Consider the following 42,610-nt stretch of genomic DNA (forward strand, 5'->3'; position numbering starts at 1 on the left):
GAACTGCGCGACCGCTGGCGGGCCCGCCGCAGCCGCCCCGCGCCCGAACCGGCCGTACCGGTCACCCCGGTGGTGCTCAAGCCGCGCAGCGCCCCGCCGGCCGAGCAGCCCTCCCCCGCGCGCGAGCCGGTCGCCTCCACCCGCGCCTCCCGGGGCCTCGCCCATCTGGCCCCGGGGCCGCACACGGCCCGCGCGGAGCGCACCCCGGTCACCCCGGCGGGCAGCCGCCGCCCGCCGCACACGGACCATCGTGTGCCCCGCGGCACGGCCCAGCAGGCCCGCCCCGTCACCGGCGGCTGACGGCCGGACACGGCCGCGGGGCCGGTACGCACCCCCCCCCGCGACACGGCGAAGGCCCCGCTCCCCTTTTTTCTGGGGGCGGGGCCTTCGACGTGTGCCGTCGGTGGGCGCTCAGCCCTTCCAGGCGCGGATCACCCGGCCGTCGCTCACCTCGAAGTTCAGCCGGCCCGCCCGGTACTCCATGGTGATGACCGTGCCCGGCGCCAGCGCCCGCACGGTCGACCAGCCCCGCTGCCGGGCGAGCCGCTCGGCGTCGGCGGCGTCGAGGCCGAGATACCCGTCCGGACTGTCGTGGGGCTCCGCGGGCGGAGTGGGAATCGGTGCCATGCCCCCACGCTAGCAAGGTAAGAGGACGATCTGCTCCCGGTCACACTTCTGTCACAGCTTCCGGGGCCATCCGTCCCCCGCGGCGACATCAGCGGCTCCGCGGCGGGCGTCACACGTACGAGGGTTTCCGCACGGCCCGCGTCGGCAATCAGAGGGAATTCACAGGCGCCGCGCGCACCGCTTCGAATTGCCCGGCGGAAAGCAGCGCGGCGGGGATCAGGGCACGGCGCGGGCAGGATTCTCCCCGCAATACCGTTCACCACCAAGGCGGCTGACAGAGCATAGGAATTTCACGGATTCCACACACAACAGCCGCTGCCCGGGGTGGGCAGCGGCTGTCCTGGTGGTGCTCCGGGCTCAGAGTGCCAGGCGCTGGCCGGGCACGATCAGGTCCGGGTCGCCGCCGATGACCTTCTTGTTGGCGGCGTAGAGCCGCTGCCAGGTGGTCCCGTGCCGGGCGGCGATCGCGCTCAGGGTGTCGCCCTCGCGGACGGTGTAGTCACCGCGCGAGGAGCTGCGGCCCTGGTGGGTCTCCGTGCGTTCCGGCGCCTGCACCGGAGCGGACCGGGTGGGGGCGGACTTCGTCGTCACGCCCTTCGGATCGGCCGAACCGGACGAGCCGGTGCGGTCGGCCGCGGGTGCGGCGCCGTAGGCTCCGGCGCGGCCCGAGCAGACGGGCCAGGCGCCCCAGCCCTGGGCCTGCTGGACCTGGGTGGCGACGGCGATCTGCGCGCTCCTGGAGGCCTGGTCGGCCGTCGGGGCGTAGGCGGTGCCGCCGTACGCGCGCCAGGTCGAGGCGGAGAACTGGAGCCCGCCGTAGTAGCCGTTGCCGGTGTTGATGTGCCAGTTGCCGCCGCTCTCGCACTGGGCGATGCGGTCCCACACCCCGTTGTCCGCGGCGGCGGCGTTGCCGGTCGCGGCCAGCAGCCCCAGCGGGGCGAGCAGCGCGGCTCCGGCGAGCGCGGCCGTCGTACGGCCCCTGCGGGCGCCGTCGGGACGGTCGGTGCTGCGGGTGGTATCGGCACACTCGGACATGTAATTCCCTCTCCACGAACCCGGGGTCCCCCAGGCGGAGCACGCCTCGCCGCGCATGAACGCGGCTCGTCGCGCCCGCCCCGTCCGCCGTGCCCCGGTGCCGGCGCTGGTGCTGCCGGTGCCGGGCGGTGGACGTTCCCGAGCGGTGCTCGTTGCACACGGCGGAGGAATGTAAGGAGGTCGAGCCGCCGGAATCAACCAACTCCCCGTTCTTCCAGGCCAGTTGGCCGTTACCAACGGTAGCCGCATTTTTCGGCCACCCACTACATCCGCCGATTTCCCGATTTTTCGACCAGGCAGTGACCGGAAACGTGATTCTCTTCACCCGTTCAAAGTCCTTGACTGGCCCGGCAGTTGACGATGAGTGGCCGATTCCGCACGTCCGGTGACCGTGCGCGGCGGTTGGTGCGAACCGGTCCTCGCCGGGGCGTGACTCCCACCACAGGACGTCCGTTGTCTTCTTCATGAGCCCGTACACCCCGCGGCTCATCGGCCGGGAGCCACCCGGCCGACCCAGCACCGCATCCCGAGGGAGCCACCGTGCCGCGCATGCTCGACGTCAGTGACGAGGTACGCGCCGAGATCGGCGACGAAGAAGCCGACCGGCTGCTCGCCGACGAGAACACCCCGGGCAGTTACGACTGCACCTCCTGCCGCACCCCCGGTGACGCCGGACAGGAGCGCACCAGCACCGTTCTGTTCGTCGGCGACGAGACCGCCGTCCTGGCCTTCGCCCACGCCAGCTGCCTGCCCTCGCAGGTCGTCCAGGTCACCGAGGAGCAGCTCCAGGGCGCCGTCCGCTCCATCGGCGGCGGCGCCGCCGGCGTGGGCGCGGGCTCGGGTGAGCCGCACAAGTCCGTGCCCGAGCAGGCGGTGCTCGGCGTGACCAGCGGACTCGTCCTGCTCGAAGGCGAGTTGCACCCCGCGCTCGTGGTCGAGCCGACCACGCCGATCGTGCGCCCGGGCACCGCCGGACCCGGCGACGAATTCCTGCCGCTGCTCATCGAGCAGGGCTTCGAGCAGGTGACGGAGCTGGTGTCCGTGCCGGCGGTACTGCACGGCTGGTCGGTGCTCCTCGCCGTGGGCCAGCTGCACGCGGTGCTCCAGCCCTCGGCGACCGGCGGGCAGCCCGTCGCCTGGTGGCGGGCGCACCAGCCGCTGCAGGTGACCGACAGCTGGCGGGCCGCGGCGAACAAGCACCAGCAGGTGCTGATGTTCGCGGCGCCGGTGGGCTCGATCGGGCGGCAGCCCCGGGAGGACCTGCTGCGCGAGTCCCTCGACAAGGCGGCGGCAGCGGGCAGGCTGGTCGCCGCCGCGCTGCCCCTCGCCGGTACGTGACGCCCCACGCTCCCGAAAGACCTGCCGGGGCCGCATCTCTTGACGGGGTCCCGTCGTTTGGACATACGTGCACACATACGACACTCCACCCCCTCGCCGACCCTCCTTCGTCACCGTTCCCGCCGCCCGCACGGCGCAGGACGGGGTCGCAGGGGGGTCGGCCACGCCGATCTACGACATGCTCTACACGGAATGGGTCAAGGCCTTCCGCACACTGCCGGGGGACCGCAGCGGGGAGGAGGGGCTGAGGTTCAGTCCCTTCGGTGAACTCCCGGGCGTCACGGGCGCGTACGGCGGGCATCGGGCGGGGTCGTTCAGCAGTTCGTACAGCGCCTACAGCGCCGGAGCCTACAGCGCCCGCCAGCAGTCGCAGTGGCAGCGCATCGGCACGCTCGGGCGGCCGCAGCCGCACGACGCCGGGATGCACCACATCGCCCCGGCGCTGCCCCCGGGACCGCGCCGGGGCACGTGAGGCGCACAAAAAGGGCGGCCCCGGCCTTCTCGGCCGGGGCCGCCCTCACGTCGTACGACGGCTGCTTGCCTCGCGTGTCCTGCTACTTCTTCTTCGCGCCGCGCTTCTCGCGCACCCGCACCGAGATGTGGATCGGGGTGCCCTCGAAACCGAACTCCTCGCGCAGCCGGCGCTCGATGAAGCGGCGGTAGCCCGCCTCGATGAAGCCGGAGGCGAAGAGGACGAAGCGGGGCGGCTTGGTGCCGGCCTGGGTGCCGAACAGGATGCGCGGCTGCTTGCCGCCGCGGACCGGGTGCGGGTGGGCCGAGACCAGCTCGCCGAGGAAGGCGTTGAGACGGCCGGTGGGGACGCGGGTCTCCCAGCCGGCGAGGGCGGTCTCGATCGCCGGGACCAGCTTCTCCATGTGGCGGCCGGTGCGCGCCGAGACGTTCACCCGCGGGGCCCAGGCGACCTGGCCCAGCTCGGTCTCGATCTCCCGCTCCAGGTAGTAGCGGCGCTCCTCGTCGAGGGTGTCCCACTTGTTGTAGGCGATGACCAGGGCGCGACCCGCCTCGACCGCCATGGTGACGATCCGCTGGTCCTGGACGGAGATGTTCTCGGAGGCGTCGATGAGGACGACCGCGACCTCGGCCTTCTCGACGGCCGCGGCCGTGCGCAGGGAGGCGTAGTAGTCGGCGCCCTGCTGGAGGTGGACGCGCTTGCGGATGCCGGCGGTGTCCACGAACTTCCAGGTCTTGCCGCCGAGTTCGATGATCTCGTCGACCGGGTCGCGGGTGGTGCCCGCCAGCTCGTTGACGACGACGCGCTCCTCGCCGGCCACCTTGTTCAGCAGGGAGGACTTGCCGACGTTCGGGCGGCCGATGAGCGCGATGCGGCGGGGGCCGCCGATCGCGGTGCCGAAGGTCTGCGCGGGCGCCTCGGGCAGCGCCTCCAGGACGGCGTCCAGCATGTCGCCGGTGCCGCGGCCGTGCAGCGCGGAGACCGGGTGCGGCTCGCCGAGACCCAGGTTCCACAGGTAGGCCGCGTCGGCCTCGCCGCTCGGGCCGTCGACCTTGTTGGCGCACAGCACGACCGGCTTGCCGGCCTTGCGCAGCAGCCGTACGACCGCCTCGTCGGTGTCGGTCGCGCCGACCTTGGCGTCCACGACGAAGACGACCGCGTCGGCCGCCTCGATCGCGTACTCGGCCTGGGCGGCGACGGAGGCGTCGATGCCGAGGACGTCCTGCTCCCAGCCGCCGGTGTCGACCACCTTGAAGCGGCGGCCGGCCCACTCGGCCTCGTAGGTGACCCGGTCGCGGGTGACGCCCGGCCGGTCCTCGACCACGGCCTCGCGGCGGCCGATGATCCGGTTCACCAGGGTCGACTTGCCGACATTGGGGCGGCCGACGACGGCGAGCACGGGCAGCGGGCCGTGGCCTGCCGCCTCGATGGCGCCCTCGACGTCCTCGATGTCGAAGCCCTCTTCCGCGGCGAGCTCCATGAACTCCGCGTACTCGGCGTCGCCGAGAGCCCCGTGGTCGTACTCGTGCGCATCCTCGTACGCGTCCGAGCCGCCCGGCTGGATGTCGTCGTTCATGAAGTCCGTACCTCGTCGTTCATTCGTGGTGATCGGTGGAAAGGCCCCGCATGGGCCGATCCACTACTCAAGTGTCGCTTGGCGCCCGGTCAGGCGCCTGGCGTTTTCCAGGTGGCTGGTGAGCTGCTTCTGGATGCGCGCGGTCGCCTCGTCCAGCGCCCCGCGCGTGCGCCGCCCGCTGCCGTCGCCCGCCTCGAAGGGGTCGCCGAAGACGACGTCGACGCGGGAGCGCAGCGGGGGCAGTGCCTTGACCAACCGTCCCGGCCGCCCGGAACTTCCCAGCACGGCGATGGGCACGATCGGCGCCCCGCTGCGGACCGCGAAGTAGGCGAGCCCGGTGCGCAGGGAGGCGAAGTCGCCCTCGCCCCGGGTGCCCTCCGGGAAGATGCCCAGCACGCCGCCGCTGCGCAGGACGCCGAGCGCCTCGGTGATGGCGGCGCGGTCGGCGGAGGTGCGGTCGACCTTCAGCTGGCCGATGCCGGTCAGGAAGGAGCCGAGGGGGCCGACGAACGCCTCCTGCTTGATCAGGAAGTGGGTCGGCCGGGGGGCGACGCCCATGACCATCGGGCCGTCGATGTTGTGGGAGTGGTTGACCGCGAAGATCACCGGGCCGGTGGCGGGCACCCGCCAGGCGCCGAGCACGCGCGGCTTCCACAGGCCGTACATCAGGCCGACGCCGATGCGCCGGCCGATCTCGGCACCCCGCTCGGACGGAACGCTCACTTCCCGGCCCGCTTCTCCTCGACCAGGGTGACGACGCACTCGATGACCTGGGCGAGGGTCAGCTCGGTGGTGTCCACCTCGACGGCGTCGTCCGCCTTGGCGAGCGGCGAGGTCTTGCGCGAGGAGTCCGCCGCGTCCCGCTTGATCAGCGCCTCGCGGGTGGCGTGGATGTCGGCGCCCTTCAGCTCGCCGCTGCGGCGGGCCGCGCGGGCCTCCGGTGAGGCGGTGAGGAAGATCTTCAGGTCGGCGTCCGGCAGCACGGTCGTACCGATGTCGCGGCCCTCGACCACGATGCCGTGCTCCGCGCCCGCGGCGATCGTGCGCTGCAGCTCGGTGATGCGGGCACGCACCTCGGGCACCGCGCTGACGGCGCTGACCTGGGAGGTGACCTCCTGGGTGCGGATCGGGCCGGCCACGTCCACGCCGTCGACCGTGATGGTCGGCTTGTCCGGGTCGGTGCCGGAGACGATCTCGGGCTTGCCGGCCACAGCGGCGATGGCGGTCGGGTCCTCCAGGTCGATGCCGTTGGTCACCATCCACCAGGTGATCGCCCGGTACTGGGCGCCGGTGTCCAGGTAGCTCAGGCCGAGCTGCGCGGCCACGGCCTTCGAGGTGCTCGACTTGCCCGTGCCGGAGGGGCCGTCGATCGCGACGATCACGGACTTGGCGGTCGGGGCGCCGTTTTCCACGGAGGGACACCTTCCTGGTGCGGTGGGGGCGGAGTGCGGGGAGCGAGTGCGCCCTGCACAAGGTTACTGGGTGCGGGTGACCCGAACGGACGACCGCCGGTCGGGACCGGGTGCCCTACTGCCGCAGCGCCCAGCCCCGCTCGCGCAGCGCCTCCTTCAGCACCGGCACCGCCTTCGGCTCCACGCTCAGCTGCACCAGGCCCGCCTGCTGCCCCGTCGCGTGCTCGATCCGTACGTCCTCGATGTTGACCCCGGCCCGTCCGGCGTCGGCGAAGATGCGGGCCAGCTGCCCGGGCTGGTCGTCGATCAGCACGGCCACGACCTCGTAGACCCGCGGCGCGGAGCCGTGCTTGCCGGGTACCCGCACCTGGCCCGCGTTGCCGCGGCGCAGCACGTCCTCGATGCCGGCGGTGCCCTCGTGCCGCTCGGCCTCGTCGGAGGACTGCAGGGCGCGCAGGGCCCGCACGGTCTCGTCCAGGTCGGCGGCGACGTCGGAGAGCAGGTCGGCGACCGGGCCCGGGTTCGCGGACAGGATGTCGATCCACATGCGCGGGTCGGAGGCGGCGATCCGGGTCACGTCCCGGATGCCCTGGCCGCACAGCCGTACGGCGGCCTCCTCGGCGTGCTGCAGCCGGGCGGCGACCATGCTGGACACCAGGTGGGGCATGTGGGAGACGAGGGCCACGGCGCGGTCGTGGGCGTCGGCGTCCATGACGACCGGTACGGCCCGGCAGTGCGAGACCAGCTCCAGGGCGAGGTTCAGCACCTCGGTGTCGGTGTCCCGGGTCGGGGTGAGCACCCAGGGGCGTCCCTCGAAGAGGTCGGCGCTCGCGGCCAGCGGGCCGGACTTCTCGCGGCCGGACATGGGGTGGGTGCCGAGGTACCTCGTCATCACCGCCGGATCCAGGCCGAGGGCCTCCAGCTCGCGGCGCGGGCCGCCCTTGACGCTGGCCACGTCCAGGTAGCCGCGGGCCGCGCCGCGGCGCATGGCGTCGGCGAGCACGGCGGCGACGTGCGCGGGCGGGGCGGCCACGAGCGCGAGGTCGACCGGGCCGTCGGGGGCCGCGTCGGTGCCGGCGCCCAGCGCGGCCGCCGTACGCGCCTGCTCGGGGTCGTGGTCGGCGAGGTGGACGGTGACGCCCCGCTGGACGAGGGCCAGGGCGGCGGAGGTGCCGATGAGGCCGGTGCCGACGACGAGTGCGGTTCTCACTGGGCGATGTCCTTGCGCAGGGCGGCCGCGGCACCGAGGTAGACGTGCTGGATCCCGGAGCGGGGCTGGTCGGTCTCGATGTGGGCGAGGATCCGGACGACCCGGGGCATGGCGCCCTCGATGTCGAGTTCCTGGGCGCAGATCAGCGGGACGTCGACGATGCCGAGCTTGCGGGCCGCGGCGGCCGGGAAGTCGCTGTGCAGGTCGGCAGTGGCCGTGAACCAGATGCTGATGAGGTCGTCGGCCGTCAGTCCGTTGCGCTCCAGCAGGGCTGTGAGCAGGGCTCCGACCTGCTCGTCCATGTGCGCGGCCTCGTCCCGCTCCAGTTGGACGGCCCCACGGACCGCTCGTACCGCCACGGCGCTGCTCCTTGCTGACATACGGATCGGTTGTTGGCCCGTCCAGCGTAGTCAGCGCGTGCGGGCCGGGCGCACGGCGCCCGATCACTGAGACGATGCGAAGCATCCGGTATGCACCGGTTTTCTGCGTCTGTACGGAGGGTGGCATGGCCGAGGATGCGAAGCGGCGCACGGTGGTGGTGACGGGAGCGGCGGTACTGCTCGCACCCCTCGCGGCGTGCGGCGGCGGCAACGGCTCGCAGGGCGGCGGCAGGCCGCTGGGAGACACCAGTGAGGTCCCGGAGGGCGGCGGCAAGGTCTTCGCGGCGCAGAAGGTCGTCGTCACCCAGCCGGCGAAGGGCGACTTCAAGGCCTTCTCGGCGATCTGCACGCACGAGGGCTGCACGGTGAGCCGGGTCGCGAACGGCACCATCGACTGTCCGTGCCACGGCAGCAGGTTCCACATCGCCGACGGCTCGGTGGCCCACGGCCCCGCGGCCCGGCCGCTGCCCCCGAAAACGATCAAGGTGCAGGGAAATTCGATCCGCCTGGTGTGAGGGGGCCGCGTACGCTCCGCCCATGCAGCCCGACGACCTGGTGCGCGAGCACACGATCTACGCCTGCGTCATGGGGTCACGGGCGTTCGGCCTGGCCACGGACGCGAGCGACACCGACCGGCGAGGGGTGTTCCTCGCCCCCACTCCCCTGTTCTGGCACTTCGAGAAGCCGCCGACGCATGTGGAGGGGCCGGGCGAGGAGCAGTTCTCCTGGGAGCTGGAGCGGTTCTGCGAGCTGGCGTTGCGCGGCAACCCGAACATCCTGGAGTGCCTGCACTCCCCGCTGGTGGAGTACGTGGACGACACCGGCCGGGAACTGCTCGCGCTGCGCGGCGCCTTCCTCTCCCGCCGGGCGTACGACACCTTCACACGCTACGCCCTCGGCCAGCGCCGGAAGCTGGAGGCCGACGTGCGCGCGACGGGCGCCCCGCGCTGGAAGCACGCCATGCACCTGCTGCGGCTGCTGAACAGCGCGCGGGACCTGCTGCGGACCGGCGAGCTGCGCGTCGACGTCGGGGACCGGCGCGAGCCGCTCCTCGCGGTGAAGCGCGGCGAGGTCCCCTGGCCCGAGGTCGAGGCGCGGATGGCCCGGCTCGCGGCGGAGACGGAGCGGGCCCTTCACCGCACCCCGCTCCCCCCGGAGCCGGACCACGCGCGCGTGGCCGACTTCCTGTTCCGGGTGCGCCGGGACTCAGCCCTGCAAGCGCACGCGGACCACGAGGTCGTGCAGGACGTCGTACGCGCCGGGCGCGTCGGGGAGGGCTGAGCCGGCCTGGGCCTCGTCGAGCACCGCGTGCAGCCGCTCCACGTCGGCCTCCACGCGCGCGTGCGTGACGTCGGCGGTGCCGTGCTCCCGTTCCCGCTTGGCGGCTATCAGCTCGGGCAGATAGCCGGGGGCGCCGATCTCGTCCAGCAGCGTGGGCAGATGGGCCTGGACCTCGCCGCTGCGCATGAGGTGGATGCCGGTGAGCAGCACCCGGAACGTGTAGAGCAGCGGCTTGAGTTCGCCGGTCTTCTCGAACAGCCGCCACTGGGTCACCGCGAAGCCCCGGTAGTGGTGGGCATGGTGGCTGGTGAGGACGCCGGGCGCCAGCGCGGCCAGCTCGCGGTGCGTGTCCCCGGTGTGCACGACCAGGGGCGAGAGCAGCTGCTCCAGCACATAGCCGTTGCGGCGGAGCATCAGGCGGACGAACTTGCGCAGGTCGTGGGTGACGAGGTCCAGCTCGACGCCGTAACGCACCCAGGCCCGCGAGCGGGTCTCGTCCGGCTCGCGCAGGCCGACCAGGTCGGCGGCGGGCAGGAGATGGACCCCGCGCAGGTCCACGTCGGAGTCCTGCGAGGGGAAGCCGTAGAGGTGGGCTCCGGAGACGGTCGCGAACAGCAGCGGGTCGGGCTGTTCGGCGACCACGGGCGCGAGGTCGAGGTCGAGGTCTTCGATCATGGCCTCAAGCGTCCCAGAGCGCTCCCAGGGCCAAAAGGTCGCCTCGGTACTCGATCCGCCCGGCCCAGTCGGCGGGCCAGGCGTCCGCGCCCAGCCAGGCACCCGCGAACGCGCCGGTGAGACAGGCGATGGAGTCGGAGTCGCCGGAGGTGCAGGCGGCCCGGCGCAGGGCGGTGACGGGTTCGTCGGGGAAGAGCAGGAAGCACAGCAGTCCGGTGGCGAACGCCTCCTCGGCGATCCAGCCCTCCCCGGTGGCCAGGCACGGGTCCGTCTCCGGCGAGACGGTCCGCACGGCCTCCCCCAGCCGGTCGAGGACCGCCAGGCACTCGTCCCAGCCGCGCGCGATGAAGTGCTCGGGGCCGGGGTCCTGGGCGCGGGTCCACAGGTCGCCGAGCCACGTGTGGTCGTAGGTCGTGCGGTGGTCGAGGGCGTACGAGCGCAGCCGTCCGACGAGTCCCGCCGGGTCGGTGCCCTGCGCGAGCAGGTGGACGGCGTGGGCGGTGAGGTCGCTCGCGGCGAGCGCGGTGGGGTGGCCGTGGGTGAGCGCGGACTGCAACTGGGCGGCGCCGGAGCGCTGTTCGCCGCTCAGACCGGGGACGAGCCCGACCGGGGCGACGCGCATGTCGGCGCCGCAGCCCTTGGAACCGACCTGGCTGGCGTCCTGCCAGGCGCGCCCCTCCTCCTTGAGCAGGGAGCAGGCGGTCAGGCAGGTGTTGCCCGGGGCGCGGTTGTTGTCCGGGGACTGGTACCAGTCCACGAACTCCTCGCGCAGCGGCCGCTCCAGCCGCTTGGGCGCGAGATGCCCGCGCTCCATGGCCGTGGCGAGCCCGCGCCCGACCGCGAGGGTCATCTGGGTGTCGTCGGAGACCCGGGCCCGCTGCGGCAACCCCATCTCCCGCCAGGGCCCGAACATCGTCTCGATGAGCGGCACGGTCTTGAATTCGGTCGGGTAGCCGAGAGCGTCGCCGAGCGCCAGACCGATCAGTGCTCCGGTGGCCGCCTGCTTGGGCATATGACCATCCCCCTTTTATCGTCAAGTTGACCATAAAGGGGGATGGCGATCAGCCGCAAGTGACGATCAGAGGTCGACTTCCTTCATCAGCATCCCGACCTCGGTGTTCGACAGCCGCCGCAGCCAGCCCGACTTCTGGTCGCCCAGGGTGATCGGGCCGAAGGCCGTGCGCACGAGCTTGTCGACCGGGAAGCCGGCCTCGGCCAGCATCCGGCGCACGATGTGCTTGCGGCCCTCGTGCAGGACGACCTCGACCAGGTAGTTCTTGCCGGTCTGCTCCACGACCCGGAAGTGGTCCGCGCGGGCGTAGCCGTCCTCCAGCTGGATGCCGTCCTTCAGGCGCTTGCCGAGGTCGCGCGGGATCGGGCCGACGATGTGCGCGAGGTAGGTCTTGGTCACGCCGTACTTCGGGTGCGTGAGGCGGTGCGCCAGCTCGCCGTGGTTGGTGAGCAGGATGACGCCCTCGGTCTCGGTGTCCAGCCGGCCGACGTGGAACAGCCGCGTCTCGCGGTTGGTGACGTAGTCGCCGAGGCACTGGCGCCCCTCCGGGTCCTCCATGGTGGAGACGACACCGGCGGGCTTGTTCAGCGAGAAGAACTGGTACGACTGCGTCGCGACCGTCAGGCCGTCGACCCTGACCTCGTCCTTCTCCGGGTCGATCCGTCGGCCCTGCTCGGTGACGATCTCGCCGTTCACCTCGACCCGCGCCTGGTCGATCAGCTTCTCGCAGGCCCGCCGGGAGCCGTAGCCCGCGCGCGCGAGGACCTTCTGCAGCCGCTCGCCCTCCTGCTCGGCGCCCGGGAAGGTCTTGGGCAGCTTCACGTCCTTCTTGCCGGCGTAGCGCTCGCGATTGCGCTCCTCGGCCCGTGCCTCGTACTCACGGGAGCTGCCCGGCGCCGTACGGCCGCGCTGGGGCTGGGCCTTCTTCGGGCCGCCCTTGGCACCGCCGCGGGCCGCGCCGCCGCGCCCCGACTTGGGGCCGTCCTGGGAGGCGCCGGGGCCCACGTCGTAGCGGCGCTCCTCCGGGCGGGGCCTGCGGGGACGGCCCTGCCCCTGCCGCTCGTCCCGGTTGTTGCCGGCGCCACGGTAGTTACCCCGCCCGCCACTCTTGCCGCTGCCGCTGCTTCGCATCAAGGTTTCCGTCTTAGTCGTCTGCGTCCTGACCGCCGGGCGCGTCGGGCGCGTCCGGGTCGAACGACGGGACCGCCTCCTGGGTCTCGGCCTCGATCGCCTCCGCCTCCGGGAGGAAGGGCGCGAGCTCCGGAAGCTCGTCCAGGCCGCGCAGGCCCATCCGCTCCAGGAAGTAGTTCGTCGTCCTGTACAGGATCGCACCTGTTTCGGGTTCCGTGCCCGCCTCCTCGACCAGACCGCGCTGGAGCAGGGTGCGCATCACGCCGTCGCAGTTGACCCCGCGCACGGCGGAGACCCGGCTGCGGCTGACCGGCTGGCGGTAGGCGACGACCGCGAGGGTCTCCAGTGCCGCCTGGGTGAGCCGGGCGGTCTGGCCGTCCAGGACGAGCCGCTCGACGGCCGGGGCGTACGCGGCGCGGGTGGAGAAGCGCCAACCGCCCGCGACGAACCGCAGCTCGAAGCCCCGGCCCTGGACGGCGTACTCGTCGGCCAGCTCCCTGAGCGCGTCGGCGATCTGCCGCCTCGGCCGCTGAAGCAGCCTCGCCAGGTGCTCCTCGGTCGCGGGCTCGTCCACGACCATGAGCATGGCCTCCAGGGCGGGCTTGAGGTCGAGGCCGGCGACGGCCGGCGACTCGGCCGGGGTGTCGGTGACAGGCTCACTCATGGATTCCTCTCCTCCTTCGGCTGCTCGGGCGGCCGGTCGAACTCGTCGGTGACCACCGGCGCGGTGCCCGCGTCCCCGCCGGTCCAGCGCACCAGCAGCTCCCCGAGCGCGGCCTCCTGCTCCAGGGCGACGGCCTTCTCGCGGTACAGCTCCAGCAGGGCGAGGAAGCGGGCGACGACGGTGAGGGTGTCGTCGGTGTCCGCCACCAGCGCCCGGAAGCTGGCCTCGCCCAGCTCCCGCAGCCGCGCGACCACGATCCCGGCCTGTTCCTGCACGCTCACCAGCGGCGCGTGGATGTGGTCGACGTACACCTGCGGCTTGGGCCTGGGCTGCATCGCCTTGACCGCGAGCCGGGCGAAGCCCTCGGGACCGATGCTGATGACGACCTCGGGCAGCAGCTCGGCGTACCGGGGCTCCAGTCCGACGGTACGGGGGTAGCGGCGGGCCTCCTCGTCCAGGCGCGCGTTGAAGATGTCGGCGACCTGCTTGTACGCGCGGTACTGCAGCAGCCGCGCGAACAGCAGGTCCCGGGCCTCCAGCAGCGCGAGGTCGGCCTCGTCCTCCACCTCGGCGGCGGGCAGCAGCCGGGCGGCCTTGAGGTCGAGCAGCGTGGCGGCGACGACCAGGAACTCGGTCGTCTGGTCGAGGTCCCAGTCCGGCCCCATGGCCCGGATGTGGGCCATGAACTCGTCGGTGACCTTCGACAGCGCGACCTCGGTGACGTCCAGCTTGTGCTTGGAGATCAGCTGCAGGAGCAGGTCGAAGGGGCCCTCGAAGTTCGACAGGCGGACCTTGAAGACGCCGTCGCGGGGTTCGTCGGGCCGGGGCTCGCGTTCCGGCTCCGGACGCGGTGCCGGGACGGGCTCGGGCTCGGCCTCGGCCTCAGGTACGACCTCGGGTGCGGGCTCGACCTCGACCTCAGGTACGACCTCGACCTCGGCCTCAGGCACGACCTCGGGTGCGGGCTCGGCCTCGGCCTCGAATGCGGGCTCGGGGGCGGTATCGGGCGGTTCCGGTTGCGCGGGGGGTCCGGCCCCCGGCCCCCGCCCCAGCGCGCGCCGACGACCGGCACCGGCGCCGGGAAGAGGAACGTCGGACGAGGTCATAGCCCCCGCAGGCTACCGCTACCGGCCCCGCAGCCGACGTACGAGGATGCTCGCGTCCCCGCGGGACTCCAGGTCGGCCAGGACCACGGCCACCGCCTCGCGGACGATCCGGCCGCGGTCCACCGCCAGCCCGTGCTCGCCCCGGAGCACCAGCCGGGCGTGCTCCAGGTCCATCAGCTCCTCGGCCGACACGTACACGGTGATCTTCTCGTCGTGCCGCTCACGCCCGCTGGGCCGCCGGGCCGCCGCCCGCCCCCGCTTGCGCGGCTGGGCGGCGGCAGAAGAACCTTCCTGCGGCGTCTGCCGCCGGGCCGGCCGGGTGCGGGACTCGCCGGTCTCCTCCTGCTCGGCCTCCGCCGCGACATGCTCCGCGCCCTCGCCGTCCCCGCCCTGGACCGGCACCGACTGCGGTGCGTCCTCGGCGGCGGCCACGTCGTCGCTCTCCCCCGCGGGAGCCGGCACCCGGACCTCACCGTTGGCGGGGCGGCGGGGAGCCGACGGCTGCAGCGCCGTCCCCCCTGTCGTACGGAAGAGTTCGTCGGCCCCGGGCAGACTCACTCGGCGTGACACCGGGCGAGCACCTCCCTGGCGAGCTGGCGGTAGGCGGCGGCACCGACGGAGTTGGAGGCGTAGGTGGTGATCGGCTCGCCGGCGACCGTGGTCTCCGGGAAGCGGACCGTGCGGCCGATGACCGTGTGGTAGACGTGGTCGTCGAACGCCTCGACCACGCGGGCCAGCACCTCGCGGCTGTGCACCGTCCGCGAGTCGTACATCGTGGCGAGGATGCCGTCCAGCTCCAGCTCGGGGTTGAGCCGCTCCTGGACCTTCTCGATGGTCTCGGTGAGCAGGGCGACACCGCGCAGGGCGAAGAACTCGCACTCCAGCGGGACGATGACCTTGTGGGCGGCCGTCAGGGCGTTCACCGTGAGCAGGCCGAGCGAGGGCTGGCAGTCGATGACGATGTAGTCGTAGTCGTCCATCAGCGGCTTCAGGGCGCGCTGGAGGGTCGACTCGCGGGCGACCTCGGAGACCAGCTGGACCTCGGCGGCCGACAGGTCGATGTTGGAGGGCAGCAGGTCCATGTTGGGGACCGCCGTCTTCAGCAGGACCTCGTCCGCCGACATGCCCCGCTCCATGAGCAGGTTGTAGACGGTCAGGTCCAGCTCCATGGGGTTGACGCCGAGACCGACCGACAGCGCGCCCTGCGGGTCGAAGTCCACGAGCAGCACGCGCCGGCCGTACTCCGCGAGCGCGGCACCCAGATTGATGGTCGACGTCGTCTTGCCCACGCCGCCCTTCTGGTTGCACATCGCGATGATCTTCGCGGGGCCGTGGTCGGTCAGCGGGCCCGGGATCGGGAAGTACGGCAGCGGGCGTCCGGTCGGACCGATGCGCTCGCGGCGCTGGCGGGCCGCGTCGGGCGCGAGCGTGGCCGCGTACTCCGGATCGGGCTCGTACTCGGCGTCGGGGTCGTAGAAGTGCCCCTCGGGCAGTTCGTCGTAGTCGGCGAAGTGGTTGTGGGGCGCGCCACTTCCGTCGCCGGCCATGGCGTTCACGTGATGGCCATCCATGCTCTGGTGTGCTGTCCGGGCCGTCTGCGGACCCGGACTCTGGTGGGCTGCGAAGGTGCGCACTGCGACGGAGCCGACAGCCTCGAATCCCGTGGGCCCCTGGCCCTGCGCCGGCATTCCTGGTTGACCACCCCCGGGAGAAAATGTCGACTCATTCACAAGTCGTCTTACCTCCTTGGTGACCAGGAAACTTCTAGACAAGGTCAGCGTGGCACCATGCCGACGGTTGGCGACTCTATGGCGTGTCGGCGGTCCGCAGCAACACAATCCGCCGGACCCGGCACGATGTGTCGGCAATGAAACATCTCGCTGTCAAGGGCGTACGACCGTCGCACGGCAGGTTTCGCGGGTGTGCGAATCGGTCGAAGCGTTACGTTCGAGGCGAGTTGACCGAGAGGCGCAAAGTGACCATACACACATCCGGCCGGACCTTGTCGGGCAAGGTCCGGCCGGGTGCGCGCTGTTGACGAGACGTGTTGACGAATCGCCTTTTACCTTCTGGTGACTTAGCGACTCACCAGGTCACGGGGTCGGTCGGGCGTCAGCCGAGCAGCGAGGCCAGCTCGACGTGCTCCAGGCCGTGGGCCTCGGCGACCTCCTTGTAAACGACCTTGCCGTCATGGGTGTTGAGACCCTTGGCGAGCGCGACGTCGCGGCGCAGCGCCTCGACCCAGCCGTTGTTGGCGAGCGAGACGATGTACGGCAGCGTCGCGTTCGTGAGGGCGTTGGTGGAGGTGTTGGGCACCGCGCCGGGCATGTTGGCGACGCAGTAGAAGACCGAGTTGTGCACCGTGAAGGTCGGCTCGGTGTGCGTGGTCGGGTGGGAGTCCTCGAAGCAGCCGCCCTGGTCGATCGCGATGTCGACAAGAACACTTCCCGGCTTCATGCGGGCCACCAGCTCGTTGGTGACGAGCTTCGGGGCCTTGGCGCCCGGGATGAGGACGGCGCCGATGACGAGGTCGGCCTCCAGGACCGCCTTCTCCAGCTCGAAGGCGTTGGACATGATGGCCTTCACCTTGGTCCCGAAGACCTTGTCCGCCTCGCGCAGCTTGTTGATGTCGCGGTCGAGCAGCGTCACGTCGAAGCCCATGCCGACGGCGACCTGGGTGGCGTTCCAGCCGGAGACACCGCCACCGATGACGACGGCCTTGGCCGGGGTCACGCCCGGGACGCCGCCCGGCAGCACACCGCGGCCGCCGGCCGGGCGCATCAGGTGGTAGGCGCCGACCTGCGGGGCCAGCCGGCCCGCGACCTCGGACATCGGGGCGAGCAGCGGCAGGGAGCGGTTCGGCAGCTCGACGGTCTCGTAGGCGATGGCCGTGGTGCCGGACTCGATCAGCGCGTCCGTGCACTCCTTGGACGCGGCCAGGTGCAGGTAGGTGAAGAGGATCTGGTCCTTGCGCAGGCGGTGGTACTCCTCCGCGATGGGCTCCTTCACCTTCAGCAGCAGGTCGGCGGCGGCCCAGACCTCGTCGGCGGTGTCCAGGATCCCGGCCCCGGCGGAGACGTACTCCTCGTCCGTGATCGAGGAACCGAGGCCGGCGCCCCGCTCGACGACGACCTGGTGGCCGTTGCGCACCAGCTCGTGCACACCGGCGGGGGTGATGGCCACCCGGAACTCGTTGTTCTTGACCTCGCGGGGGATGCCGACCTTCACGTCGATCACGGTCCTTGGCTCAGAGGGTATGGGGGGTGCATTACAAGACATACCCAGGCATGCAGGGGCACACCGGGAGACACCGCAGGAGAACGTGCGGCAGAGCCAGTTTAATGAAGGTGTTCCGCCTGTCTAGCCTTTCATTGCATCAATCTTCACTGGATGTACTACGGATTTCGCAGGCGTTCCTGCCCTGTTCCGCCCTTGTGTCGTCCTCCGCGGCCTCCTCACCCAGCATGCGCTCGGCCGCCGCGCGGTGCAGTCGGGCGGCGGTGGGGTCACCCAGGTGCTCCAGCGTGTCGGCCAGCCGCAGCTGGAGCGCGGCCTGCAGCCGGAGGTCCTCCGCCCGCCGGGCCCACTGCGCCGCCTCCTGACAGGTGCGCAGCGATTCCTCGAACCGTCCCGCGTACTCCTGCACCCGGGCCAGCTCGCTCAACGCCCGTGCGTGGGCGGCGACATCGCCGCCCTTGCGGTAGCCGGCCACGGCAGCCCGCCAGTTCCTGAGTGCCTCGCCGTAGCGGCCCGCGTAGGTGTGAGCGGTGGCGATACGGCCGTACAGCCGGGCGGCCTGCTCCCGCTCGCCCCGCGCCAGCCGGTCGGCCAGGGCCCGGCCGAACCAGTCGGCGGCCCGGTCGTGGTCCCCCAGCTCCTGGTACGCGCCGCCTACGGATTCCATCGCGCGGCCCGTCGCGTACGGGTCGTTCGCCGCGCGCCCCGAGTCCAGCGCCTGCCGGTAGCGGGCGAGCGCGTCCCGGGTGCGGCCCGTCTGCGCGTCCACGTCGCCCAGGTTCAGCAGGGCGGCGGCCCTCTCCCGGGGCAGCCCGCGCCGCTCGGCGACATCGAGGACGAGGCTGTGCACGCCGTACAGGTCGGCCGCGGCGGCCTGGGTGCCCTCGTGCGCCACCAGGGCCCTGACCAGCTGGGACATCAGGCGCCGGGCGAGCGTGTCCAGCTCGCCGTCGGCCACCGCGAGCCGCGCGGAGGCCAGCAGGGCCGGCCGGCGCGCGTGCAGCCAGTCGGCGGCGGCCCGGGGATGGGGGAAGCGCACCTCGCGGGGCATGGCGTTCAGCTTCTCGCGGGCCTGCGGGCTGTCCGTCTCGGTGATCGCCCGGCAGGCCTGCAGCAGCCGCACCGTCCGCTCCAGCATCCGCGCCCGGGCGAGCTGCAGCTGCGCGGGCCGCTCCTGGCTGTCGGCGAGCGCGCGCAGGTACGGGTGGAGCCAGCCGGGGACCTCGTACTGGGGCAGCGGGGAGTCCGCCGCGCGCAGCAGGCCGAGGGCGACGAGGTCGTCCAGGACGGCGCGGGCGGAGTCGACCGAGCAGCCCGCGAGCGCGGAGGCGGTGTGCGGGTCGGCCAGGCCGGCCGGGGCGAGCGCGAGCAGCCGCAGGATGCGGGCGCTCTGCGCGGGCAGCTCGTCGTAGACGTGCCTGAAGACCCGGGCCGGTGGGCTGGTGTCGGTGCCGTCGTCGGCCGCGTGCAGCCGTTTGGCGAGGTCGGAGACGGCGGCCTTGGGACGGGCGGCGAGCCAGCCGCCGGCCAGCACCAGCGCTGCCGGGTGGCCCTGGCAGGCCTCGGCCAGGCTCTCGGCGGAGCGCGGGTCGACCGTGATGCGCACCGAGCCGGTGTAGCGGGTGAGCAGTTCCACCGCGGACTTGGTGTCGAGACCGCCGACGGTGCAGGGGCGGACGTCCGCGATACCGGTGAGCGGGCCCTTGGACACGGCCACCACCAGGCAGTCCGGGGCGTCCGGCAACAGCGCGTCGACCTGCTCGGCGCCCGCCGCGTCGTCCAGGAGCAGCACGGCGCGCCGGTCGGCGAGGGCGGTGCGCAGCGCCCCGGTCAGTTCGTCCTCGGCGGCGCCGGCGGGGGCCGGCCGCTCCAGCGCGGCGAGCAGGGCGCGGGCGGCGCGCTCGACCGGGACCGGGGTGCCGTCGGGCTCGCCGAGCCGGGCGCGCAGCACCCCGTCGGGGTAGCGGCCGGCGACCTGGCGGACGAGTTCCTCGGCGAGCGCGGTGCGGCCGGAGCCGGGGCGGCCCGCGATCAGGAGCACGCGCGCGCGTGGGGCCTTGCGGCCGGAGAGTGTGTCCAGGCCCGCGCGCTCGATGTCGGCGCGCAGTTCCCTCAACTCCCTTGCGCGACCCAGGAAATGGCCTTCCGCGACGTAGTGCGCCGACCGCCCCGCGCCGCCTGTGTCCACCGCCTGATCCGTCACGGGCCACACTCCCGTCCCACCGCACGCGCAAGCCCGCCGGATCTTCCCGGACGGGCGTGGAAGAGCCTAGTTCACGCTCTCTGACGGGCTGTGAGGAGCACGGCGCGCAGTCGCCCGATCGGATCAGGCGATGGTCACACCACTACGCCGATGGGCTGGTCAGGAGGTGAAGGGGCGGGCGGGCCACGGTGCGTCCGCCGGGCGCAGGGCGTCGAGGCCGTCGCCGCCGCGGGCGGCGACCAGCGAGAGCACGCCCACGACCAGGCAGTTGTTGTGCACGTCACCGGCCAGGACGCGCCGCACCAGCTCCTCGACCGGCACGCGCGCGTGCTCCATGTCGGTCTCCTCGTGCTCGGCCGCGAACCGCTCGCCCTCGGCCTGCGACAGCTCACGCGCGAGGAAGATCCGTACGGCCTCGTCGCAGCCGCCGGGCGTGGTGTACACGTCGGTCAGCACGCGCCAGTCCTCGGCCTTGACGTGCGCCTCCTCGTACAGCTCGCGCTGGGCCGCGTGCAGCGGGTTCTCGCCGGGGACGTCGAGCAGGCCGGCCGGGATCTCCCACAGCTTGTGCCGCACGGGGTGGCGGTACTGGTTGATCAGCAGGACCCGGTCCTCCTCGTCCAGGGCGAGGACGGCGACCGAGCCGGGGTGGACCTGGTAGTCGCGGCGTGCGACCGAGCCGTCGGGCATGACCACGTCGTCCGTGCGCACGGAGGTCTTGTTGCCCGTGAACGGGGTGTCCGTCGCCCGGATCTCCCACTCCTCGCGCGTGTCCCTGATCGTCATGCCCTGTCCCTCCACCTGTACGCGAGCGGCCGGGGCGCGCACCCGTCGTGCGTGCGCGCCCCGGCCACCGTACCGCTCTTGTCCTACTTCGCGATCTTCCGCTCGACCGCGGCCTTCACCAGCCCCGCGAAGAGCGGGTGCGGGCGGGTCGGGCGGGAGCGCAGCTCCGGGTGCGCCTGGGTGGCGACCAGGTAGGGGTGCACGTCGCGGGGGTACTCGACGTACTCCACGAGCTTGCCGTCGGGCGACGTGCCGGAGAACAGGATGCCGGCCTTCTTCTCCAGCTCCGCGCGGTAGGCGTTGTTGACCTCGTAGCGGTGGCGGTGGCGCTCCTCGACGTACTCCTTGCCGTCGTAGACCTCGCGCACGATGGAGCCCTCGGCGAGCTTGGCCGGGTACATGCCCAGGCGCATCGTGCCGCCCATGTCGCCCTCGCCGGCGACGATGTCCATCTGCTCGGCCATGGTGGAGATGACCGGGTGGGCGGTGGCCGGGTCGAACTCGGTGGAGTTGGCGTCCGGGATGTCGGCGAGGTTGCGGGCGGCCTCGATCACGATGCACTGCAGGCCCAGGCACAGGCCGAGCAGCGGGATCCTGTTCTCGCGGGCGAAGCGGATCGCGCCGACCTTGCCGAGCACACCGCGGTCGCCGAAGCCGCCGGGGATGCAGATGCCGTCGACGTCGCCGAGCGCCGCCTTGGCACCGGCGGGGGTCTTGCAGTCGTCGGAGGTGACCCACTTGATCTTCACGCGGGCCCGGTTGGCGAAGCCGCCCGCGCGCAGCGCCTCGGTCACCGACAGGTAGGCGTCGGGCAGGTCGATGTACTTGCCGACCAGCGCGAGGGTGATCTCGTGCTCGGGCTTGTGGACGCGCTCCAGCAGGTCGTCCCAGGTCGTCCAGTCCACGTCGCGGAACGGCAGGTCGAGCTTGCGCACCACGTAGGCGTCCAGGCCCTCGGCGTGCACGACCTTCGGGATGTCGTAGATCGAGCGGGCGTCGGGGCAGGCCACGACGGCGGCCTCGTCCACGTCGCACATCAGCGAGATCTTGCGCTTGATGGCGGTGGGGACCTCGCGGTCGCAGCGCAGCACGATCGCGTCCGGCTGGATACCGATGTTGCGCAGCGCGGCGACGGAGTGCTGGGTCGGCTTCGTCTTCAGCTCGCCCGAGGGGCCGATGTACGGCAGCAGGGAGATGTGCACGACGAAGACGTTGTCCCGGCCGACCTCGTGGCGGACCTGGCGGACGGTCTCCAGGAACGGCAGGGACTCGATGTCGCCGACCGTGCCCCCGACCTCGGTGATGACGACGTCCACCTCGTCGGTGGCCATGCGCCGGATGCGGTGCTTGATCTCGTTGGTGATGTGCGGGATGACCTGCACGGTGTCACCCAGGTACTCGCCGCGCCGCTCCTTGGCGATCACCGTCGAGTAGACCTGTCCTGTAGTGACATTGGCGGTGCCGTCCAGGTCACGGTCGAGGAAACGCTCGTAGTGTCCGATGTCGAGGTCGGTCTCGGCCCCGTCGTTGGTGACGAACACCTCACCGTGCTGGAAGGGGTTCATCGTGCCCGGATCGACGTTCAGATACGGATCCAGCTTCTGCATCACGACGCGCAGGCCGCGGGCCTTGAGCAGCATGCCCAGGCTGGAGGCGGTGAGGCCCTTGCCGAGCGAGGAGGCGACACCCCCGGTGACGAAGATGTGCTTGGTCGTCGTGGATTTCGGCGGCATGGCCAAGAGGGGGCTCCCGTGGTCGCTGGCTGTCGTGCGGTGCGGCTGCCGGCCCGGACGAGAAGGTGTCTGCGGCCGGGGGTGCCGTCGCTGCGGTTCGGGGGCCCCGTCGTCTTCCTCTGGGGCCCACCTGTCCACGGGCTACCAGGGTATCAGCGCGCGGAGGAGATGGCTTCCGGCCACGCTCCGCACCCGCGCGGGCACGGCCCGGCGCGGGGCGCGGGGGGCTGGGGAGCGCACGGCGTCACGGCGGATGAAAAACGCCACACGTGTCACCACAGAAACGTGCCGGTCACATCGTCATCACCCGCTGGTCACCCGTTCGGCCCACACGGGTTGCCCGGAGCGGCACGCGGATCATCTACGTGCGTCGTATCCTGCTCGGACATTCGCTGCCGAGCCCGGCCGGAACGACGGCACACCCCCGCCGATACCCCCCGGAACAACGAGCGCGCGGCAGTTCGTTGAGCATGGACTGTCGTTTTGCCTCAGGGCTCGGCGGGCTGCTTTGCTTCACCGCTCAACGACGCACAACAACGACCCCTTGACCGCATCAGCGACAGCCCCCTGCGTGGGGGTGTGACGTGGCCGTTCGACTGGAGTTGCACGTGGCCGGGCGCATCGAAGACTACGCACTCATCGGAGACATGCAGACCGCGGCACTGGTCTGCCGGGACGGCACGGTGGACTGGCTGTGCCTGCCCCGCTTCGACTCGCACGCCGTCTTCGCCGGCCTGCTGGGCACCGAGGAGCACGGCTTCTGGCGGCTCGGCCCGGCCCACGCGGCCGACGCGAAGCCGCCGGTGGCCGCCCGGCGCAGCTACCGCGGGGACTCGCTGATCCTGGAGTCGGAGTGGGACACCCCGCGCGGCACGGTCCGCGTGACGGACTTCATGCCCCCGCGTGACGGCGCGCCGCAGCTGATCCGCATCGTGGAGGGAGTCACCGGCCGGGTGCCGATGCGCTCGGCGCTGCGGATGCGGTTCTCCTACGGCCGGGTGGTGCCCTGGGTGCACAAGCACGAGGGCCGTACGGTGGCGGTCGCCGGGCCGGACTCGGTGTGGTTCGACACCGAGGCCGAGACCTACGGCAAGTCGCTGACCACGTACGCCGACTTCACGGTCGCCCCGGGTGACCGGATCGCGTTCACCATCTCCTGGCAGCCCTCGCACAAGGAGCCGCCGCCGCTGCCGGAGCCGGAGGCCTCGCTGGAGGCGACGGAGGAGTTCTGGCACGAGTGGGTGGAGCACTGCACCTACCACGGGCCGTACCGCGAAGCGGTGATCCGCTCGCTGATCACCCTGAAGGCGCTGACGTACGCCCCGACGGGCGGCATCGTCGCCGCCCCGACGACGTCCCTGCCCGAGGACATCGGCGGGGTGCGCAACTGGGACTACCGCTACACCTGGCTGCGCGACGCGGCGATCACCCTGTCGTCGCTGCTGCGCACCGGCTACCGCGAGGAGGCCCGCGCCTGGCGCGAGTGGCTGCTGCGCGCGGTCGCGGGCGACCCGGAGAACCTGCAGATCATGTACGGCCTCGCGGGCGAGCGCGAGCTGGGCGAGGCCGAGCTGGACTGGCTGCCGGGGTACGAGAACTCCGCCCCGGTCCGGGTCGGCAACGGCGCGGCCCACCAGCTCCAGCTGGACGTCTACGGCGAGGTCACCGAGGCCCTGCACCTGGCCCACATGACGGGTCTGGCCCGTCACGACTACGCCTCCCTGCTCCAGCTGAAGCTGATCCGATACCTGGAGGACCACTGGCAGGAGCCGGACGAGGGCATCTGGGAGGTGCGCGGCCCGCGCCGGCACTTCGTGCACTCCAAGGTCATGGCGTGGGTCGCCGTCGACCGCACGATCAAGCTGATCGAGTCCGGGGACGCGGACGGCCCGCTGGAGCGCTGGAAGGAGCTGCGCGACGACATCCACCGGGACGTGTGCGAGAAGGGCTACGACAAGGAGCGCAACACCTTCACGCAGTCCTACGGCTCGCAGGAGCTGGACGCCTCGCTGCTGCTGATCCCGCAGATGGGCTTCCTGCCGCCGGACGACAAGCGGGTGATCGGCACGATCGAGGCGATCCAGCGCGAACTGTCCACCCCGGACGGGTTCATCCTGCGCTACCCGACAGAGGGCGAGAGCGAGGGCGTGGACGGCCTCCCGGGCGACGAGGGCGCCTTCCTGGCCTGCTCGTTCTGGATGGCGGACGACCTGGCGATGATCGGCCGGGTCGACGAGGCGCGCAAGCTCTTCGAAAAGCTCCTCGCGCTGCGCAACGACCTCGGTCTGCTCGCCGAGGAGTGGGACCCGCGGCTGCAGCGCCAGGTGGGCAACTTCCCGCAGGCCTTCAGCCATGTGCCCCTGATCGACACGGCACTGCGGCTGACGGCGTCGGGGGCGTACGGCGGCTGAGCGGTCCGCCTAGGCTGAACAGCAGCACCCTCACCGCAAAGGGGGCTGTCATGGCCACCCGTTCCACGGCGCGTGCGGCCCTCGCCGCACTCCGCGAGGATCTGACCGGCGACGTGTTCGCCCCGCGGGACCCCGGCTACGACGAGGCGCGGGCCGTCTCGGACGCGCGGCTCGACCCGCGCCCGGCCGTGATCGCCCGGTGCGCGGACACGGCCGACGTGGTCAGGGCGGTGCGGTTCGGGCGGGGCCTGGACCTGCACATCGCGGTGCGCGGCGGCGGGCACGGCGCGGCCGGGGCGGGGATCTGCGACGGCGCGCTCCTGGTGGATCTGCGCCGGATGCACGCCGTGACCGTCGATCCGGCGGCCGAGGCGGTCCGGGTCGAGGGCGGGGCCACCATGAGCCATCTGGACCGGGCCACCCAGCCGTACGCTCTCGCCACCACCGGCGCGCGGGACTCCGCCACCGGTGTCGCCGGGTTCGTCCTGGGCGGCGGCACCGGCTGGCTGGACCGTGCTTTCGGGCTCGCCGCCGACAACCTGATCGGCGTGGAGCTGGTGAGCGCCGACGCCGAGCGGGTGCACGCGAACGCCGACGAGAACCCCGAACTGTTCTGGGCGCTGCACGGGGGTGGCGGCAACTTCGGCGTCGTCACCGCGCTCACCCTGGAGCTGCACGAGCTGCCGGAGTTCTCGGTGGCGCTGCTGGCGTGCCGGCCGCGGTCCGGTCCGGACGTGGTCCGTGCCCTCCGCGAGATCGTCCGCACCGGTCCGCACGAGGTGGGCGGCGCCGTGCTGTACCTGGCCGGCCGGCCGGCCGGGTCCGAGCCGTCGTGCACCGCCCTGCTGACGTACGCGGGCGGCGAGAGTCGTCTGCGTGAACTCGCCGGGCCGCTGCTGGCGCTGCCGCACGAGGCGGAACACGTCGGTGCCCTGCCGTACGCGCGGCTGCAGGGCCTGCTGGACCCCCCGTCCGGACTGCGGAGCGAGTCGGCGGCGGACTGCGCGAGGGACCTGCCCGACGAGCTGGTGGACCGCTTCTGCTCCCGCGCGGACCGCGTGCCCGTGGCGCACGGCAGCCGGCACGCGCTCTTCCCGCTGGGCGGCGCGGTCCTCGCCGGTCCGCGGGAGTACCCCGTACCGTACCGGGACGCGTCCTGGCTGGTGCGGCCCCTCGCCTGCTGGACGGACCCGGCCGACGACGAGCGGGCGGGCGCCTGGGTGCGGGAGGCGTGCGCCGACGTACGCCCCTGGCGCACCGGTGCCGTGTGGCGGACGCTGCGGCTGGAGAAGGCCAAACGGCGCTGGGACCCGGACAACGTCTTCCGCTTCAACCTCGGGCGCGCCGTCGAACCGGTGTGACCGGGGCTGTCCCGAGGGGTGTTGTCGCAGGTAGCGTCCGCTGCATGGACAGCCGCACCGACCACCGACCCGACACGCAGGGCGCCGGGATCACCGTTCAGCGGGCCCTGGAACTGCCCGGCCTGCGCAGTGGGCTGCCGGAGATCCTGGCGGGTGCCGAGCGGCTGGGGCGCACGGTGCGCTGGGTGCACGCGGGCGAGGTGCCGAACATCGCCTCCCTGCTCAAGGGCGGTGAACTGCTGCTGACCACCGGTTACGGACTCGGCACCCGCCCGGCCGACCAGCGGGCGTTCGTGCGCACGCTCGCCGAGCGCGGGATCGCCGCCCTGGTGGTGGAGCTGGGCCCGCGCTTCACCCGGCTGCCCGCCGCCCTGGTGGACACCGCCCGCGCCGCCGGGCTGCCGCTGGTCCAGCTGCACCGCGAGGTGCCGTTCGTGACGGTGACCGAGGAGATCCACACCGAGATCGTCAACGGCCACTACGCGCTGCTCCGGCGGGCCGAGGAGGTGCACCGGCGCTGTACCGAGGCGCTGCTGGGCGGGGGCGGGGTACCGCAGGTGCTGGGCATCCTGGCCGGCTTCGGCGGGAACCCGGTGTTCCTGGAGACGCCCGACGGCCGGCTGCTGTACGCCGCCGGGGAGGGGCCGCAGGGCGCGGACCCGCTCCAGGTGTGGGAGGGGCTGCGCGGCCCGCACAAGGACGCGCCGCCGCCCGCCGGTTCGGTGCTGGTGGACGTGCCCGGCGGCGGACCGGGTACGGCGGGCTCGGTGCGCGCCCGGCTCGTCCTGCTGCCCGTGCGCACGCCGCTGGCCCCCGTGCACCGGATGGCCGCCGAGCGGGCCGCGGGCATCCTGGCTGTGGTGCTGATGCAGGCCAGGCAGGAGGAGGAGCTGGCGGCGCGCGGGCGCGGCGACTTCCTCACCGACCTCGCCGAGGGCCGGGTCTCGGCGGAGGCCGCCCCGGCGCAGGCCCGGGTGCTCGGCTTCAAGCCCGGCGACAGCCCGCTGCTGCCCGTCGTCATGCGGATCGGCGACTCGCTGTCGCCGGGCGGGGGCTGGGCGGTGCTGGCGCGGGCGGTCTCCGAGGAGCTGGCCGCGGTGGGGGTGCCGGTGCTGCTCGGGGTGCGGCCGGTGGAGGGCCGGGTGCTGGTGCTGCTGGGGTTGCGCGCGGAGCCGGAGCGGGCGGCGGTGGCGGACCGGGTGGCGGCCGCCCTCCGGGCGGGCGTGGAGCGGGCCGGGATGCGCCGGCCGGGCTCCCCGCCGCCGGTCGTGGTCGTGGGCGTGGCGGGCGGCTGGGCGGCCGCCTCGGCGGGGCTCCGGCACGCGGCGGAGACGGCGACGGCCGCACAGGGCCTGAGCGACCGGCCCTGGTACGACGCCCGCCGCCTGGACATCGACCTGCTGCTGTGGCGGCTGCGCGACCACCCGGACCTCGCCTCGTTCGTGGACCGCGCGATCGGCCCGCTGCGCGACCACGACCGCCGCTCCAGGCCGCCGCTGCTGCCGACCCTGGAGACCTATCTGGCGCACGCGGGGCGCAAGGCGGAGACGGCCCGCGAGCTGCATCTGAACCGCCAGACCCTCTACAACCGCCTCGCCCGCATCGGGGAGTTGCTCGGCACCGACCTCGACGACCCGCAGACCGTACTGGCGTTGAGCCTGGCCCTGCGCGCCCGCCGCCACGTCCCCTAGTGCCCGGGCAGGCAACGTTCGCCCCGTCGCGACGCCCGGCACGCTCCCCCGCTGCGCGGGAGGTGCCCCCACTCGCCGCACCGGCCGAAAGCCCACGTACGCCCAGTACGAGGCCTTCCGGCCGGCACGCCGACAGCACGCACCGGACGCCGCTCCCTGACGGGCAAACGTTGCCTGCCGGGGCACTAGGCGAGCGGTCGCGGCTGGGTCAACTCGTCGTACACACTGAGCACTTGAGCCACCGTCTCGTCCTCGGTCGGCCAGCCGGCGGCCTGCCGCACCCCGGCCTCGCGCAGCTCCTGGCAGCGGCGCGGATCGGCGAGGAGGCGTACGACGGTGTCCGCGAGCGCCTCCGGGTCGCCGTACGGGACGAGGGCGGCCGCGTCCCCGACGAGGTCGGGGACGCCGCCGACCCGGGTCGCGACGAGCGGCACGCGCGCGTACAGCGCTTCCTGGGCGAGGACCGAGCGGGACTCCCAACTGCTGGTCAGCAGCGCCAGGTCGGCGGCGGCGAGCAGGTCGGCCACGTCCTCGCGGCGGCCGATGAGCCGCACCGGCAGTTCCTCGTCCTCGATCCGCCGGGCCAGGTGCGCGCGCAGCGCCCCCTCCCCCGCGATCACGACCAGCGGGGCGGGGTCCAGCTCCCGCCAGGCGCGGGCGGCGTCGAGCAGCACGTCGTAGCCGCGGTGGCGGTCGAGGGAGCCGACGGCGATGAGCAACGGGCCGGAGCCGGCGCCGAGTTCGGCGCGGACCTTGGCGCGCAGCCGGTCGGGGTCGTCGCGGTCGACGGGCGTGCGCCGGCCGGGCAGGCCGACGGCGGCCAGCCGGGCGTCGCGCGCCCCGGTCCGCCGGGCCCGGTCCACCAGGTCGGAGCTGGTGCCGAGGACCACGGTCGCGGTGCGCACCACGCGCCGCTCCAGCAGCCGGAGCATGTGCGCCCGCGGACCCTCCGCACGGGCCCGGTCGTGCCAGGTGACGACGAGCGGGGTGGACCGGCCGCTGAGCGCGAGCACGGTGCGGAAGGAGGCGTGCAGCCCGTGGGCGTGCACCAGGTCGGCGTTCGCGCACGCCGCCCGGAGCGCGGCGACCGAGACGGGGTCGCTGCTGCGCGGCACGTGCACGTGCTCGGCGCCCGTGCCGGTGAAGTCGTAGGCGCGGTCGGCCTCGACGGGGGCGCACACGGTCACCCGCACGCCCCTTGCCACGAGCCCCTCGGCCAGGGAGCGCACGTGCACGCTGCTGCCGGCGTTGCCTCCGCCCAGCACCTGCACGGTGCGCAGCGGCGACTGACCGTGCGGCGCGTTGCTGCTCAGGGGGCTCACGGGGCCGGGGCTCCTGGTTCGACGTGGGCGGTCACGAGGAAACGTACAGAAGGTAGCGGGCGCATGGGGGCGGAAGGACGTACCCCGCGAGCCTCCCGCGCGGACCGGTCCGGGCCACCGCCCGGCCCGCGTTCCCCGTCAAGCATGCCAGGACGCGCGGCCGTTGCGGGAAGACCGGGCGGGCGCACTGTGCGGCGGGCCGGGGCAATGCGCCGGAGCACGTCACCCACACGGGTGAGGAGAACCCCGGCTCGGGCGCACCCAGTGGACGCGGATCCGGCGAGGTCAGACGGTCACAGGGAACGCGCCAGGGCGGTCACCCGGTCGCCGCACACGGCCGCGGCCACGACCGCGACGGCGTGCGCGAGCAGTCCCGCGCGCCGGTTGCCCGCCACGACGGCCGCCCCCAGCGCGGCGCCGAGGGCATGCGCCCCCGTGTCCCCGAGCATCGCGCGCTCCCCCAGGTCCTCGGTGGAGCACGGCCGCGGCGGCGCCCATCGCGGCCGCCGCCAGATCGGCACCGGGCCCGGTGCGCAGCAGCCCCGGCCCGCCGAGCGCGAGCACGCAACCGGCCGCCCGGCCCGGCCGTACGCCGACGAGATGGACGAAGTGCGCCGCCCCCGCGATCACGATCCCGGCGAGCAGCTTGCCCAGCGGCCGCTCCTTCAGCACCGCGCCGACGACCAGACCGGCGGCCGAGATCCCGAACAACTTCACGGCCCCGCTGATGACTTCGCCGTGCCGCAGCGCGCCGAGGTGCGCCCGCAAGCCGCGCCGGACGTCCCCGCAGAAGTGGCCGGCGACGTCGTCGTAGCCCCCGCAGGCCGCGGCGGCGAACACGGCGGCCCCCGCGGCCGGGTGCACGCGCGCGGCGGCGAGCGCCGTGCCAACGGCCGAGGCGGGCCCGGCGTACAGCTCGACGGTCCGCCCGGCGTGGTTCTTCCGCTCCCACCGCGCGCGCGTGCCCGGCGCGCGCCGGCGCAGGGCGGCGGTGCCGGCGCGGGTGACGGCGGCGGCGAGCGCGAACGAGCCCGCCACGGCGGCGGCGCCCGTCCGGTCCCTCACGTGTCCGCCCGTGCCGTCGCCAGCAGCTCCTCGGCGTGCGCGCGGGCCGTCTCGGAGTCCTCCTGACCGGCCAGCATCCGCGACAGCTCGCGGATCCGCTCCTCGCCCTCCAGCACCTTCACCCCGGACCGGGTGACGGACCCGTCGTCGGTCTTCTCGACCAGCAGCTGCCGGTCGGCGAAGGCGGCGACCTGCGGGAGGTGGGTGACCACCACGACCTGAGCGCTCTTGGCGAGCTTGGCCAGCCGCCGCCCGATCTCGACCGCGGCCTTGCCGCCGACACCGGCGTCGACCTCGTCGAAGAGGTACGTCGGCACGGGGTCGGTGCCCGCGAAGACGACCTCGACGGCGAGCATCACGCGGGACAGCTCACCGCCGGAGGCGCCCTTGGCGATGGGCCGCGGCGGGGCGCCGGGGTGCGGGGCGAGCAGCAACTCGACCTCGTCCGCGCCCGACGGGCCGTAGGCGACCGTGCGGCCGCCGACCTCGACGCCGTCGGGGTCCTCGGTCTGCCGGATGTCGAAGGACACGCGCGCGTGGGGCATCGCCAGCGAGGCCAGCTCGGCGGTCACGGCGGCGGCGAACCGCTCGGCGGCCTCCGTCCGGGCGTCCGTCAAGGCCTGCGCCAGCCCGCCCAGTTCGCCGCGCAGCGCGTCCCGCTCGGCGGTCAGCTCCTCGATCCGCTCGTCGTCGCCGTCCAGCTCGGTCAGCCGGGCGGCGCTGCGCTCTGCCCAGGCCAGCACGGCGTCGATGTCGTCGCCGTACTTGCGCGTCAGGGCGGTGAGGGCGGCCCTGCGCTCCTCCACTGCGGCCAGCCGCAGCGGATCGGCGTCGAGGTCGTCGGCGTACCCCGCCAGCTCACCGGCGACGTCGCCGAGCAGGATGCCGATCTCCCCGATCCGGTCGGCCATCGCGGCCAGCGCGGGGTCGTGCGCGCGTACGGCCTCCAGGGCCCGGTGGGCGCCGGCGACGAGGGTGGCGGCGTCGATCCCCTCGGGGTCCTCGGGATTGCCGGCGAGAGCGGCGTGCGCGGCCGTCGCGGCGGACGACAGCGCCTCGGCGTGCCCCAGCCGCTCGGCCTCCTCGGCCAGTTCGGCGTCCTCCCCGGCCCGCGGCTCGACCCCGGCGATCTCGTCGAGGCCGTAGCGGAGCATGTCGGCTTCCTGCGCCCGCTCGCGCGCGCGCGTGGTGATCTCCTCCAGTTCGGCGGAGACGGCCCGCAACCGCCGGTAGGCCTCGGCGTACTTCGCCAGCGGCACGGCGACGGCGTCCCCCGCGTACCGGTCCAGGGCCTGCCGCTGCCGGGACAGTTTCAGCAGGCCCTGCTGGTCCGTCTGCCCGTGTACCGCCACCAGGTCGTCAGCCAGCTCGGCGAGCAGCCCGACGGGCACGCTGCGGCCGCCCACGTGCGCGCGTGAACGGCCCTCGGCGGAGACGGTCCGGCTGATCAGCAGGGCACCGTCGTCCAGCTCGGCGCCGGCCTCCTCGGCGCGTACGACGACGGGCGCGCCCGCGGGGACGGTGATCCGCCCCTCCACGACCGCCTTGCCGGCCCCGATCCGTACGAGCGCCGGATCCGCCCGCCCACCGAGCAGCAGCCCCAGGCTGGTGACCACCATGGTCTTGCCCGCACCCGTCTCACCGGTGACGGCGGTGAACCCCGGCGACAACTCGACGACGGCATCGTCGATGACCCCGAGCGACCGTATCCGCATCTCCTCCAACACGGAACAGACCATACGAGGTCCGGGGTGCCCAGTGCACACGGGCCGCCGGTCTCACTCCGTCGAGTGGTGCGGCGCCCCCCGCCATCCCGTGACCGGCAGCGCGAACTTCGCCACGAGCCGGTCCGTGAAGGAGGAGTGGTGCAGCCGGGCGAGCCGCACCGGCACGGCCCCGCGGCGCACCTCCACCCGCGCCCCGGGCGGCAGCTCCACGGTCCGCCGGCCGTCGCACCACAGGACCCCCGGCGGAATGTGCGGCAGCACCTCCACCGCCAGCACGGAGTCCGGCGAGGTCACCAGCGGCTTGGCGAACAGGGCGTGCGCGCTGATCGGCACCATCAGCAGCGCCTCCACCTCGGGCCACACCACGGGCCCGCCGGCGGAGAAGGCGTACGCCGTGGACCCGGTCGGGGTCGACAGCACGACCCCGTCGCAGCCGAACCCGGTCACCGGGCGGCCGTCGATCTCCAGCACGACTTCCAGCAGCTTCTCGGCGCCGGCCTTCTGCACGGCCGCCTCGTTCAGCGCCCAGTCGGTGTGCACGATGTCCCCGTTGCGGTGCACGACGACGTCGACCGTCATCCGCTCCTCGACCTCGTACGAGCGCGCCACCACCCGGTCGACCACCCGATCGAGGTCGTCCCGCTCGGCCTCCGCGAGGAATCCCACCCGCCCGAGGTTGACGCCGAGCATGGGCACCCCGGACGCCCGGGCGAACTCGGCGCCGCGCAGCAGCGTGCCGTCGCCGCCGAGGACGATCAGCAGCTCGCACCCGTCGAGGCAGTCCGGGGTCGCCTCCTTGACCAGCTCCACCTCGTCGGGGAGCGGCAGGTCGCGCGCCTCCTCCTCCAGCACCCGCACCCCGATGTCATGCCGGACCAGCCCCTTGACGACGAGTTCCGCACTGCGGATCGCCGCGGGCCGCCCGGTGTGGGCGAGCAGGAAAACAGTACGCGCCAGGTTCTGTGTCAACGCGGCCCCTCCGCCAGTGCACGGTCGACGTCTGCCGGGTCCAGGCGCGGGGCGCCGGACCGCAGCCAGAGAAAGTACTCGACGTTGCCCGAGGGCCCGGGCAGCGGGCTGGCGGTGACACCACGCACCCCGAGCCCCAGCTCCCAGGCCTTCTCGGCCACTCCGCGCACGGCCTCCGCCCGCAGTTGCGGACTCCGTACGACACCCCCGCTGCCGAGCCGTTCCTTTCCCACTTCGAACTGCGGCTTGACCATCATCACCAGGTCGGCGTCCGGCTTCACGCACCGCTTGAGGGCCGGCAGCACCAGCCCGAGCGGGATGAAGGACAGATCGCCCACGACAAGATCCACAGCTTCCCCGTCGATGGCGTCGAGCGTCAACTCCCTTACGTTCGTACGGTCCTTGACGGTGACGCGTTCATCCTTCTGCAGCGACCACGCGAGCTGTCCGTAGCCGACGTCCACGGCGACGACGTGAGCGGCGCCCGCGCGCAGCAGGACGTCGGTGAAGCCGCCGGTGGACGCGCCGGCGTCCAGCGCGCGCCGGCCCTCGACCACGAGCCCCCGCGGGACGAAGGCCGCGAGCGCGCCCGCGAGCTTGTGCCCGCCCCGGGAGACGTAGTCGGGGTCGCTGTCGTCGGCCCGGACGACGATCGCCGCGGCCGTCTCGACCTGCGTGGCGGGCTTGGTCGCCACGGCCTTGCCGACGGTGACCCGGCCGGCGGCGATCAGCTGGCTGGCGTGCTCGCGCGAGCGCGCGAGCTTCCGGCGGACCAGCTCCGCGTCCAGACGACGGCGTGCGACTCCTGCCACGTTCGGTTCAGCTCCTGTGTTGGTGCGCCGGTCAGGGCGCCTTGGTACGACGATTACGAGGGGGAGGGCACCGGAGGTCCCGGGCGGGCGTCGAGCGCGGTGAGCGCGTCCCGCAGCCCCCGGTGTACATCCTCGTACACCTCGACGTGTCCGTCGGTGGCGAGGTGGTCGGTGTCGGCGAGCCGGTCGAGCTGGGCGTCGACGTCGGCGTTGCCGGTGGGGGTGCGCGGGACGTTCAGGGGGGCGGGTGCGGCGGGGTCGTACGCCTCCTGCGCTCCCCGCGGCTCCACCGCCTCCCACGCCGAGTCCTGCGGGATCTCCGTCTCCGCAACCGAGTCGTTCATGCCCCGACGCTACCCCGAACCGCTGCGGTACCGTCGGGGCGATGGCCACGATCGAGGAGTGCCGCGCCGCACTGGAGAAGCTTTCGGACAACATGCAGGGCGCCGACGGCGACGTCCGGGCGGCCGCCGCCCTGGACCGCTCGGTGAGCTGCCACATCACCGACCTGGACGTCACCTTCGTCGGCCGGCTGACCGGCGGCCGCATCGAGGTGGAGACCACCCGCCCCGGCCCGCCGGGCGAGAAGGCGCAGATCAGGCTCGCCATGGCCGGCGACGACCTGGTGGCCCTGGTGAACGGCGAACTGAACTTCGCCACCGCCTGGGGCACCGGCCGGGTAAAGCTGGAGGCGAGCCTGCTGGACCTCTTCCGCCTCAGGAAACTGCTGTGACGGGCCTCGCCGAGCGACGGTGATCCGGGAACGCCCGGCGGCTGCGCCCCGGGGACCCGGCGACGCCTGATACGGGGATCGCCGAGCGACGGAGGGCGCGCCGGCAAGCGGAGGCGTCCCCGGTACGGCGAGACGCTGAGACGGGGCTCATTGAGCAACGTACGCCCGCGACGGCGAGCGACCGCGAACCGTGGCCCCCGAGCGGCGATGATCCGGGGGCGGCCAGCGGCTGCGACCCGGGGCCCGGCAAACGGCCCCGACCCGCGGCGGCGAGGCGCTGAGACGTGGAGCCGACGGCGTCCCGAGGCGGCGAGGCGCGCCAGCAAGCGGAGGTGCCCCAGGACAGCGAGACGCTGAGACGAGGCACGCCGAGCGGCGGTGGCCCGGGGGCGGCGAGCAGCTGCGAACCGTGGCCCGCGAGCGGCTGTGAACCGAGGTGGCGAGACACTGAGACGAGGCTCGCCGAGCGACGGTACGCCCGGGGCGGCGAGCGACTGCCAACTGTCGCCCCGGAGCGGATGCAAAGCGGGATGGCAAGGCGCTGAGACGAGGGTCGGCGAGCCGGCGGCGTCCCGAGGCGGCGGGGCGCGCCGGCAAGCGGAGGTGCCCCGGTACGGCGAGACGCTGAGACGGGACTTGCCGAGCGGCGGCGAGGCGCTGAGACGGGGCCCGGCAGGCGGCCCTGACCCGAGGGGCAAGCACTGGTCCCAGTTCGGCAAGCCATCACGGCCGTGCCCGGAAAGCCGCCGGGACTTGGGGTGGCGAGGCCCTGTGAGCAGGGCCGCAAGCAGCGGTGAGGACGGCAGGTCGCAATGGCCCACGTCTAAGCACCCTTGACCCGACAGGAAGGGCACCGGTACCTGGACCGACGCGCCGCCCTGACACAGGCCGGAAGGCCGCGGCGCCCCGGCCCCACAAGCCGCCGTGACCCGGGTCAGGAGGCTGCCGGCACCTTCTGTGCCCGCGCCTTGCGCGCTGCCGGTACGACGAGTGGGGTGCCCGTCTCGGGGTCGTCGATGATCTGGCAGCGCAGCCCGAAGACGTCCTCCACCAGCTCGGCGGTGACGATGTCGTGCGGGGCGCCCTCGGCGACGACCGTGCCACCGCGCAGGGCGATGAGATGGGTGGCGTAGCGGGCCGCGTGGTTGAGGTCGTGCAGGACGGCGACGAGGGTGCGGCCCTGGGTCTCGTGCAGCTCGGCGCACAGGTCCAGGACGTCGATCTGGTGCTGGATGTCGAGGTAGGTGGTCGGCTCGTCCAGGAGCAGCAGCGGGGTCTGCTGGGCCAGCGCCATGGCGATCCACACGCGCTGGCGCTGCCCGCCGGACAACTCGTCGACGTACCGGTCGGCCAGCCCGTCGACCCCCGTGTGCCGCATGGACTCCTGCACGACCCGCTCGTCCTCCGCAGACCACTGGCGCAGCAGGCCCTGGTGCGGGTAGCGGCCGCGGCCGACCAGGTCGGCCACGGTGATGCCGTCGGGCGCGATGGACGACTGCGGCAGCAGACCGAGGGTCCGGGCTACCGTCTTCGCGGGCATCGACTGGATGACCTGCCCGTCGAGCAGCACCCGGCCCGCGCTGGGCTTGAGCATCCGCGACAGCGCCCGCAGCAGCGTCGACTTGCCGCACGCGTTCGGGCCGACGATCACCGTGAAGGAGTTGTCGGGGATCTCCACCGACAACTGCTCGGCGATGACGCGCTGTTCGTAGGCGAGGGTGACGTTCTCGGCGGACAGGCGGTTCACAGTGCTCCTTGAGGTGTTCGGGTGCGTGCCGCTCATATCCGGCCCGCCCTGCGCTCGGTGACCAGCAGCCACAGCAGATAGCCGCCGCCGAGGAATCCGGTGACCACGCCGACGGGCAACTGGTCGGCGCCGAAGGCGCGCTGTGAGGCCCAGTCGGCCGCGACCAGCAGGGCGGCGCCCATGCACAGGGACGGCACGAGGTTCGGTCCGGGCGAGCGGGTCAGCCGCCGGGCGAGCTGCGGCGCGGTGAGCGCCACGAAGCTGACGGGTCCGGCGGCGGCCGTGGCGGCGGCGGTGAGCAGCACGCTGGAGACCATCAGCACCAGCCGGACGCGCTGCACGCGCACCCCGAGGGCGTTCGCGACGTCGTCGCCCATCTCCATCATCCGCAGCCCCCGCGCGTTGGCGAGGACGACGGGCACGAGGACGGCGCACAGCGCGAGCAGCGGCCAGACCTGGTCCCAGTCACGGCCGTTGAGGGAGCCGGTCATCCACACCACGGCGCGGGCCGCGTCGACCATGTCGGCCTTGGTGAGCAGATAGCCGTTGACAGCCGTGGCGATCGCGGACACACCGATACCGACCAGGACCAGCCGGTATCCATGCACACCCTGCTTCCAGGCGAGCAGATAGATGGCACAACCGGTCGCCAGGCCCCCGATCAGCGCGCCGAGGGTGACCTGGGTGGCGCTGCCGGACATCAGCACGATCATGATCAGCGCACCGGCCGTCGACCCCTGCGAGAGACCGAGGACGTCCGGGCTGCCGAGCGGGTTGCGGGAGACGGACTGGAACAGGGCGCCGCCCAGCCCGAGCGAGGCGCCGACCAGCAGCCCCACCAGGACCCGCGGCAGCCGCAGCTCGCCCACGATGAAGTCCTGGTACGCGTTGCCGTTCCCGGCGAGCGTCCTGAGCACGTCGGCCGCGGGGATCTTCGCGTCGCCGGTGCCGATCAGCAGCACGCCCGCGCCACCGGCGGCCACCAGCAGCAGCACGACGACGATCACGGCCCGCACGTCGAGGCGCAGCGAGAGCCCGCCCGGCGTGCGGACGGCCCGGCTCGCGCCGACGGCCCGGTTCATGGATCGGGTCTTCACAGCTGGGCCGTCCTCCGCCGTCGTACGAGAAAGATGAAGACCGGGCCGCCGATGATCGCGGTGACGATGCCTACCTGCAGTTCCGAGGGGCGGGCCACCACCCGGCCGACGACATCGGCGCCGAGCAGCAGCACGGGCGCCAGGACCGTGGCGTACGGCAGGATCCACCGCAGGTCGGGGCCGGTGAAGGAACGTACGACATGCGGGACCATCAGGCCGACGAACACGATCGGACCGCAGGCGGCGGTCGCCGCACCGCACAGCACCGTGGCGGCCAGCATGGCCAGCGCGCGGGTGCGGCCCAGGTGGGCGCCGAGGGCACGGGCGGTGTCGTCGCCCATCGCCACGGCGTTCAGCGGCCGGGCCAGCGCGAGCGCGAGGAGCGTGCCTGCCGCGAGGAACGGCAGCACCTGCAGGATCGTCGAGTTCGTGGCCGAGGCCAGCGAACCGACCGTCCAGAAGCGCATCTTGCCCAGCGCCGCGTCATCCATGATCATCACGGCCTGGAGGTAGCCGTAGAGGGCCGCGCTGATGGCCGTACCGGCGAGCGCGAGCCGGACCGGGGTGGCGCCCCGGCTGCCGCCGAGGAACCACACCAGCGCCCCGACCGCCGCCGCGCCGAGGAACGCGAACCACACATAGCCGGTGAGGCTCGTGACGCCGAGGAAGGTGATGGCCGTGACGACGGCGGCGGAGGCACCGGCGTTGATGCCGAGCAGCCCGGGATCGGCCAGCGGATTGCGGGTGAGCGCCTGGAGCACGGCACCGGACAGTCCGAGCGCGGCACCGGCCAGCAGCCCCAGGCACGTACGCGCGAGCCGCTGGTCCACCACGACGTCCCCGTACGTGCCCGCGTCATGGAACAGGCCGTGCCAGACCTGGTCCGGCGACAGCGCTTTGGCGCCGATCGCGATGCTCGCCAGGGCGACGAGCACCAGGACCGCGACGGAGAGCAGGAGCCCAAGGGCCCGTACCGCCTTGCGACTTGGGGGCGCGGGGGCGGTCTCCGCGCGCTGTTTCGGAGGACTGTCGACCAACACGAGGTTAGGTTAGCCTACCCTCGCTCCGAATCTCGTTCCCGGGGGCGCCCGCCCCCGCCATCGACTCTCAGAGTCCGAGCCGTGCCAGCGCCTTTCCCCCGTCCAGCCCGCAGGAGCCCTCACCGGCCGACGTCCAGGCCGCCGCGCACAGCGCCCGCAGCCCGTCCAGCGGCTCGCCGTCGCCCTCCAGCTCCAGCCGGTCCGCTCCGGCCGTCGCCGTCCAGCCACCGCAGCGGAAGCCCTCGCCCGCCGCCGTGACCTCCGGCTGCCCGGTGAGCAGCCCGCGCAGATCGGCGTCCACGTACGTCGGCCGGTGCCGCGGCGGTGCCGCCAGCAGCAGGCCGGCGTCGGTGACGCCGGTCAGCACCAGCAGCGAGTCCACCCCGCCGTTGAACGCCCCCTCGATGTCCGTGTCCAGCCGGTCCCCGACCACCAGCGGCCGCCGTGCGCCGGTGCGGATGATCGTCTCCCTGTGCATCGGCGGCAGCGGCTTGCCCGCGACCTGCGGCTCCTTGCCCGTGGCGATCCGTACGACCTCCACGGCCGCGCCGTTGCCCGGCGCGATGCCCCGTCCGCCAGGGATCGTCAGATCCGTGTTGGACGCGAACCACGGCACCCCCCGCGCCACCGCGTACGACGCCTCCGCGAACCGCCCCCAGGTCAGATCGGGCCCGCCGAAGCCCTGCACCACGGCCGCCGGGTCGTCGTCCGCCGACTCCACCGGCACGAGGCCCCGCTCGCGCAGCGCCACCCGCAGCCCCTCGCCGCCGATCACCAGCACCCGCGCCCCGGCCGGCACCTGCTCGCCGATCAGCCGCGCGACCGCCTGCGCGGACGTGATGACGTCATCCGCCGCCGTCGGTATGCCCAGCTCCGTCAGATGCCCGGCCACGGCGTCCGGCGTCCGCAGCGCGTTGTTCGTGACGTACGCCAGACGCATCCCGCCCGAGCGCGCCACCGCCAGCGATTCGACGGCGTGGGCGATCGCGCTCCCGCCCGCGTACACCACCCCGTCCAGATCGAGCAGCGCCGTGTCGTACGCCTCGCTCAGGGGCTGCCCACTGCCCTCGGGCCTCGTCCTGACCGCCTGGCTCATTCCACATCGCTCCTCGTTCGATCGCTTTCCCCCGATCATCCCGCACGCCACTGACACACGTACGATGCCGGGATGAATACCGCAGGTCACTCGGAAGCAAAGGCGCGCCGAGGCCTGGAACTGAAGCCGTTCCGAGGCCTTCGCTACGACCCCGAACGGGTCGGCAGCCTCGCCTCCGTCACCTCCCCGCCCTACGACGTCGTCGTCCGGCCCGACGGGGTGCACCACCTCCAGTCCGCCGACCCGCACAACATCGTCCGGCTGATCCTGCCCCAGGCCGGCACCCCTAGCGCCCGCACCGAGCAGGCGGCCGACACCCTGCGCCGCTGGCTCGCCGAGGGCATCCTCACCGCGGACCCGGAACCCGGCCTGTACGTCTACGAGCAACGCGACGGCGGCGGCCTGCTCCAGCGCGGTGTCATAGGGGCGCTGCGGATCACGGAGCCCGCGGAGGGAGTCGTACTGCCGCACGAGGACGTCATGCCGCCCGTGGTCGCCGACCGCGCGGGCCTGATGCGCGCCACGCGCGCGAACCTGGAACCGCTGCTCCTGACCTACCGCGGCGACGGCACGACCGCCGAGGTCATCGAGCGCACGGCGCAGCGGCTCCCGCTGCTGTCCACGACCACCGAGGACGGCTTCCACCACCGCCTGTGGTCGGTCACCGACCCGACCGAGCTGACCCGCGTCCAGACGGACCTCGCCCAGCACCAGGCCCTGATCGCGGACGGCCACCACCGCTGGGCCACCTACCGGCTGCTCCGCGCGGAACAGCCGGCCCCCGGCCCCTGGGACTACGGCCTGGTCCTCCTCGTCGACACCGCCCGCTATCCGCTGCGCGTCCGTGCCATCCACCGTCTTCTGCACGGGCTGCCGGTCGCGGACGCGCTGACCGCCGTGGCGGGCCTGTTCCGGGTCCGGCGCCTGGACGTACCCCTCGCCGAGGCCCTGGCGGTGCTCGCCGACGCGACCTGCACGGGCAACGCCTTCCTGCTGGCCGGTGACGGCGCCTTCCACCTGCTCGACCGCCCGGATCCGGACCTGCTGGCCCGCACGGTCCCGGCCGACCGGCCGGCCGCCTGGCGCTCCCTGGACGCCACGGTCCTGCACGCCACGCTGCTCGACCACGTCTGGCACATCCCCGAGGACTCCCCCGCGCACATCGCCTACATACACGACACGGCCGCGACGGTGGCCAAGGCGGAACGCGACGGCGGTACGGCCGTCCTGCTGCACCCCGTCCGCGAGGAGGTCGTCCGCGACCTGGCCCGCCAGGGCGTCACCATGCCCCGCAAGTCGACGTCGTTCGGCCCGAAGCCGGCGTCGGGGCTGGTGCTGCGGGCGCTGGAGATCTGAGCACACGGAAGACCGACGGCAACACGAAAGAGGGCAGACTCCGCTCGGAGCCTGCCCTCTTCTCAGTGACGGTGCGCGATGCCGGACATCAGTCCTTGTCGCCGTCCTCCCCGTCCTTGTCGCCGCTCTCCTCGGCGTCGGAAGCCCGCACGGCCTGGCCGGACTCGTCGGCCTCGGTCTCTTCCTCGCCCTCGGTCTCGCTCTCGTTCTCGTTCTCGCTCTCGTTCTCGTCGAGGGCGTCGACGAACTCCACCCCGTCCAGCTCGGCGAGCCGGTCGGAGGCGTCCGTGCTGCCGTCCCGGTCGGCCTCGACGGCCTTGGCGAACCACTCGCGTGCCTCGCTCTCGCGTCCGACGGCCAGCAGGGCGTCGGCGTAGGCGTAGCGCAGGCGCGCGGTCCACGGCTGGACCGAGTTGGAGGCCAGCTCGGGACTCTGGAGGGTCACGATCGCCGCGTCCAGCTGGCCCATGTCACGCCGGGCACCGGCCGCGACCAGCCGCATCTCGACCTGACCGGCCTTGTCCAGCTTGTGCACCTCCGGGGCACCGGCCATGTCCAGTGCCTTCTCCGGCCGCCCGAGCCCACGCTCGCAGTCGGCCATCACCGGCCACAGCTCCACACTGCCGGTCATCCGGCGCGCGGCCCGGAACTCGGCGAGGGCCTCGCTGTACTTCTGGTTGGCGTACGCGGCGAACCCGGCCGCCTCGCGTACGGCGGCCACGCGGGACGCCAGCCGCAGCGCCACCTTGGAGTAGCCGTAGGCGCCCTCGGGGTCCTCGTCGATGAGCCGGGCCACCATCACCAGGTTCTTGGCGACATCCTCCGCGAGCGTCTTCGGCAGGCTCTGCAGCTCCTGCCGGACGTCCTTGTCGATCTCGTCGCCGGTGACGTCCTGCGGGATCGGCAGCCGCTTGATCGGCTCACGGTCGCGATCGCGGTCACGGTCGCGATCGTCACGGAAGCGGCCACCACCCCGGCGGTCGTCGCGCCGGTCGTCACGGCGCCCGTAGCCGCCGCGGTCGTCGTCACGCCGGAAGCCGCCCGGCCGCCCGCCCCGGTCGTCCCGGCGGGGCCCACGGCCACCGCGCTCGTCCCGGCCCCGGAACCCACCGCGCTCACCGCGGCTGTCGTCCCGCCGGAAACCGCCACGGTCCTCACCACGCCTGTCGTCACGGCGGTCCTCACCACGCCTGTCGTCACGGCGGTCCTCACCACGCCTGTCGTCACGGCGGTCCTCACCACGCCTGTCGTCACGGCGGTCGTCGCGGCGCTCGTAGCCGCGGCGGTCGTCGTCACGCCGGAAGGCCGGACGCTCACCGCCCCGGTCGTCCCGGCGGAAGCCCCGGTCGTCACGCCGGTCATCACGACGCGGCCCACGATCCCGGTCATCACGCTGGAACGCCGGACGCGAACCCCGGTCCCCCTCACGGCGATCGTCCCGGCGACCGACGAAGCCACCACGGTCCCCGCGGTCCCCGCGCTCGCCGTAACCACCCCGACGATCATCACGCCGGTCGTCACGGCGGCCGTAGCCACCACGGTCGCGGTCGCCGTAGTGGCCACCACCCCGGTTGTCGTCTCGCCGGAAACCGCCACGGTCCTCACCACGCCTGTCGTCACGGCGGTCGTCGCGGCGCTCGTAGCCGCGGCGGTCGTCGTCACGCCGGAAGGCCGGACGCTCACCGCCCCGGTCGTCCCGGCGGAAGCCCCGGTCGTCACGCCGGTCATCACGACGCGGCCCACGATCCCGGTCATCACGCTGGAACGCCGGACGCGAACCCCGGTCCCCCTCACGGCGATCGTCCCGGCGACCGACGAAGCCACCACGGTCCCCGCGGTCCCCGCGCTCGCCGTAACCACCCCGACGATCATCACGCCGGTCATCGCGGCGGCCGTAGCCACCACGGTCATCACGCCGGTCATCACGGCGGTCGTCACGCCGGTCATCACGGCGGTCGTCACGCCGGCCGTAGCCGCCGCGGTCGTGGGCGGCACGGTCGCTGCCACGGCGGTCGCTGTCCCGGCGGTCCCCACGGTAGCCACCACGGTCGCCGCGGTCACCACTGTCCCGTCGCCGCTGGTCGCGCTCCGGTCGGTCGTCGGGAGAGTTGGTGGACATGGTGACTCCTGTCTTCGGTACCGCAAGCATTGTAAAAACGAAAGGACCCCTGGTCCCAGCTGAACGCTGGTGACCAGGGGTCCTTCCAAAGATTGTTCGGCGGTGTCCTACTCTCCCACAGGGTCCCCCCTGCAGTACCATCGGCGCTGTGAGGCTTAGCTTCCGGGTTCGGAATGTAACCGGGCG

The 42,610-nt window shown here is 73.1% G+C and carries 38 protein-coding genes, 1 rRNA gene and 1 pseudogene (1 of these 40 cut by a window edge); 10 read left to right on the plus strand and 30 right to left on the minus strand.

Annotation, left to right across the window (positions count from 1 at the left end; translation table 11 throughout):
• Positions 1–300 carry the final stretch of a phosphatase PAP2 family protein gene (locus ACZ60X_RS35810; RefSeq protein ID WP_469607769.1) on the plus strand. 732 nt of this gene lie to the left of the window's left edge, so only the last 300 of its 1,032 coding nucleotides appear in the window; its start codon lies beyond the left edge, outside the window; the stop codon is at positions 298–300.
• A gap of 111 nt (positions 301–411) precedes the next feature.
• On the opposite strand, the gene ACZ60X_RS35815 is transcribed toward ACZ60X_RS35810, so the two are convergent.
• Together ACZ60X_RS35815 and ACZ60X_RS35820 are read right to left on the minus strand one after the other, a co-directional pair.
• On the minus strand, positions 412–627 hold the full coding sequence (locus tag ACZ60X_RS35815) for an I78 family peptidase inhibitor (RefSeq protein ID WP_469607771.1): 216 nt from the start codon (positions 625–627) through the stop codon (positions 412–414).
• A gap of 357 nt (positions 628–984) precedes the next feature.
• Entirely contained in the window at positions 985–1,662 is a 678-nt protein-coding gene (locus ACZ60X_RS35820; protein ID WP_469607773.1) for a LysM peptidoglycan-binding domain-containing protein, read from the minus strand.
• 540 nt (positions 1,663–2,202) lie between these two features.
• On the opposite strand from ACZ60X_RS35820, the gene ACZ60X_RS35825 reads away from it, so the two are divergent.
• The gene (locus ACZ60X_RS35825; RefSeq protein WP_469607778.1) at positions 2,203–3,000 is read left to right on the plus strand and encodes a hypothetical protein; all 798 of its coding nucleotides are present in this window, start codon (positions 2,203–2,205) and stop codon (positions 2,998–3,000) included.
• 67 nt (positions 3,001–3,067) lie between these two features.
• On the plus strand, positions 3,068–3,472 hold the full coding sequence (locus tag ACZ60X_RS35830) for a hypothetical protein (protein ID WP_469607780.1): 405 nt from the start codon (positions 3,068–3,070) through the stop codon (positions 3,470–3,472).
• 82 nt (positions 3,473–3,554) lie between these two features.
• On the opposite strand, the gene der is transcribed toward ACZ60X_RS35830, so the two are convergent.
• The 5 genes from der to aroH all read right to left on the minus strand — a co-directional run bounded on the left by der (position 3,555) and on the right by aroH (position 8,029).
• On the minus strand, positions 3,555–5,048 hold the full coding sequence (gene der / locus ACZ60X_RS35835) for a ribosome biogenesis GTPase Der (RefSeq protein ID WP_469607783.1): 1,494 nt from the start codon (positions 5,046–5,048) through the stop codon (positions 3,555–3,557).
• A 63-nt stretch (positions 5,049–5,111) separates the two neighbouring features.
• Positions 5,112–5,714, minus strand: coding sequence for a lysophospholipid acyltransferase family protein (locus tag ACZ60X_RS35840; RefSeq protein WP_469607866.1), 603 nt, complete (start codon positions 5,712–5,714; stop codon positions 5,112–5,114).
• A gap of 53 nt (positions 5,715–5,767) precedes the next feature.
• A complete protein-coding gene (gene cmk, locus ACZ60X_RS35845) occupies positions 5,768–6,460 on the minus strand; it encodes a (d)CMP kinase (RefSeq protein ID WP_469607786.1) in 693 nt (230 codons plus the stop codon).
• Positions 6,461–6,575: 115 nt separating this feature from the next.
• Positions 6,576–7,670 (minus strand): prephenate dehydrogenase, encoded by a 1,095-nt coding sequence (locus tag ACZ60X_RS35850; RefSeq protein ID WP_469607789.1) that lies wholly within the window; start codon positions 7,668–7,670, stop codon positions 6,576–6,578.
• Positions 7,667–8,029: a chorismate mutase gene (gene aroH / locus ACZ60X_RS35855; protein ID WP_469607792.1), complete on the minus strand. Its 363-nt coding sequence runs from the start codon at positions 8,027–8,029 to the stop codon at positions 7,667–7,669. Before aroH ends, ACZ60X_RS35850 begins: the two co-directional genes overlap by 4 nt.
• Before the next feature lie 146 nt (positions 8,030–8,175).
• Here aroH and ACZ60X_RS35860 point away from each other — a divergent pair, with 146 nt between their 5' ends.
• Entirely contained in the window at positions 8,176–8,565 is a 390-nt protein-coding gene (locus ACZ60X_RS35860; RefSeq protein WP_469607794.1) for a Rieske (2Fe-2S) protein, read from the plus strand.
• 22 nt (positions 8,566–8,587) lie between these two features.
• Positions 8,588–9,331, plus strand: coding sequence for a nucleotidyltransferase domain-containing protein (locus ACZ60X_RS35865; protein ID WP_469607797.1), 744 nt, complete (start codon positions 8,588–8,590; stop codon positions 9,329–9,331).
• On the opposite strand, the gene ACZ60X_RS35870 is transcribed toward ACZ60X_RS35865, so the two are convergent.
• From ACZ60X_RS35870 to ACZ60X_RS35920, 11 genes are all read right to left on the minus strand, one after another.
• Positions 9,257–10,006, minus strand: coding sequence for a nucleotidyltransferase domain-containing protein (locus tag ACZ60X_RS35870; protein WP_469607801.1), 750 nt, complete (start codon positions 10,004–10,006; stop codon positions 9,257–9,259). The genes ACZ60X_RS35865 and ACZ60X_RS35870 overlap by 75 nt on opposite strands.
• Before the next feature lie 4 nt (positions 10,007–10,010).
• Complete coding sequence (locus ACZ60X_RS35875) at positions 10,011–11,018, minus strand: ADP-ribosylglycohydrolase family protein (RefSeq protein ID WP_469607803.1); 1,008 nt, start codon at positions 11,016–11,018, stop codon at positions 10,011–10,013.
• A 66-nt stretch (positions 11,019–11,084) separates the two neighbouring features.
• The gene (locus tag ACZ60X_RS35880; protein ID WP_469607805.1) at positions 11,085–12,149 is read right to left on the minus strand and encodes a pseudouridine synthase; all 1,065 of its coding nucleotides are present in this window, start codon (positions 12,147–12,149) and stop codon (positions 11,085–11,087) included.
• A gap of 13 nt (positions 12,150–12,162) precedes the next feature.
• Positions 12,163–12,813: an SMC-Scp complex subunit ScpB gene (scpB, locus tag ACZ60X_RS35885; RefSeq protein ID WP_469607807.1), complete on the minus strand. Its 651-nt coding sequence runs from the start codon at positions 12,811–12,813 to the stop codon at positions 12,163–12,165.
• Complete coding sequence (locus ACZ60X_RS35890; RefSeq protein ID WP_469607809.1) at positions 12,810–13,919, minus strand: segregation and condensation protein A; 1,110 nt, start codon at positions 13,917–13,919, stop codon at positions 12,810–12,812. The genes scpB and ACZ60X_RS35890 overlap by 4 nt, the downstream gene beginning before the upstream one ends.
• Positions 13,920–13,937: 18 nt before the next feature.
• A complete protein-coding gene (locus ACZ60X_RS35895; RefSeq protein ID WP_469607812.1) occupies positions 13,938–14,489 on the minus strand; it encodes a hypothetical protein in 552 nt (183 codons plus the stop codon).
• Positions 14,474–15,607 carry a ParA family protein gene (locus ACZ60X_RS35900; RefSeq protein WP_469607814.1) on the minus strand — a complete coding sequence of 378 codons (1,134 nt, stop codon included), beginning with the start codon at positions 15,605–15,607 and terminating at the stop codon, positions 14,474–14,476. Before ACZ60X_RS35900 ends, ACZ60X_RS35895 begins: the two co-directional genes overlap by 16 nt.
• Before the next feature lie 424 nt (positions 15,608–16,031).
• The gene (ald, locus tag ACZ60X_RS35905; RefSeq protein ID WP_469607817.1) at positions 16,032–17,156 is read right to left on the minus strand and encodes an alanine dehydrogenase; all 1,125 of its coding nucleotides are present in this window, start codon (positions 17,154–17,156) and stop codon (positions 16,032–16,034) included.
• A gap of 139 nt (positions 17,157–17,295) precedes the next feature.
• Complete coding sequence (locus ACZ60X_RS35910) at positions 17,296–19,359, minus strand: tetratricopeptide repeat protein (protein ID WP_469607821.1); 2,064 nt, start codon at positions 19,357–19,359, stop codon at positions 17,296–17,298.
• Between the two features lie 159 nt (positions 19,360–19,518).
• The gene (locus ACZ60X_RS35915) at positions 19,519–20,145 is read right to left on the minus strand and encodes an NUDIX domain-containing protein (RefSeq protein ID WP_469607823.1); all 627 of its coding nucleotides are present in this window, start codon (positions 20,143–20,145) and stop codon (positions 19,519–19,521) included.
• Between the two features lie 83 nt (positions 20,146–20,228).
• Positions 20,229–21,878: a CTP synthase gene (locus ACZ60X_RS35920; protein WP_469607825.1), complete on the minus strand. Its 1,650-nt coding sequence runs from the start codon at positions 21,876–21,878 to the stop codon at positions 20,229–20,231.
• Between the two features lie 608 nt (positions 21,879–22,486).
• Here ACZ60X_RS35920 and ACZ60X_RS35925 point away from each other — a divergent pair.
• From ACZ60X_RS35925 to ACZ60X_RS35935, 3 genes are read left to right on the plus strand one after another with little or no spacing between them, the layout of a single operon-like run.
• A complete protein-coding gene (locus tag ACZ60X_RS35925; protein ID WP_469607868.1) occupies positions 22,487–24,289 on the plus strand; it encodes a glycoside hydrolase family 15 protein in 1,803 nt (600 codons plus the stop codon).
• A 50-nt stretch (positions 24,290–24,339) separates the two neighbouring features.
• On the plus strand, positions 24,340–25,650 hold the full coding sequence (locus ACZ60X_RS35930; RefSeq protein WP_469607827.1) for an FAD-binding oxidoreductase: 1,311 nt from the start codon (positions 24,340–24,342) through the stop codon (positions 25,648–25,650).
• A 44-nt stretch (positions 25,651–25,694) separates the two neighbouring features.
• The gene (locus ACZ60X_RS35935) at positions 25,695–27,341 is read left to right on the plus strand and encodes a PucR family transcriptional regulator (RefSeq protein WP_469607829.1); all 1,647 of its coding nucleotides are present in this window, start codon (positions 25,695–25,697) and stop codon (positions 27,339–27,341) included.
• Between the two features lie 185 nt (positions 27,342–27,526).
• Here ACZ60X_RS35935 and ACZ60X_RS35940 read toward each other — a convergent pair whose 3' ends face one another.
• From ACZ60X_RS35940 to ACZ60X_RS35965, 6 genes and pseudogenes are all read right to left on the minus strand, one after another.
• On the minus strand, positions 27,527–28,663 hold the full coding sequence (locus ACZ60X_RS35940; protein ID WP_469607832.1) for a glycosyltransferase family 4 protein: 1,137 nt from the start codon (positions 28,661–28,663) through the stop codon (positions 27,527–27,529).
• Positions 28,664–28,956: 293 nt separating this feature from the next.
• Positions 28,957–29,728: pseudogene (locus ACZ60X_RS35945) on the minus strand (hypothetical protein).
• Entirely contained in the window at positions 29,725–31,467 is a 1,743-nt protein-coding gene (recN, locus tag ACZ60X_RS35950) for a DNA repair protein RecN (RefSeq protein WP_469607834.1), read from the minus strand. The pseudogene ACZ60X_RS35945 and the gene recN overlap by 4 nt, the downstream one beginning before the upstream one ends.
• Before the next feature lie 39 nt (positions 31,468–31,506).
• Positions 31,507–32,424, minus strand: coding sequence for an NAD kinase (locus ACZ60X_RS35955; protein ID WP_469607836.1), 918 nt, complete (start codon positions 32,422–32,424; stop codon positions 31,507–31,509).
• The gene (locus tag ACZ60X_RS35960; RefSeq protein WP_469607840.1) at positions 32,421–33,236 is read right to left on the minus strand and encodes a TlyA family RNA methyltransferase; all 816 of its coding nucleotides are present in this window, start codon (positions 33,234–33,236) and stop codon (positions 32,421–32,423) included. Before ACZ60X_RS35960 ends, ACZ60X_RS35955 begins: the two co-directional genes overlap by 4 nt.
• Positions 33,237–33,289: 53 nt before the next feature.
• Positions 33,290–33,580 (minus strand): hypothetical protein, encoded by a 291-nt coding sequence (locus tag ACZ60X_RS35965; protein ID WP_469607843.1) that lies wholly within the window; start codon positions 33,578–33,580, stop codon positions 33,290–33,292.
• A gap of 41 nt (positions 33,581–33,621) precedes the next feature.
• Between ACZ60X_RS35965 and ACZ60X_RS35970 the strand changes: the two genes are divergently transcribed.
• The gene (locus tag ACZ60X_RS35970) at positions 33,622–33,969 is read left to right on the plus strand and encodes an SCP2 sterol-binding domain-containing protein (RefSeq protein ID WP_469607845.1); all 348 of its coding nucleotides are present in this window, start codon (positions 33,622–33,624) and stop codon (positions 33,967–33,969) included.
• A 934-nt stretch (positions 33,970–34,903) separates the two neighbouring features.
• Here ACZ60X_RS35970 and ACZ60X_RS35975 read toward each other — a convergent pair.
• The 4 genes from ACZ60X_RS35975 to ACZ60X_RS35990 all read right to left on the minus strand — a co-directional run bounded on the left by ACZ60X_RS35975 (position 34,904) and on the right by ACZ60X_RS35990 (position 38,949).
• Positions 34,904–35,752, minus strand: a complete 849-nt coding sequence (locus ACZ60X_RS35975; RefSeq protein ID WP_469607848.1) for an ABC transporter ATP-binding protein — start codon at positions 35,750–35,752, stop codon at positions 34,904–34,906.
• Entirely contained in the window at positions 35,749–36,798 is a 1,050-nt protein-coding gene (locus ACZ60X_RS35980; RefSeq protein ID WP_469607870.1) for a FecCD family ABC transporter permease, read from the minus strand. Before ACZ60X_RS35980 ends, ACZ60X_RS35975 begins: the two co-directional genes overlap by 4 nt.
• 11 nt (positions 36,799–36,809) lie before the next feature.
• On the minus strand, positions 36,810–37,853 hold the full coding sequence (locus ACZ60X_RS35985) for a FecCD family ABC transporter permease (RefSeq protein WP_469607850.1): 1,044 nt from the start codon (positions 37,851–37,853) through the stop codon (positions 36,810–36,812).
• A 67-nt stretch (positions 37,854–37,920) separates the two neighbouring features.
• Positions 37,921–38,949, minus strand: coding sequence for an HAD-IIA family hydrolase (locus tag ACZ60X_RS35990; RefSeq protein WP_469607853.1), 1,029 nt, complete (start codon positions 38,947–38,949; stop codon positions 37,921–37,923).
• A 72-nt stretch (positions 38,950–39,021) separates the two neighbouring features.
• On the opposite strand from ACZ60X_RS35990, the gene ACZ60X_RS35995 reads away from it, so the two are divergent.
• The gene (locus tag ACZ60X_RS35995) at positions 39,022–40,305 is read left to right on the plus strand and encodes a DUF1015 domain-containing protein (protein WP_469607856.1); all 1,284 of its coding nucleotides are present in this window, start codon (positions 39,022–39,024) and stop codon (positions 40,303–40,305) included.
• Positions 40,306–40,393: 88 nt separating this feature from the next.
• Here the strand turns inward: ACZ60X_RS35995 and ACZ60X_RS36000 are convergent, their stop codons facing one another.
• Both ACZ60X_RS36000 and rrf read right to left on the minus strand, forming a co-directional pair.
• Entirely contained in the window at positions 40,394–41,212 is an 819-nt protein-coding gene (locus tag ACZ60X_RS36000; protein ID WP_469607872.1) for a tetratricopeptide repeat protein, read from the minus strand.
• A 1,306-nt stretch (positions 41,213–42,518) separates the two neighbouring features.
• Positions 42,519–42,610, minus strand: a 5S ribosomal RNA gene (gene rrf / locus ACZ60X_RS36005); the annotation flags it as partial.

The sequence above is a fragment of the Streptomyces sp. NPDC104106 genome, assembly GCF_055584345.1.

Bases quoted from the DNA above. Each gene is read 5' to 3' on its own strand.
- ACZ60X_RS35815 (WP_469607771.1), bottom strand. From the start codon at position 627: ATGGCACCGATTCCCACTCCGCCCGCGGAGCCCCACGACAGTCCGGAC.
- ACZ60X_RS35820 (WP_469607773.1), bottom strand. From the start codon at position 1,662: ATGTCCGAGTGTGCCGATACCACCCGCAGCACCGACCGTCCCGACGGC.
- der (WP_469607783.1), bottom strand. From the start codon at position 5,048: ATGAACGACGACATCCAGCCGGGCGGCTCGGACGCGTACGAGGATGCG.
- ACZ60X_RS35840 (WP_469607866.1), bottom strand. From the start codon at position 5,714: ATGTACGGCCTGTGGAAGCCGCGCGTGCTCGGCGCCTGGCGGGTGCCC.
- ACZ60X_RS35860 (WP_469607794.1), top strand. From the start codon at position 8,176: ATGGCCGAGGATGCGAAGCGGCGCACGGTGGTGGTGACGGGAGCGGCG.
- ACZ60X_RS35865 (WP_469607797.1), top strand. From the start codon at position 8,588: ATGCAGCCCGACGACCTGGTGCGCGAGCACACGATCTACGCCTGCGTC.
- ACZ60X_RS35870 (WP_469607801.1), bottom strand. From the start codon at position 10,006: ATGATCGAAGACCTCGACCTCGACCTCGCGCCCGTGGTCGCCGAACAG.
- ACZ60X_RS35875 (WP_469607803.1), bottom strand. From the start codon at position 11,018: ATGCCCAAGCAGGCGGCCACCGGAGCACTGATCGGTCTGGCGCTCGGC.
- ACZ60X_RS35880 (WP_469607805.1), bottom strand. From the start codon at position 12,149: ATGCGAAGCAGCGGCAGCGGCAAGAGTGGCGGGCGGGGTAACTACCGT.
- scpB (WP_469607807.1), bottom strand. From the start codon at position 12,813: ATGAGTGAGCCTGTCACCGACACCCCGGCCGAGTCGCCGGCCGTCGCC.
- ACZ60X_RS35890 (WP_469607809.1), bottom strand. From the start codon at position 13,919: ATGACCTCGTCCGACGTTCCTCTTCCCGGCGCCGGTGCCGGTCGTCGG.
- ACZ60X_RS35900 (WP_469607814.1), bottom strand. From the start codon at position 15,607: ATGCCGGCGCAGGGCCAGGGGCCCACGGGATTCGAGGCTGTCGGCTCC.
- ACZ60X_RS35915 (WP_469607823.1), bottom strand. From the start codon at position 20,145: ATGACGATCAGGGACACGCGCGAGGAGTGGGAGATCCGGGCGACGGAC.
- ACZ60X_RS35920 (WP_469607825.1), bottom strand. From the start codon at position 21,878: ATGCCGCCGAAATCCACGACGACCAAGCACATCTTCGTCACCGGGGGT.
- ACZ60X_RS35930 (WP_469607827.1), top strand. From the start codon at position 24,340: ATGGCCACCCGTTCCACGGCGCGTGCGGCCCTCGCCGCACTCCGCGAG.
- ACZ60X_RS35935 (WP_469607829.1), top strand. From the start codon at position 25,695: ATGGACAGCCGCACCGACCACCGACCCGACACGCAGGGCGCCGGGATC.
- recN (WP_469607834.1), bottom strand. From the start codon at position 31,467: ATGGTCTGTTCCGTGTTGGAGGAGATGCGGATACGGTCGCTCGGGGTC.
- ACZ60X_RS35965 (WP_469607843.1), bottom strand. From the start codon at position 33,580: ATGAACGACTCGGTTGCGGAGACGGAGATCCCGCAGGACTCGGCGTGG.
- ACZ60X_RS35970 (WP_469607845.1), top strand. From the start codon at position 33,622: ATGGCCACGATCGAGGAGTGCCGCGCCGCACTGGAGAAGCTTTCGGAC.
- ACZ60X_RS35975 (WP_469607848.1), bottom strand. From the start codon at position 35,752: ATGAGCGGCACGCACCCGAACACCTCAAGGAGCACTGTGAACCGCCTG.
- ACZ60X_RS35980 (WP_469607870.1), bottom strand. From the start codon at position 36,798: ATGAACCGGGCCGTCGGCGCGAGCCGGGCCGTCCGCACGCCGGGCGGG.
- ACZ60X_RS35990 (WP_469607853.1), bottom strand. From the start codon at position 38,949: ATGAGCCAGGCGGTCAGGACGAGGCCCGAGGGCAGTGGGCAGCCCCTG.
- ACZ60X_RS35995 (WP_469607856.1), top strand. From the start codon at position 39,022: ATGAATACCGCAGGTCACTCGGAAGCAAAGGCGCGCCGAGGCCTGGAA.